This window comes from Shewanella sp. 125m-7, assembly GCF_052977045.1.
The window spans coordinates 1-57,671 of sequence record NZ_JBRILQ010000019.1; the positions used below are offsets into that span (position 1 = coordinate 1).

At 44.2% G+C, this 57,671-nt stretch carries 53 protein-coding genes and 1 riboswitch (1 of these 54 running past the window's edge); of the genes, 23 read left to right on the top strand and 30 right to left on the bottom strand.

The window, feature by feature from the left end:
- Window positions 1-120: 120 nt before the first annotated feature.
- Both ACVBIL_RS10530 and ACVBIL_RS10535 read left to right on the top strand, forming a co-directional pair.
- Complete coding sequence (locus ACVBIL_RS10530) at window positions 121-1,098, top strand: transposase (protein WP_447166938.1); 978 nt, start codon at window positions 121-123, stop codon at window positions 1,096-1,098.
- A 202-nt stretch (window positions 1,099-1,300) separates the two neighbouring features.
- On the top strand, window positions 1,301-1,690 hold the full coding sequence (locus ACVBIL_RS10535; RefSeq protein ID WP_447166939.1) for a histidine phosphatase family protein: 390 nt from the start codon (window positions 1,301-1,303) through the stop codon (window positions 1,688-1,690).
- A gap of 219 nt (window positions 1,691-1,909) precedes the next feature.
- Here the strand turns inward: ACVBIL_RS10535 and ACVBIL_RS10540 are convergent, their stop codons facing one another.
- Together ACVBIL_RS10540 and ACVBIL_RS10545 are read right to left on the bottom strand one after the other, a co-directional pair.
- Entirely contained in the window at window positions 1,910-2,671 is a 762-nt protein-coding gene (locus tag ACVBIL_RS10540) for a helix-turn-helix transcriptional regulator (RefSeq protein ID WP_447166940.1), read from the bottom strand.
- 114 nt (window positions 2,672-2,785) lie between these two features.
- The gene (locus ACVBIL_RS10545) at window positions 2,786-4,735 is read right to left on the bottom strand and encodes a hypothetical protein (RefSeq protein ID WP_447166941.1); all 1,950 of its coding nucleotides are present in this window, start codon (window positions 4,733-4,735) and stop codon (window positions 2,786-2,788) included.
- 337 nt (window positions 4,736-5,072) lie between these two features.
- Here ACVBIL_RS10545 and ACVBIL_RS10550 point away from each other — a divergent pair, with 337 nt between their 5' ends.
- Window positions 5,073-5,237 (top strand): RHS repeat-associated core domain-containing protein, encoded by a 165-nt coding sequence (locus ACVBIL_RS10550; protein WP_447166942.1) that lies wholly within the window; start codon window positions 5,073-5,075, stop codon window positions 5,235-5,237.
- A gap of 394 nt (window positions 5,238-5,631) precedes the next feature.
- On the opposite strand, the gene ACVBIL_RS10555 is transcribed toward ACVBIL_RS10550, so the two are convergent.
- From ACVBIL_RS10555 to ACVBIL_RS10620, 14 genes are all read right to left on the bottom strand, one after another.
- Window positions 5,632-6,675, bottom strand: a complete 1,044-nt coding sequence (locus ACVBIL_RS10555) for a TIM barrel protein (RefSeq protein ID WP_447166943.1) — start codon at window positions 6,673-6,675, stop codon at window positions 5,632-5,634.
- 32 nt (window positions 6,676-6,707) lie between these two features.
- The gene (gene cobO, locus ACVBIL_RS10560) at window positions 6,708-7,292 is read right to left on the bottom strand and encodes a cob(I)yrinic acid a,c-diamide adenosyltransferase (RefSeq protein ID WP_447166944.1); all 585 of its coding nucleotides are present in this window, start codon (window positions 7,290-7,292) and stop codon (window positions 6,708-6,710) included.
- A gap of 9 nt (window positions 7,293-7,301) precedes the next feature.
- A complete protein-coding gene (cobS, locus tag ACVBIL_RS10565) occupies window positions 7,302-8,075 on the bottom strand; it encodes an adenosylcobinamide-GDP ribazoletransferase (RefSeq protein WP_447166945.1) in 774 nt (257 codons plus the stop codon).
- Window positions 8,072-9,511 carry a cobyrinate a,c-diamide synthase gene (locus tag ACVBIL_RS10570; protein WP_447166946.1) on the bottom strand — a complete coding sequence of 480 codons (1,440 nt, stop codon included), beginning with the start codon at window positions 9,509-9,511 and terminating at the stop codon, window positions 8,072-8,074. Before ACVBIL_RS10570 ends, cobS begins: the two co-directional genes overlap by 4 nt.
- A complete protein-coding gene (locus ACVBIL_RS10575) occupies window positions 9,508-10,980 on the bottom strand; it encodes a cobyric acid synthase (protein ID WP_447166947.1) in 1,473 nt (490 codons plus the stop codon). Before ACVBIL_RS10575 ends, ACVBIL_RS10570 begins: the two co-directional genes overlap by 4 nt.
- Window positions 10,977-12,071, bottom strand: a complete 1,095-nt coding sequence (locus tag ACVBIL_RS10580; RefSeq protein WP_447166948.1) for a hypothetical protein — start codon at window positions 12,069-12,071, stop codon at window positions 10,977-10,979. Before ACVBIL_RS10580 ends, ACVBIL_RS10575 begins: the two co-directional genes overlap by 4 nt.
- Before the next feature lies 1 nt (window position 12,072).
- Complete coding sequence (locus ACVBIL_RS10585) at window positions 12,073-12,711, bottom strand: histidine phosphatase family protein (protein WP_447166949.1); 639 nt, start codon at window positions 12,709-12,711, stop codon at window positions 12,073-12,075.
- Window position 12,712: 1 nt separating this feature from the next.
- Window positions 12,713-13,279: a bifunctional adenosylcobinamide kinase/adenosylcobinamide-phosphate guanylyltransferase gene (cobU, locus tag ACVBIL_RS10590; RefSeq protein ID WP_447166950.1), complete on the bottom strand. Its 567-nt coding sequence runs from the start codon at window positions 13,277-13,279 to the stop codon at window positions 12,713-12,715.
- Window positions 13,276-14,226 carry an ABC transporter substrate-binding protein gene (locus tag ACVBIL_RS10595; protein ID WP_447166951.1) on the bottom strand — a complete coding sequence of 317 codons (951 nt, stop codon included), beginning with the start codon at window positions 14,224-14,226 and terminating at the stop codon, window positions 13,276-13,278. Before ACVBIL_RS10595 ends, cobU (ACVBIL_RS10590) begins: the two co-directional genes overlap by 4 nt.
- A gap of 1 nt (window position 14,227) precedes the next feature.
- Complete coding sequence (cobU, locus tag ACVBIL_RS10600) at window positions 14,228-14,824, bottom strand: bifunctional adenosylcobinamide kinase/adenosylcobinamide-phosphate guanylyltransferase (RefSeq protein WP_447166952.1); 597 nt, start codon at window positions 14,822-14,824, stop codon at window positions 14,228-14,230.
- Complete coding sequence (locus tag ACVBIL_RS10605; protein WP_447166953.1) at window positions 14,825-15,835, bottom strand: FecCD family ABC transporter permease; 1,011 nt, start codon at window positions 15,833-15,835, stop codon at window positions 14,825-14,827. It lies immediately after the preceding gene.
- The gene (locus tag ACVBIL_RS10610; protein WP_447166954.1) at window positions 15,822-16,634 is read right to left on the bottom strand and encodes an ABC transporter ATP-binding protein; all 813 of its coding nucleotides are present in this window, start codon (window positions 16,632-16,634) and stop codon (window positions 15,822-15,824) included. The genes ACVBIL_RS10605 and ACVBIL_RS10610 overlap by 14 nt, the downstream gene beginning before the upstream one ends.
- Window positions 16,635-16,688: 54 nt before the next feature.
- Window positions 16,689-18,524, bottom strand: coding sequence for a TonB-dependent receptor domain-containing protein (locus ACVBIL_RS10615; RefSeq protein WP_447166955.1), 1,836 nt, complete (start codon window positions 18,522-18,524; stop codon window positions 16,689-16,691).
- A gap of 158 nt (window positions 18,525-18,682) precedes the next feature.
- Window positions 18,683-18,854: riboswitch (cobalamin riboswitch) on the bottom strand.
- A 428-nt stretch (window positions 18,855-19,282) separates the two neighbouring features.
- On the bottom strand, window positions 19,283-20,641 hold the full coding sequence (locus ACVBIL_RS10620; RefSeq protein ID WP_447166956.1) for an MATE family efflux transporter: 1,359 nt from the start codon (window positions 20,639-20,641) through the stop codon (window positions 19,283-19,285).
- 33 nt (window positions 20,642-20,674) lie between these two features.
- Between ACVBIL_RS10620 and ACVBIL_RS10625 the strand changes: the two genes are divergently transcribed.
- Window positions 20,675-21,292: a riboflavin synthase subunit alpha gene (locus tag ACVBIL_RS10625; protein ID WP_447166957.1), complete on the top strand. Its 618-nt coding sequence runs from the start codon at window positions 20,675-20,677 to the stop codon at window positions 21,290-21,292.
- A 117-nt stretch (window positions 21,293-21,409) separates the two neighbouring features.
- On the opposite strand, the gene ACVBIL_RS10630 is transcribed toward ACVBIL_RS10625, so the two are convergent.
- From ACVBIL_RS10630 to ACVBIL_RS10640, 3 genes are all read right to left on the bottom strand, one after another.
- Entirely contained in the window at window positions 21,410-21,610 is a 201-nt protein-coding gene (locus ACVBIL_RS10630) for a CPXCG motif-containing cysteine-rich protein (protein ID WP_012277111.1), read from the bottom strand.
- Between the two features lie 2 nt (window positions 21,611-21,612).
- Entirely contained in the window at window positions 21,613-22,350 is a 738-nt protein-coding gene (locus tag ACVBIL_RS10635; protein ID WP_447166958.1) for a pteridine reductase, read from the bottom strand.
- A 169-nt stretch (window positions 22,351-22,519) separates the two neighbouring features.
- Window positions 22,520-22,786, bottom strand: coding sequence for a hypothetical protein (locus ACVBIL_RS10640; protein WP_447166959.1), 267 nt, complete (start codon window positions 22,784-22,786; stop codon window positions 22,520-22,522).
- 287 nt (window positions 22,787-23,073) lie between these two features.
- Between ACVBIL_RS10640 and thrS the strand changes: the two genes are divergently transcribed.
- The 5 genes from thrS to ACVBIL_RS10665 all read left to right on the top strand — a co-directional run bounded on the left by thrS (window position 23,074) and on the right by ACVBIL_RS10665 (window position 26,875).
- Window positions 23,074-25,002 carry a threonine--tRNA ligase gene (gene thrS / locus ACVBIL_RS10645; protein ID WP_447166960.1) on the top strand — a complete coding sequence of 643 codons (1,929 nt, stop codon included), beginning with the start codon at window positions 23,074-23,076 and terminating at the stop codon, window positions 25,000-25,002.
- Between the two features lie 3 nt (window positions 25,003-25,005).
- Window positions 25,006-25,548, top strand: a complete 543-nt coding sequence (infC, locus tag ACVBIL_RS10650; protein ID WP_220764059.1) for a translation initiation factor IF-3 — start codon at window positions 25,006-25,008, stop codon at window positions 25,546-25,548.
- Between the two features lie 87 nt (window positions 25,549-25,635).
- Entirely contained in the window at window positions 25,636-25,830 is a 195-nt protein-coding gene (gene rpmI / locus ACVBIL_RS10655) for a 50S ribosomal protein L35 (RefSeq protein WP_012155497.1), read from the top strand.
- A gap of 18 nt (window positions 25,831-25,848) precedes the next feature.
- Window positions 25,849-26,208, top strand: a complete 360-nt coding sequence (gene rplT, locus ACVBIL_RS10660) for a 50S ribosomal protein L20 (RefSeq protein ID WP_012155496.1) — start codon at window positions 25,849-25,851, stop codon at window positions 26,206-26,208.
- A gap of 214 nt (window positions 26,209-26,422) precedes the next feature.
- Window positions 26,423-26,875 (top strand): hypothetical protein, encoded by a 453-nt coding sequence (locus ACVBIL_RS10665; protein ID WP_447166961.1) that lies wholly within the window; start codon window positions 26,423-26,425, stop codon window positions 26,873-26,875.
- A gap of 133 nt (window positions 26,876-27,008) precedes the next feature.
- Here the strand turns inward: ACVBIL_RS10665 and trxB are convergent, their stop codons facing one another.
- Window positions 27,009-27,962, bottom strand: coding sequence for a thioredoxin-disulfide reductase (gene trxB / locus ACVBIL_RS10670; protein ID WP_447166962.1), 954 nt, complete (start codon window positions 27,960-27,962; stop codon window positions 27,009-27,011).
- A gap of 275 nt (window positions 27,963-28,237) precedes the next feature.
- Here trxB and ACVBIL_RS10675 point away from each other — a divergent pair, with 275 nt between their 5' ends.
- The 3 genes from ACVBIL_RS10675 to ACVBIL_RS10685 are packed head-to-tail and all read left to right on the top strand — an operon-like array spanning window position 28,238 to window position 30,002.
- Window positions 28,238-29,365 (top strand): M14 family metallopeptidase, encoded by a 1,128-nt coding sequence (locus ACVBIL_RS10675; RefSeq protein WP_447166963.1) that lies wholly within the window; start codon window positions 28,238-28,240, stop codon window positions 29,363-29,365.
- 41 nt (window positions 29,366-29,406) lie between these two features.
- On the top strand, window positions 29,407-29,724 hold the full coding sequence (locus tag ACVBIL_RS10680; RefSeq protein ID WP_447166964.1) for a zinc ribbon domain-containing protein: 318 nt from the start codon (window positions 29,407-29,409) through the stop codon (window positions 29,722-29,724).
- Entirely contained in the window at window positions 29,721-30,002 is a 282-nt protein-coding gene (locus ACVBIL_RS10685; protein ID WP_447166965.1) for a YeaC family protein, read from the top strand. The genes ACVBIL_RS10680 and ACVBIL_RS10685 overlap by 4 nt, the downstream gene beginning before the upstream one ends.
- Window positions 30,003-30,118: 116 nt before the next feature.
- Here the strand turns inward: ACVBIL_RS10685 and ansA are convergent, their stop codons facing one another.
- Together ansA and sppA are read right to left on the bottom strand one after the other, a co-directional pair.
- Window positions 30,119-31,135 carry an asparaginase gene (ansA, locus tag ACVBIL_RS10690; protein ID WP_447166966.1) on the bottom strand — a complete coding sequence of 339 codons (1,017 nt, stop codon included), beginning with the start codon at window positions 31,133-31,135 and terminating at the stop codon, window positions 30,119-30,121.
- A 180-nt stretch (window positions 31,136-31,315) separates the two neighbouring features.
- A complete protein-coding gene (gene sppA / locus ACVBIL_RS10695) occupies window positions 31,316-33,157 on the bottom strand; it encodes a signal peptide peptidase SppA (RefSeq protein WP_447166967.1) in 1,842 nt (613 codons plus the stop codon).
- Between the two features lie 155 nt (window positions 33,158-33,312).
- Between sppA and ACVBIL_RS10700 the strand changes: the two genes are divergently transcribed.
- The gene (locus tag ACVBIL_RS10700) at window positions 33,313-35,328 is read left to right on the top strand and encodes an oxidoreductase (protein WP_447166968.1); all 2,016 of its coding nucleotides are present in this window, start codon (window positions 33,313-33,315) and stop codon (window positions 35,326-35,328) included.
- A 753-nt stretch (window positions 35,329-36,081) separates the two neighbouring features.
- A complete protein-coding gene (locus ACVBIL_RS10705; protein ID WP_447166969.1) occupies window positions 36,082-36,444 on the top strand; it encodes a YgiW/YdeI family stress tolerance OB fold protein in 363 nt (120 codons plus the stop codon).
- 149 nt (window positions 36,445-36,593) lie between these two features.
- Here the strand turns inward: ACVBIL_RS10705 and ACVBIL_RS10710 are convergent, their stop codons facing one another.
- The 6 genes from ACVBIL_RS10710 to ubiG form a co-directional block, all read right to left on the bottom strand.
- Window positions 36,594-37,535, bottom strand: coding sequence for a hypothetical protein (locus ACVBIL_RS10710; protein WP_447166970.1), 942 nt, complete (start codon window positions 37,533-37,535; stop codon window positions 36,594-36,596).
- A 290-nt stretch (window positions 37,536-37,825) separates the two neighbouring features.
- Window positions 37,826-38,206: a class I ribonucleotide reductase maintenance protein YfaE gene (gene yfaE, locus ACVBIL_RS10715; RefSeq protein WP_447166971.1), complete on the bottom strand. Its 381-nt coding sequence runs from the start codon at window positions 38,204-38,206 to the stop codon at window positions 37,826-37,828.
- On the bottom strand, window positions 38,175-39,305 hold the full coding sequence (gene nrdB / locus ACVBIL_RS10720; RefSeq protein ID WP_447166972.1) for a class Ia ribonucleoside-diphosphate reductase subunit beta: 1,131 nt from the start codon (window positions 39,303-39,305) through the stop codon (window positions 38,175-38,177). Before nrdB ends, yfaE begins: the two co-directional genes overlap by 32 nt.
- A 72-nt stretch (window positions 39,306-39,377) precedes the next feature.
- Window positions 39,378-41,666 (bottom strand): class 1a ribonucleoside-diphosphate reductase subunit alpha, encoded by a 2,289-nt coding sequence (gene nrdA / locus ACVBIL_RS10725; RefSeq protein WP_447166973.1) that lies wholly within the window; start codon window positions 41,664-41,666, stop codon window positions 39,378-39,380.
- A gap of 444 nt (window positions 41,667-42,110) precedes the next feature.
- The gene (locus ACVBIL_RS10730) at window positions 42,111-42,797 is read right to left on the bottom strand and encodes an HAD family hydrolase (protein WP_447166974.1); all 687 of its coding nucleotides are present in this window, start codon (window positions 42,795-42,797) and stop codon (window positions 42,111-42,113) included.
- Window positions 42,790-43,500, bottom strand: coding sequence for a bifunctional 2-polyprenyl-6-hydroxyphenol methylase/3-demethylubiquinol 3-O-methyltransferase UbiG (ubiG, locus tag ACVBIL_RS10735; protein WP_447166975.1), 711 nt, complete (start codon window positions 43,498-43,500; stop codon window positions 42,790-42,792). The genes ACVBIL_RS10730 and ubiG overlap by 8 nt, the downstream gene beginning before the upstream one ends.
- Window positions 43,501-43,791: 291 nt before the next feature.
- Here ubiG and gyrA point away from each other — a divergent pair, with 291 nt between their 5' ends.
- A complete protein-coding gene (gene gyrA / locus ACVBIL_RS10740) occupies window positions 43,792-46,506 on the top strand; it encodes a DNA gyrase subunit A (RefSeq protein WP_447166976.1) in 2,715 nt (904 codons plus the stop codon).
- A gap of 188 nt (window positions 46,507-46,694) precedes the next feature.
- On the opposite strand, the gene ACVBIL_RS10745 is transcribed toward gyrA, so the two are convergent.
- The gene (locus tag ACVBIL_RS10745; RefSeq protein WP_447166977.1) at window positions 46,695-47,852 is read right to left on the bottom strand and encodes a serine hydrolase domain-containing protein; all 1,158 of its coding nucleotides are present in this window, start codon (window positions 47,850-47,852) and stop codon (window positions 46,695-46,697) included.
- Between the two features lie 307 nt (window positions 47,853-48,159).
- Here ACVBIL_RS10745 and serC point away from each other — a divergent pair, with 307 nt between their 5' ends.
- Window positions 48,160-49,251 (top strand): 3-phosphoserine/phosphohydroxythreonine transaminase, encoded by a 1,092-nt coding sequence (gene serC / locus ACVBIL_RS10750; RefSeq protein WP_447166978.1) that lies wholly within the window; start codon window positions 48,160-48,162, stop codon window positions 49,249-49,251.
- A 161-nt stretch (window positions 49,252-49,412) separates the two neighbouring features.
- On the opposite strand, the gene ACVBIL_RS10755 is transcribed toward serC, so the two are convergent.
- Window positions 49,413-50,606, bottom strand: coding sequence for an amino acid aminotransferase (locus tag ACVBIL_RS10755; RefSeq protein WP_447166979.1), 1,194 nt, complete (start codon window positions 50,604-50,606; stop codon window positions 49,413-49,415).
- Between the two features lie 430 nt (window positions 50,607-51,036).
- On the opposite strand from ACVBIL_RS10755, the gene aroA reads away from it, so the two are divergent.
- The 7 genes from aroA to pyrF form a co-directional block, all read left to right on the top strand.
- Window positions 51,037-52,317, top strand: a complete 1,281-nt coding sequence (aroA, locus tag ACVBIL_RS10760; protein WP_447166980.1) for a 3-phosphoshikimate 1-carboxyvinyltransferase — start codon at window positions 51,037-51,039, stop codon at window positions 52,315-52,317.
- A 179-nt stretch (window positions 52,318-52,496) separates the two neighbouring features.
- The gene (gene cmk / locus ACVBIL_RS10765; protein ID WP_447166981.1) at window positions 52,497-53,189 is read left to right on the top strand and encodes a (d)CMP kinase; all 693 of its coding nucleotides are present in this window, start codon (window positions 52,497-52,499) and stop codon (window positions 53,187-53,189) included.
- 97 nt (window positions 53,190-53,286) lie between these two features.
- Window positions 53,287-54,954, top strand: a complete 1,668-nt coding sequence (gene rpsA / locus ACVBIL_RS10770) for a 30S ribosomal protein S1 (RefSeq protein WP_447166982.1) — start codon at window positions 53,287-53,289, stop codon at window positions 54,952-54,954.
- Between the two features lie 72 nt (window positions 54,955-55,026).
- Window positions 55,027-55,314 (top strand): integration host factor subunit beta, encoded by a 288-nt coding sequence (gene ihfB / locus ACVBIL_RS10775; protein ID WP_447166983.1) that lies wholly within the window; start codon window positions 55,027-55,029, stop codon window positions 55,312-55,314.
- Window positions 55,315-55,436: 122 nt separating this feature from the next.
- On the top strand, window positions 55,437-55,763 hold the full coding sequence (locus tag ACVBIL_RS10780; protein WP_447166984.1) for a LapA family protein: 327 nt from the start codon (window positions 55,437-55,439) through the stop codon (window positions 55,761-55,763).
- A 1-nt stretch (window position 55,764) separates the two neighbouring features.
- On the top strand, window positions 55,765-56,925 hold the full coding sequence (gene lapB / locus ACVBIL_RS10785) for a lipopolysaccharide assembly protein LapB (RefSeq protein WP_447166985.1): 1,161 nt from the start codon (window positions 55,765-55,767) through the stop codon (window positions 56,923-56,925).
- A 63-nt stretch (window positions 56,926-56,988) separates the two neighbouring features.
- A protein-coding gene (gene pyrF / locus ACVBIL_RS10790; RefSeq protein ID WP_447166986.1) for an orotidine-5'-phosphate decarboxylase crosses the window boundary here: on the top strand, window positions 56,989-57,671 show its 5' portion. It continues 13 nt past the right edge of the window; only the first 683 of its 696 coding nucleotides appear in the window; the start codon lies at window positions 56,989-56,991; the stop codon falls past the right edge of the window.

Sequence of the window (57,671 nt, forward strand, 5' to 3'; positions counted from 1 at the left end):
GGTTATATTGCTGTCCCATAATCCCCTCCTAATCTTTTAAAAAAGTATAGGTGGTGCACTTCTAGGTTGAACGTGGCCTCCCTTACTAAGCTTTAGTTATTGCTGAAGTAGGAGGTAGTTATGCCCCGTTCTAGAAGTACGTTAATTAGCCTAGAAGACACACCCTATTACCACTGTTGTAGTCGTGTGGTTAGGCGTGCCTTCTTGTGCGGAGAGGATAAATATACAGGTAAGAACTATGACCATCGCCGTGGTTGGGTTGAGGCGCAAATATTGAAGTTAACTGAAGTGTTTGCAATTGACGTCGCTGCGTATTCAGTGATGAGTAATCATTTGCATGTGGTGCTTTATATCGACATAGAAACAGCCAACGCTTGGTCTGATAGAGAAGTCGTTGAGCAGTGGAATAAGCTGTTTAACGGTACTGATTTAACACTGAAATTTGCTAAAGGTGACGTAATTGAAGAGTGCATGGTAGCCGTACTGAAACACTTGATTGCGACTTACCGTTCACGCCTTAGCGATATCAGTTGGTTTATGAGGTGCTTAAACGAACCTATCGCAAGACAAGCCAATTATGAAGACAGCTGCACCGGACATTTCTGGGAAGGGCGCTTTAAAAGTCAGGCGTTACTCGATGAGGCCGCAGTGCTAGCCTGCATGGCCTATGTAGAGCTTAATCCTATTCGTGCCAATATGGCTAAAACGCCTGAAAAATCAGACTACACCAGTTTACAACTGAGAGTGAACGCCGCCCTGAAGGGGATGCAACCCGCTAAACTATTGCCTTTTATCGGTAATGAGAAAAAGCATCAGCCGAAAGGGATTAACTTCTCGCTTAAAGATTACTTAACACTTGTAGATGAAACCGGGCGAATTATTCGTGATGATAAACGAGGCACAATCTCTGCTAACGCAGAGAAGATACTGAACAGGCTCAATATTCCGAGCGAGAACTGGCTTAAGCTTGCTACTGATTTTGGCAAACTATTCCATGGGCCTGTTGGGTCGTTGCAAGAGATAACCCATTACTGTGAACATTTAGAAAAGCGGCGAAGGCACTTTGCTAATAGTTGCCGATATCTCTCAGCAAGCTAGGCTATTCTACCGATTTCCCACTCAGTTGGTAGATTAATTCTATGAACTAATTTACGTTGCCTCGAATTCAGAAATTTACCGCCTAATCCATGTTTATAGCGCCTTTTTCTACTCTCAATTGCACACCGTAAGTAACAAACTAACTGATGAGTACCACTGAATTGTTAATAACAAAAATAGACTGGTATGTTATTGATTTACAATGGGTGGCTTTACTTTTGTTCTGTCGACGGCAACGTACGTGAATGAGAGTTTGAATATTTCTACCCAGTCATCTTCGTTACTGCGTGAACGATGCTTTGGGGAATTACAAGGTCTATTAAGAGAGAAGGGCGATGATAGATGGCACGTTTATGATCAACGCTTCAATGCTAACCATATTGACATTAAGAATGCGGAGTCAGCCACTGCGGTATTAGCCAGAGTCGAAAAGTTTTTCGCCAGCATTGAGTGTTTAGACATTAATACCTTAGTGGTGATCGGGCACGGAGAGTGGCTACGGGTACTGCAAAATGTCGCAAGCGGGGTTGCACCTTGGTCCGATCAACAGCAAGTACCGGGAAACTGTGAGTTTTTCGAGTTTACGCTGTAAATTTCGTATGGCTGTAATCGGTAACTTTGTTACCACTTGGGGGCTTGAGCCTATGTGATGCCATCAACGGCCACAACCGCATCTACACTTGATAATTTTCTTCTTCAATTTGAGTCCAAGCGATTTAGTCTCTAAATTGAAAATGCCCCCAAATCATTAGTTTTCAATTCATTCAGTTGATTAGAATCATACAAAGACACAAAAATATAGAATGAACAATTAACCGTTTAATAATCCGAGGGAGTATCCCATACTGATCAACTGAACTCGGTTTTTGGCATTAAGCAGCTCTTTTAACCTATCCAAGTGATAGTTAACGCCGCTTTCCGTAATACAAAGCTTGGCAGCCAACTCCTCACTGGAGTAACCATCGGCGGTTAGCCTCAAAATTGTCAAAGAACGTTCCGACAGGCAGTTAAAATTGCTAATAGGGTTGAGCTGGCTAATATGTTGCTCATTGAAGTAACTGGCAAACATTATCAACTGGGCTTCGATCTCATTCTCATGTGGCAACAACCTTGCCAACAGATCTTCCCGCGGCAGATCAGAGAAAAAAACAAACGCACACAGCCAATCGGGATGATAGTTTGTTGGCATATGCCACACCCCACGACTGCAAAATCGGTGCTCTGCCATCAACCCTGCAAACCTCCGCCCTTTGGGGCCGCTAAAATCAGGATCGGCCCAAATACTCAATCCCATAGGATGAGGTCGGAAATACGCACTATCCTCCGATGCAAAGTACTGCAGATACATATGCCGAAATTTTCGAATACTCTCGCTAGAGTAAACTCCATATTGAGACTTGATCATATCGGATGGAATACGGCGTTTAAGGTTTTTAAACTGGTGGCTGTATGGCGGGATCACTTTCGTTGTGATCCCGTAAAAAAACTCAATGATCCCATATTGCCCCAAAAATCGGCTGACATTTTCTAAGATTATGGGGTTGATATCGCATCTTTGTGTGTAGGTGGTCATTGCCGTGTAATCATTCGCTCAAAAACAGCGGCATCCTACCACTGACTCACCACTGGAATACTGCTATTTATCACAGTAATCTGCGACAAATATGCCGCAGATTGACTTTTATCACTATTTATCTGGATGACAGGTCATACATGAGTATGGATCTGGGAACACATCACTCATATTCCAGTCGGAATTTTTTGAGTGCCAGATGTTGTCGTAGACCTCATAGTTACCCCACTTATCTCTGGGCAGTACATTCAGTAGACCGGGAACGGAATCGGGATAGACCTTATCATTACTCAGCAGCTCATCCTTGCTGTAGAGCTTTTTGCTGGAGGCGTCGCCGTGATGTTTAGGGGTATTGGCTTCCCCTGTATGACACCAGAAACAACGGGCTGTTTCATTATGTGCCAATGGTGCTCCATTGCTGCCATGACAAGTCGCACAGTAGTACGGCTGCATAGTGGAGAACCCATCAGTAGTGTTAATCGGCCAACTTTCCCCGCCATGTCCCAGAGGGTCCTTCTCTTCGACGTGACACTCAGTGCAATCAGAAATTTTCCAGCCAAAGTGTGATTCATTCAGAATTGCCGCATCCTTATCGTCTGCAGCGGGAAGATCAAATACCTGCAAAGAAGCGATATTTGAACCATCTCGGTCTTCACTAAAATCACGCTCTTTGGACTGAAGGCCATTGAATTCCTCCATGCCCCACAACGGGTAATGGCTCAGGTAGCCCGTCATCACGAACTCAACAGGCTGGTTCATAACCCAAACATCGCTCATCACATGAATAACGTTACCACCGAAGTTCGAGTTCCAATCCAGACGACAGTGCTCTGCATCCACCTCTAGATCCATGCCACCACTTTCAGGCCGGCTAAATTCACACTTAGCGTTCGGCTTGAAATCATTCATTACCGACATTTCACCATATGCTGTAGTCCAGCCTTTACCCACCTGAGAGTCAATACCATCGACACTGAACAGGGCAAAATGATCGACCTTGGCACCGGTGGACAGTGTTGGCCAATAGTTAAACTTAACATCGACGCCACGCTGCCTAGCCGATAAGAACACATCCATCTTGGTGATGACCCCAGGCTTAAAAATATCGGGTCGCATGTTATGTGCTGTCACCTCCAAGTTCTCAATCATCATTAGAGTGTCTTTGCTTCTGTCGTCTAAGTTGGCAGGATCGGGCTTGTTGATCATCAATTTTGGGACGATAACCTTGCCACCATTTTGCGCTAGACGCGCCATTTCTCTATCTTGTACCCATTGCCTTCTCTGGGTCATCTCCGGTGAAAAAGGCTGGAAACGCACCGACATGCCTGGTTGCAACACAACTTGATCTAAACGTTCATAATGACCTTCTCCTTGAGGCCCTTTTCCATCTAGAGTCCCATTAAGCTTTTTCTCCACGCCGCCATTTGACTTGATTCTTGCATGCCAATCTGGACTCTGGAAATTGCTATACACATTGGCATCACGCTCATCAAAGATCCCATCTTGGTTACGATCCCAAGAGATCATAAACTCATGGGCATCACGTCCGGTCTCCAATGGTAAAATCACTGAGTCAAAACGCAGATCTTTACGGGTATGTACTAGGTAGCGAAGTAGATCAAAGGCAGAGTAATGACCTTCAACAAAGATATCTGCACGGGCACTGCCAGCGCCTAAACCGTCGGGATTGGTGGACAGTACTTTAGCAATATCGGCGGCATTTAAGGTGTAGTACTGTTCGGGCTCATTAAAGACACCATTGGGATGTTCAGGCGTTTTATCTAGGTGCGCATCGCGCTCATCCACATGACCATCGCCATTGAGATCCTTACTTGGGTTATCAAGGTTGGCCTGTAGCCAATCCTTCAAGCGATCATCGTAACGGCCAAGATAGACTGTGATTTCGCCTTCAAATTTAGCGTTTGGCTTAACATCGATGCTTAGGAAATCGGGTTTAGGTTGTTCGGGCTCAGGCAAAGAGGGGGAAGCAGTCTCACTGTCACTACCACAGCCTCCGAGGAAGAAAGCAGTCAGCAACGCTGCCAGAGGAAGTTTGTTCATCATTTAATCTCTTTTTATATTATCACCTATATTGGGTGCTTGTGAGATTAGGATAAGCCAAGCAAATAACTACTATTAGATTTTGCAGCAAACTATCTGTTTTAGCAGGTTTTGTGACATGGTCATTAGAATGCAGCGTCGGATCCCCCGACGGGCACAGGCAAACAGGAAAGCTCTATAGCAAATACTCGGTATGTAAATTGAAGGAGATACCTCCTGACTAATCATTGACATCCATTGTAAATGGCATGTTTTAGACCGCCCTTGTTCAAAGTAGAAGTGCCACGTTCAACCTAGAAGTGCACCACCTATCCTTTGGCTTATCGACAAGATTAGTGGCTTGAACATAGGGTTACCGGGTCAGTACTATGATGCTGAAAAAGACAGTTGGCAAAATGGCTTTAGAGATTACGATGCAAAAACCGCAAGGTATATGCAAAGTGACCCTATTGGTTTAGCTGGAGGCATCAATTTATACCATTATGCGTTGAATTCATCGCTGTGATTTGGTTTGATGAAACAGGCTTAGGGCTGAAAGGTAATTGTAATGCACTGGATTGTATGGGGTGCCGCCCCCCAGAATCTGAACCCGACCAGCCTATTGTGAATCTGTATTCCTTAGGACCTTCGACAGCAGGGAAGCTGTCGTAGAGGCTATAGGGACCATTTCCGTTAAAAATAGAGGGGGCACAGTGTCACAGAAGTTTGCACATTCAGCAGCAGGCTATAAATCTAATTAAAGCCATACTATTCAGGGGCTAAATCTTAGAACTCAAGGATAAATACCAACTCAGACCAACTAACCCATTCGAAAGATATTTGAAACTTGTTATTCGACAAGTCAGCAAACTTCTGTCCGAAAACGAGCTTGTCATAATTGCCCTTAGCAGCGCACTTATTTACGCGATTTCTTTATCACTTGGCTGCACGTTATACTGCTGTTTTACTTGTAGTTTGGTGATGCAGGAGCGCTGAATATTTATACTGCGGCTCCATTCAAAAAGCGTTTTTTGCGAGACTTCGTGGACAAGATAATCGGGTTCGATAGCCGCAACTAGCGGGGAAAGCTCGACACTCTTAAAACCATTGTGAGGGTCTAAGTGAGTGATATGTTTTAGCGCAATATTAAATTGCTCCCAAAACCCGTGACATTCCTGGTAGCAAGTATGCACGGAGCTATCCTTTTCTTTGCGTGTTGATTTTAGAGGGGCTCGTTCACTGTCGCTCAAATTACTATTGAGATGTAGGGTTTTGATCTCTTGGTTTAAATCGAGTTGGCGCAGTCTGTTCAGTAAAAATGAAATCCCATCAGCTTCATTTGCTAAGCTGGTGGTCGACATCATGTGGCCAGTATCAAAACAAATCCCGCACTTGCTGTAGTTAACCCTTGCTCTTAAATCGTCGTATTCGCGTCTGCTATCTAGCCGAAAGCTCTGTTTCCACCACATATTTTCAAATAGTAACCAACCTTTGTACTTACTTTGGCTAAGGGCGAGGTTAAGTAGTTCACTACAAGCGGTAAGCGTATCCTCCAGTGACCACGGGAACTGCTGGCTAAACAGATGCTCCATATCGCAGTCCATAGGATGAAATACCACATAGGGTGCATTCAGACTCGCGGCAAGGTTGAGCTGGCTGATGATTACCTTGACGATATGCTCGGCATCGGTGCCACCATAAAATTGTTCTACGGTCTGCCAGTCTCCAAAGATCGTCATTAGCCGGTTGCGATCGTTATATAAAAGCGGCGTTAAGATGGGGAAGGACTGCAGATGAAAACCGCCGACCAAACGTGAGGGAATATCTTTCGCGTTAATAACGCCATGAGGATAAATCTCAAAGCCAGAAAGGTTCATGTTATTGAGCCATTCACCTGCGCTTTTCCAATTGTCGAATAGATGCCCTGGTTTCGGGGTAACGGTAATATTGGCTAACTGCAGCATCACTAATCCTCGTTTCTCAAACTGAAAGTGGACTACCAGTCCAAACCTTTACGTGCCATAAGGCCTTGATGAAAAGCATGCTTTTCAGGGCGCACTTCACTCACTGTATCGGCAAGCTCTTTAAGCTCGCGATGAGCTGCTCGTCCTGTGATGATTACCGACATCTCTTTAGGTCGCTGTTTTAGCGCAGTAATAATCTCGTTAAGATCAAGAAAGTCCCAAGTAATCATGTAAGTGAGTTCATCTAACAGCAGCATGTCCAACTCGGGATCTTGCAGCCAACGTTTTGCCTGTTGCCAAGCTTGCTCGGCGGCGAGTTTGTCTTGGGCTTTATCTTCGCTATTCCAGCTAAAGCCTGTAGCCATAGTATGAAAGGGGACATTAAGAGACTCGAGCAAATTACGTTCACCGCACTCGCCAACCCCTTTTACAAACTGCACTACAGCAACTTTTTGTTGATGGCCTAGGGCGCGAGTGATATTGCCAAAACCAGCGGTTGTCTTGCCTTTGCCGTTACCGGTGATCACTAATATTTGACCACGCTCTTCTTGCGCATTTTCCATCGCCTTTTCGACGTTCTGTTTATGTTGTTGCTGTTTTTTAGGATGGTAACTCATAGTATTGCCTTAGTTTGAAAGTGGTATTTGCAAATGGTAAGTAACGAAAAATATTAAGCCGACAATCTCGATGATCTGCTGCGTTGCGCCTAAGGTGTCGCCGGTATAGCCTTGAATATGACGCTGCATGAGTTTAATCAGGCTAATAAAGGTCACTAGCCAAACGGCCAATAACATCAGTGCATAGTTTAAGGGTAAAAACAGTAGTGGCAGCGCACCGCTAACACATAAAATAAACCTGTTTGTGAATGGTAACGCGGCATCTTTTTGCGGGGTTTTATTGTTACTGTCTTCTCTGGCATAGGGGAGATAAACCGCGACTAAGCCCGCGATAGCGCGGCTACCAGCGTGACAGACAATAAGACTGATGCAAGCAAGAGTGAGTGGCAGCTGAATTAGCGCAGTTACCTTGATAGCGAACGCGCATATAAGTGCCAGCACACCATAGGCCCCTATTTGGCTGTCTTTCATTATGGCGAGCTTGCGGCTCTTTTCCCAACCGCCGCCAAAGCCGTCACACAGATCGGCTAATCCATCTTCATGAAATGCACCCGTTAGCAGTATGATCAGCACCAGTGTTACCACCACCGCAAGCGCTTGGCCCATTAGCAATGTCAAGCCATACAGTAAGCCCGCGGCAACGGCACCGATTAACAGTCCAACAAAGGCAAACCAACGGCTAGATTGTGCGATGGCGGCGCCGTCTTTAGCGACCCAATTAGGCATAGGTAGCCGAGTGAGAAAGCTCGTGGCCGCAAGTATGGCGCCTAGATGGCGCTTCATCGTGATGAACCATCAGCCAGATTAAGCGGTTCTCGCTTAAATTGACTTAGAATTAGCTGGCCTAGAAACAGTTTGCAAACTAGCTGCGGTGAGCTGGGCAGATACCAGTGCACGTAGGAGGCAAGGGTGTTTTTGTAAAGAAACACCTTTTCCTGCATCTGGGTTTTACCCGCTTGGGAGGCAATTGCAATCGGTGCCAAATCAACACTCGATTTCGAGTAGTGAAAGCAGTGACCCGCCATGGTGTGTCCGTCAATCTCGGTGCTGAGCATGCCTAGCCCCTGTAGTTTGGGCTGCATTGTAGCGTGCCCTGGTAGTGCGCCGACCATAAGTGCGCTTTCATTATTCTTAGTTGTTAACCGCTCAAGTAGGTAGAGCATGCCGCCACACTCGGCCAAGGTCGGCTTATTGCTGTTGATGTGTTGCTGGATAGACTGGCACATAGAAGTGTTTTCGCTGAGGGTGTTAAGGTGTAACTCTGGATACCCCCCAGGTAGGTACAGGCTATCGGCTGTTGGCATGACCGCATCGGTTATCGGGGAGAAATAACAAATGCTCGCGCCTAAGTGTTCAAGTAGGCTGATATTATCGCGATAGATAAACGAGAAGGCGGCATCTTTGGCTACCGCGATTGTCTGTCCTTTTAATGGCTGATACCGTGATTGTGATAAGACTGCTGATGATAAAAATTCGCCAATAATCTCTTGTTCAGGTTTGAAGCCGACGGCTTCGAAACAGGCTGCTTCAAAACAGCCAGCTTCAAAGCAAACAGGCTCAGGTAGTGATAGGGCGCAGTTATCAGCGAGAACTTTTGCACTGTGCTCAAGCCATTCATCTATAGCTTCAATCTCTTGGGCTTGAACTAGTCCAAGGTGTCTTTCTGGAAGAGCAAGGCTTGGATCTCGTGGCATCGCACCACAAAATCTAATTCCTTCGGGTAAGCTATCTTTAAGCATTAACGCATGGCCGGGGCTGCCTACATAATTGGCGATGACGCCAAACAGAGTGACATCTTTTTGATAGTGAGCCAGGCCATAGGCTATTGCGCCAAAGGTTTGCGCCATTTTAGCCGCTGGGATCACCGCAAGCATGGGAATACCAAACTTCGCCGCTAGACTGGCGCTGTTGTTATCACCATCAAACATACCCATCACGCCTTCGACAAGAATGAGGTCTGCGTCTAGGGCTGCTTGATAGAGATGCTGTCTACAAATCGTTTCTCCCATCATGCCCAGATCCAGCTGATGGCTAGGTTGTCCACTGGCAAACTCATGAAAGATAGGATCGATAAAGTCAGGCCCAGTTTTAAATACTCTGACTTTTTTGCCTTGGTTTCGCCAGTATCTAGCCATTGCCGATACTAGTGTGGTCTTGCCACTGTCACTACTTGGCGCCGTTATAAATAGGGCGGGGCAATAGGCTTTAAGCTTACTCATGCCTTAAAGCCCTCAAGGCCCTTAAATATTGCGTTAAGATCGAGTGATTCTTCAAGACTATCGGCGAGTCTGTTTAGGTTATCTTCTCTAAGACGGGTCATATCTTGCGCTTTGCTTTGCTTGTAACCCGCCCAATTTAGCAGAGCATTGCAGGCCTCTGGTTCGTCAAAAAAACCATGAAGATAGGTGCCTAGCACTTGATCATTTTGGCACAGCGCGCCATCGGGATAGGCGTTAGAGTCTTTACCCAGTGTGATGGGTTGTTGTTCGTTAACCTTGCTGACTCCGGCATGAATTTCGTAGCCCTTAACAGGGTAGCTATTCCCCATAAGAGTGAGCAGACCGTCGATCTGTTTGAGGGTTTTATGTTTCTCAAGTGTGGTAGTCACATTGAGGTAGCCAAGGCCATCACATTGGCCAATTTCGCTTTCGACACCATAGGGATCATCAATACTCAGCCCTAGCATCTGATAGCCACCACAAATGCCAATGATCTTGCCGCCAAATCTCAAATGACGGGCTATCTGCTTATCCCAGCCTCTATCTCTAAGGGCTTGTAAGTCGCCGCGTACGTTTTTAGACCCTGGTAAAATAATTAAGTCTGCTGCAGGAAGAGGATCGCCTGGTTTAACAAAACAAAGATCGACACCAGGATGTAATCTCAGCGCGTCAAAATCGGTATGGTTGCTTATTCTAGGTAGGCCAGGAACCACAATTTTAAACTGACAGTCATCATCGAGTTGCTGCTGATTGATAGCATCTTCCGCTTCTAGATAGAGTCCATGTAGGTAGGGCACTACGCCTAAAACGGGCACGCCTGTCTTTTCAGTTAACCAAGTCAGGCCACTTTCAAGTAGCGTAATATCGCCTCTAAAGCGGTTGATAATAAAGCCCTTAACCAGCTTTTTCTCATCATCACTGAGTAGATCATAGGTGCCGTAAAGGTGGGCGAATACGCCGCCTCTATCGATATCGGCGACGATCACCACTGGCGTATTCGCCGCTAATGCAAAGCCCATGTTGGCAATGTCGTGTTCACGAAGGTTAACTTCGGCAGGGCTGCCGGCACCTTCAACCAGTCTTGCCTGCATGCCTTGTCCGAGGATGTCAAAACTTTCTAACACCATCTCCAACAGTTGAGGTTTAAAGCTGTGGTAACTGACGGCATTCATATCTTCTATCGCTTTGCCGCGAATAATGACTTGCGCGCCCGTATCAGTATTGGGCTTAAGCAGAATCGGATTCATATGCACACTTAAGGGTAGGTTACAGGCTTGAGCCTGCACCGCCTGTGCGCGGCCAATCTCGCCACCATCGGGGGTAACCGCACTGTTAAGTGCCATATTTTGTGGCTTAAACGGGGCGACTTTAATCCCTTTTCTAGCGAGCACCCGGCAAAGCCCGGCAACCATGACGCTTTTACCAGCATCGCTTGTGGTGCCTTGCACCATTAATTTAAAACCGCTCATGCTATATTTCTCTTTAACAAAAGGTTTCTTTCTAATAAAAGTTTTTCATCTACAAAATGACTAATATGAAGCTGTACCGCACTTTCTAGTGAGTCGATTATCTGTTGTTCACTCCAACCCAGCTCTTCAGCAATCACTAGGCAACCGCCCAAACCACAGCCTTCAACCACGATTCCTTGCTCATAAACGTTGAGGCATTCAAGCGTTGACGCATTAAAGTTCGTTGTGTTGGCGTTTATCTCATCACCGGCATTGAAATGATTGAGTACATGAAAGCCGTCTCCTTGAAGTACCCATCGGGTGGTTGAGATCTTAACGGCCTGATTGAGAAACTTTGCCTGTCGTGACGCTAATAAGGGCGCAACAAACATCATGCCGCCAGCAAAGTGGGGCAGGGATAATGGGCTCGGCCAATGACGAACAAGTAAGCAAATGGCCTTTTGAATATCATCATGAAACTGTGTGTCGGCGAGGACATCATCCAGATTGAATTTTGAATTTTCAGCAAGATATTGCTGTTCTATTTGCGCCAGTATTTGTGATTTACTGGCCAGCTTATCTTTGTCCAGCGTACTTCCCGCGGGGGACAGACGCAGACCCGTTAGCAGGCGTAACCAGAATGTCGAAAAGGTGGTTCCGCCAACGCCGCACTCGGCCAAAATACTGATGCAACCGCGCTGCGCCTGAGAGGTTAATATCGGTAACAGGTGCTCGCTGACAAGTCGCTCGGCATTGCTGTTAATGCCGCCGAAGTGTTGGTTGACGCTTAGCCAATCCTGGCTAGTGACTTGGGGCCTAGGCACATTGAAGTTGAAACTATTAAATTCTATCTTGTAGCCAGCCTGATAAAACATTCTAAGTAGGCCACGTGTTAACACCGCCGGGCTTATTCCGCGATTAGGCAGCAGCCCATTACCGCGAATTGATAACCCGGGCAGTGGTGTTTGACTTTGACCACAGACGATAAGTTCGGTATCTCTGGTGGGGGTCAGGTGCATTAAGTTTTGCCCGACACCCGCATCCGATAGTTGATGCAAGCTAGGTAACTGAGTGGCCGCGCCGTTTAATATATTAAAACAGATCGTTTTCATTTTATTTATCCAGCAGAGAGTGTTGATAAGCACAAGGGTTGTGAAGGCCTTGCAGTTGCGGCCAAAGAAGGTCCGCCTCGTCGATATAGGTGTTGAAATGCAATAGCGCAGCGTGATCTAGCTGTATGCGACTAAGGTGTGGATTGCCTTGTCGACCACTATTAAGTAGCCAAGCGAGAATTATCCGCATCACCCCTGAGTGGCTAATGATTAACAACCTCTTTCCTGAGTATGTATGGCTTAACTTTTCGATACTCGATGTCACCCTTTGCAGTAGTGAAAGTGTTGACTCACCATCAGGCGGAGTATGTTCGAACGGCGCGTTCCAAAACTGGCTGTAAGATGGCTTATTATCTTGCCAAAGCTCAGCGATCGCTTTGCCGTCCCAACGGCCGAAATCTAACTCTTGCCATGTATCATCTAGAGTTAATTCGCAATGACGCTCTTGAGCCAACTGCCGAGCATAAGCACTGCAACGCAGTAGTGGCGAGCTGATAATTAGATCGAACTTAAGCGCGTCGATGCTGCTTTGCATCTGCTGCCAACCTTTTTCAGTGAGCGGCACATTGGTGTGACCAAGCAAGCAATCTGCCTGTTCGGGCAGACCATGTCGCAGCACCGAGAAATGGGTATAGCTCATCTTAAGCTCCCACCACTAATGCGGTACTGTCTAGGTGATTTTTAGGATTAGCGTTCAGTCCGTCAGGTGTTTTTAAAGGAATCGCTATTCCACCTTGGCAAAAGCAGACCTTGTCGGCAATCGCAGCAATCTTTTGGTGCATTAGGCCACTGAAATTGACAAATTGCTGGCTCATTTCATCATCGGGGATCAAGCTTTGGCCGACTTCCGTGCTGACTAAGACAACGTGGCATTGAAGTGAGTTTAAAGTGCGACAAAGCTGCTCTATCTGCTCCATTAAGCAGTGCTTGACCATGAGTTGATTAGTTAGCCAAAGCGTAAGGCAATCAATAATGATAATGCGCTGTTTAGCGTCTAATGCTTTAAGATTCCTTGATAATTCGAGAGGTACCTCAACGGTTGTCCAGTGATTGGGGCGCTGCGCTTTATGCAGGGATATCCTATCAGCCATAGAACGACTGGCCCTCGCCGTTGCGATATAGATTGTCTCTCGCTCGGCATCTATCACTTCTTGCTCAGCAAGTCCGGATTTTCCACTTCTGGCGCCGCCTAGATATAAGCTGATCATTGCTGTGCCTGCAAAAGTGACAAGTCAGTTGTTTGTTCAGTCTGGCTCGCATATTTGTTGCTGCGCACTTGATCGATGATGTCACAAACCAGTTGCATGCCTTGTAATACGCGGGGGCCAGTTCGATGCACAAGGTCGCCTTCAATGGTCATGATATGCTTGTTTGCAACAGCGGGGATCTCAGGCCATTTATCCCATTTTACCGCATCTTGATCGCCACTACCGTGGTATACCGGTTTGATGATCACCTCTGGAGTCGATATGAGCACCTGCTCAAGACTGACTTGAGGATATTCGCTGACGCTATTGGCAAAAACGTTGTTCGCACCGCAGCCAGAGAATATCTCATTCATCCAAGGGCTAGCGGTTGTCGTTAACGGCATAGGCCATACCTGATAAAACAGATTAACTGCAGGTTTGTGTTGATAGGTTTGCTTAATCTCTGCCAATTTAAGATTAAACCTGTCGGCGCTTTTCTTAGCTTCAATGTTTCGGCCAGTCAGCTCACCGAGCTCCACAAGACGAAGCGGGATCTGCTTAAGCTCACTGACACTTGCATCTACTACCTTAAAACCCAGCTCTTTTAGTCTTGATTGCATTGTCGCTGTAGTGGTACCGCTAACGATAATGGCATCGGGCTGAAGCAACATTATCGCTTCATAATCGATAAAGTCGTGACGACCGATACGACGAATTTGCTTAGCGGCGCGGGGGTAGTCGGCGTACTCGACCGTGCCGATAATGTTAGCGCCGGCGTCGATTTCAAATAGCATCTCAACGGCGTGGGGCGACAGGGCGATAAGCCGAGTTTGCTGGTCAGCACTTGCAGGTAAACTGACGCCTAATGCAAGGCTTAAACTTAGCGCTTGTAAAATACGTTGCTGCCAAATCGGGCGCGTATTAACAGAGATAGCACCTTTAGAAGTATTAGAAGAGGTGTGTATCATCTTATGCTCCCAACAATATGGGTGCTGGCGACTTGAGCGGGTTGGATTGTTGTGATTTATGCGCTGAAGCAATAGGTACCTGAGTTTTAAGCAGAAGCGGCAAGCCCGCGACTACCATGGTGACCTTGTCGACTTCTCTTGCCAGTGCCTGATGTAACCAACCTGACTCATCGACAAACTCTCTAGATAACTCACCCAAAGGCACCACGCCCTGACCAACTTCGTTACTGATAAACACCACCTCTCCCGGCAGTTGTTGCAGTGCGGTAAGCAGAGCCTGTTTCTCCTGTTGCCAGTTGCGTTCACTCAGCTGGATATTGGAAAGCCATAGAGTGAGACAATCGACTAAAATAAGGTTATCGGCTTGGCTGTGCTTAAGCAGTGCTTGGGGTAAATCCAAACTCGTTTCAACTAGCAGCCACTCTTTTGGGCGATGACTTTTGTGGTGAGCAATACGTTTCGCCATAGCGCCTTCGGTGTTTTCGGCTGTGGCGATGACAATCACATCGCCGTCAGTTTGAGCCTGCCAGTGAGTGGCATATTCCTGTGCTAAACGACTTTTACCTGAACGTGCACCACCAATGATTAATTGCTTCATTTATCTAAACCCTTGCTTACGCTTAACCAACAAACCTATGAAAAATACGCTGCCCAACATGGCTGTCATTACGCCTACAGGTAGTTCCTGTGATGGCAGTAATAATCTAGCTAGCAGGTCAACCCACACCATTAAAATACCGCCAAGCAACGCCGTGGCAATCAGTGAGCTTGATGAGGCTGAGCCGATAAGCATGCGCACGATATGGGGAACCATTAGCCCGACAAATCCGATACCACCACAAGTCGCAACGAGAGATGAGGTCATTAGGGCTGTGAGGAGTAACATGCCTAAACGCAGTGGTAGTACGGCAACACCTTGTGTGTGAGCACTTTCGTCACCCACCATTAGTGCCTGCAGTGGTCGCTGAAACTGATAAATAATCAACGTCGCCGAGAGTACGATCAAGCTCGGTAGCATGATTGAGCCCCAGGTTGCTCGGCTAAAACTGCCCATCGACCAAAACAGTACGGCTTGCATCGCTTGGGGATCGGAAAAATACAGAATGAGGTTGGCAATCGATGAAAGTAAGAAGGAGATAGCTACGCCCGACAGCACCAAGGTTTCGACTTGACCATCTTTTGCCATCACGACAACGACAGCCACCGCAATTAATGAGCCTAGAAATGCACTGATAGGTAGCGGTAAAAATGTTAAACCACCGGTTAAAGCAAGAATTGCTCCAAGTGATGCGCCGGCAGAGATCCCGAACAGGTAAGGGTCGGCAAGTGGATTTTTGGTCACACTTTGCAACACTGATCCCGATACCGCCAATCCTGCACCGCAAACCATGGCCATTAATGCCCGCGGCATTCTCAGTTCGATAATGATGCGATCGGCAAGAGTAGCACTCGATTCTGTATTAAATAGGGCGTTTAGAGTACGGATTATGGCGCCGATAACTTCTTTGAGGCTAATGTCCGCAGTACCCAGAGCAATGGCTGTTAAAGGCGAGAATACTGCAAGCGGGATCAACAGAAGCAGTAACATTTTGGGGTTAAACAGCTGCATGGCGTCCCCCATCAAAGTGGTAGGTGATCCTTGGATGACTCCCTTGCGGGTGTCTGTCGACCTCGGTTTTAATGCCGTAAATATTTTCGATGCTAGCAGGGGTTAGCACTTGCGCTGGAGTGCCACTCTTAATTAACTTACCTTCTCTTAGCAACAATAATTTATCGCAAAAAGCACTGGCAAGGTTTAGGTCATGAATCGTCGCCACCACGGTGATTTCAAGACTTTTTATCAAGGTTAAAATTTCAACTTGATAACCCACATCTAAATGATTAGTTGGCTCATCGAGCAGTAGCACCTCTGGTTTTTGTAAAAGGGCTCTAGCGATAAGTAGGCGCTGACGTTCACCACCGGAGAGCGACTCAAATATTTGATCGGCTTTACTTGTGAGCCCAACTAGAGATAGCACCCGATCGATTTCGTGCTTTTCTGCAGTTTGGTTGATGCTTTGCCACCATTTTTGCTGGTTGATCAAACCTGTCGCGAGCAGTTGTCTTGCGGTCATCGAAAACCCAACTGGCGTGTGCTGCAGTACCACCGCGACTTTAGAGGCGAATTCTCGGTGCGAAATAGCACGAATATTCTGATTATTGAGGCGGATCTCTCCGTTATCTGGACTCAGATACTTATACATACAGCGCAGTAAAGACGATTTACCGACTCCATTGGGTCCCAAGATCCCAACGAAACTGCCTCTTTCAATAGTGAAGCTTAAGTTGTCGAGCACCTTCTTGGACGAAGTTGACCAACTTATATGATTAACTTCCATATGGGAGTTTGCTTGAAATTTTATCGGCATTAAAGGGATCCAATGTAGCGCCGACATTGTCGGCGCTATCTGTTTCAATCGAGGTTAAAAAGCTTGATAGCTGACGCTTAAGAACAGCTGACGGCCAGGGCTGAAGTAGTTTCTATCTGAGATAATCTCTTCATCGAGTAGATTGTTGGCTTTGAGTCTCAGTTGCCAAGCATCGCCCAGCTTATAACCTAGACTGATATCTAACTGATGATAGGCATCAAGAAAATCTGTAGTGCCGTCATAATCGATATCACCAGCATTACGCTCACCTTGGAAGTGATAGTTCATCAACAGATCGACATCAGACCATGCATAGCTCAGGGCATAATCGAACTCGTGCTCGCTTCTCCCCACAAGTTGCTCATCGCCATCTTGGTCAATGGCATCGATGTAGCTGTAGCCCAGTTGATGCTCGAGCCCCCAAGTGCTGTAGTTTAGTGATAGTTCGACACCGGTAATTTTGGCGTCTTGAATATTGGCGGGTTTCCAGATCTCGTAGCCATCCTCATCTAGCTCTGGAGTTGGAGCCCATTGGATAAGGTTACTGATGGTATTTTGGTACAGGCTCACGTAACCACGTAGGTTATCGCTTGAATAATGCACCGTTAGATCAAGGTTTTCTGATGTCTCAGAAACTAAATCCGGATTACCGGTACCAGGCCAATACAGGTCGTTAAAACTTGGCACTTGAAAGCCTGTTCCAGCACTTGCTGTGACTCGCCACTGATCATTAAATTGATAAGCTAAGCTCGTATTGTAGGAGGTTTCGCTGTCGATATTTTCGACATCGTCATAGCGGACAATACCTTCCATCAGTAGTTTTCCATACTGGTAGCGTGCAAGGGCGTAGACACCAACTAAGCTGCGCTCATCAACGGCGTAGTCACCCGCGATAGATTCATTAGACCAATCTATACCGCCGATAAATGTTAGGTTATCGCTTGCTGAGTAACGGTTACTCCAATTAACTTGATCTCGAATGGTTTTATATAGACTAATACCTAGATCTGAATTGTCAGCGCGAAAGTTCTCATTTTTATCTTGTGACTGCCCAACGGCGAGTTTGCTGGTTAGCTTATCATTCTGGTATTCAGCCGCCGCGTTCCATAGGTAGTTATCATAATCGGCTTCGTTGGCGCGACTATTATCGTATTCGTAATTACCTGTCTCAAGCAGCCCCGTCCAAGTGAGAGACCATTGTGCATTGAGAGTTTGTTGACCATTAATACTCATACCTAAACGATCGTAACCATCGTCGTCATGTTCACTATCATTTTTAATATCATAACCGTCGCTTTGTTCGCGGTTAATGCTCAAGCTAGTGTGGCCATCACCGTGACTGATCCCCGCGCCAGCGGTAGCTCGCATATATTCGTCGCTGCCATATTCTGCTGAGGCAAACCATTCTCCACCTTCAAGCTTGCGAGTGAATATTTGAATCACGCCACCGATGGCATCACTGCCCCAAACTGCGGCTCTAGGGCCTTTTACCACTTCAATACGCTCAATATTTTCAGGCGATAGGGCATTGAAACTCACAGCGCCTAATGTGGCTGAGCCAATACGTACTCCATCAACGAGGACTAATACATGGCTAGAGTTAGTGCCGCGCATGCTGATGGATGCAGATTGTCCGGCGCCGCCGTTACGCGTAACGCTAACACCTGGCAAGGTTTCTAGCAGATCGACAACAGACTTGGGATTAAGTCTGTTTATCTCTTCTCTTTCTATGGTGTTGATTACAGCAAGTTGTTGATCCGGATTGGTATCAAATCTGTCACCGGTAACGGTTATTGTTTCAATGCTAGGGTTAGCTGGTATTGCAGCTTGAGCCGAAAATGTGTGAAAAATTGCAATTGAAAGTACAGAAAGTCGCAGTTTAAAACTCATGATAAACCTTTAATTATTTGAGTTAGAAATTTGCGGGAAAATGCGTCATAGTAAAGTCGCAAAATGCATGACTTTATTTATCGACGAATAGAAAATATAGGTGTGATCAAATTTGAAACCAGCACCTGCATCGTCTATTTGCTCAAGAAACCCGCTTGAGTCAATAGTGCTTTTGGGTCGGTCTCCTGGCTTACAGCGTCTAGAAACATTCCTTCCCAGTTATAACCAGTGGTAATAATGTTTCGCTCTGTTTACAGTTGCAGGTACAGCCGTGGAATTTCACCACGTTCCCGATTAAGTCGCTTAACGCCCTTAAGTGGGCGGGAATATAGCGGCTATATCGGTGTTGAAACGAGGTAAAGATCACACCCAAAATGTAAAACGAAAAAGACTGTTATTTTCCACAGTCTTTTAAATGGAAGTTTGACGTATGGTGCACGCTGGGCTTTATTGGCTCGCACTTTCGAAGCGTTAAATTTTCTCAGGTTTTGATTTGGTTTTGCGATTTATTGTGCACGTATAAAATGGCAGGAAATTGAGAGACATCCTTTTCAATAAGCGAAAAATAAACCATTTGCGGACGTTTTGTTGCTTATTTTTGACGCTTCCAAGTCGGTTTTAGAAGGTGAAATTTGCTGATAAAACTTGCCCATAAAAAAACAGGCTAACGGCAATAGCGTTAGCCTGTTTTTTATGCTGGAACGTTAGTGCTGAAACTTAGTACCGAGTATTTAGCACTTGTTTTTTAGTTTTGCCGATTAAAGGGCTGAGTGCTTAACGCCCTTTTTTTGAGTGTATCTTAAGCGTGCGGCAAACATTATCGCTGCACTAGTAAGACCTGCAATTAAGCCTATCCAGAAACCTTGGGCGCCCATGTGCGGTACTATGATATCGGTACGCGCTAAGGTATAACCTAAAGTCATTCCCACGCCCCAGTACGAAACTAAGGTGATATAAAACGCGCTACGCGTATCTTTATAACCACGCAGTGCACCGGCGGTAACCACCTGAACAGAATCTGATAACTGATAGATAGCGGCATAGAACATCAAGCTACCGGCCAGTGCAACGACTTCTGGGTTGTCATTATAAAGTAGTGCGATTTCGTTTCTAAACAGTATGGTAATGATTGCAGTACAGGCTGCTAAAGAGAAAGAAATAATAAGTGCGAGCTTGGTCACCAAGGCTGCAATTTCGGGTTTGTCCTGGCCTAAGTAATAGCCGACACGAATGGATACTGCGATACCGAGTGAAAGCGGTAACATAAATACAATCGATGAAAAGTTAAGTGCAATCTGATGGCCAGCCACCACGGTTGCGCCCAAAGGGGCAAGTAAAAGTGCGATGATTGCAAATAAACTCACTTCAAAAAATAGCGCCATAGCTATCGGAAAGCCATGTTTTGTCATTTCAAACATGACTTTAAAGTCTGGCATATGAAAAGATTTGAACGGAGCAAGTTCTTTAAATTTGTCATGGAACTGCATGTAGATGACCATAGCAATAAGCATTGCCCAAAACACTAATGCTGTTGCAACACCACAACCGGCGCCGCCCATGGCTGGCATGCCAAAGTGACCATAGATAAAGATGTAGTTGGCAGGGATGTTAACGGCTAGGCCAACAAAACCAATCACCATAGTGGGAAATGTGTATGAGATCCCTTCGCTACAGCCTCTAAGTACTTGATAGAGCACGAATGCCGGTACGCCCCACATGAAACCATTTAAATAACCAATACCGAGTCGTGCCATTTCGGGTTCAAGCTCCATCATGGTGAAAATATTCTCTGCAAATGAGAGGATAAGCACCACAACTATGCTACCAATTATGGCAATATAACCAGCTTGGTAAGCTAAAGGCTGAATCGCTTTTTGATTATCGGCGCCATGGTGGTGAGCAAATACTGGGGTAAAGGCCATTAACAAGCCTTGTACAAATAGTAAAGCTGGTAGCCAAAGGCTTGCACTGATAGCGACCGCGGCCATATCGACGGCACTAACACGCCCTGCCATAACGGTATCGATAAAGCCCATCATAGTTTGCGTGACTTGAGCAATTAGCACGGGTAGCGCTAATTGGATTAAGCGTTTGGCCTGAAAGCCAGAATGGTTCATGGGTATTGCCCTTAATACTAACGAGAGATAATAATGTTTACAGGTATAGTTCAAGCAACATGCGAAGTGTTGGCGATAGATAAGAAATCTGGCTTAAATACGCTACAAATCGCAATGGGGCCGGATTTGCGCGAGGGACTTTCACTAGGGGCAAGTGTCGCAAATAACGGTGTTTGTTTAACTGTTACAAGAATAGAGGATGATAGGGTGTTTTTCGATGTAATGGAAGAGACCCTAAAGCTAACTAACCTATCAAAACTGAGAGTTAGCTCACAGGTTAACATCGAGCGTTCGTTAACCTTTGGTAGTGAGATCGGCGGGCACATATTATCGGGCCATGTGCACACCCAAGCCGAGGTCGAATTTGTTAGTGCTACGGACGCGCATTATGACATCTGTTTGAAGATTGAACCTAAGTGGATGAACTATATTCTGTATAAAGGTTTTGTGGGGGTGAATGGCTGCAGTTTAACCGTAGGTGAGGTGACTGAAATGAGCTTTATGCTTCATTTAATTCCTGAAACATTAAAGCTAACCAACTTAGATGGCTATGTTAAAGGCGATAAAATTAACATAGAAATAGACAGCCAAACCCAAGCGATAGTTGATACCGTTGAGCGTGTATTAGCGAAGCGTTTTGAAAAGCAATAACCTAGCATTCTAGTCACTGTTTATAGAATTTCTATAGGGCTAGCAGATCATACTGACTCATGCGGCGATATTGTCTAATGCTGTGTCATTAGCACAGTAGATTATATCGACAGTGGTTTAGTAGATCTGCTCGTCGTCTGAATCGATAAAAAACTCAATTTTATGCTGTGCTTCATCCATGTGTAGACGCATATGGATTGGGTTACAACACACTCGGCAATCTTCATAGTAATCTTGATCACCACAAGTTGCGTCGATATTGATATGTTGGTGGTGTCCGCAATGGGGACAACTAATCGTCTTGTTGATGAATCTCATATTCACGCTCCCATAAAACCTACTGCGCTTCGCCCTCCATCTACAGCAATGACCTGGCCTGAGATATAAGACGAACTGACTAAGTGACATATAAGTTTGGCAATGTCCTCTGGCTGGCCAAGCTTAGCTAACGGGATTGCACTTAACACTGCTTGTTGTGACAGTGTATCGGATTGCTCTGGCCATAAAATCGCGCCGGGTGATACACCATTAACGCGTACATTTGGTGCCAACTCTTGCGCCAGTGATAACGTCGCCATCTCAAGTGCTGCCTTAGATATAGAGTATAGCCCATGATCTTTTAGTGGGCGCCGTCCATGGATATCAAGCAGGTTAATTATGCAGCCATTATTCTTGCCTAATAGGGGGCTCAATGCTTCGGCTAATAAGTAGGGTGTAATAAGGTTTGTCGCAAGCAATTGTTGTGCTTGTGCAAAGGTTGTCTCGCCGGTCGAGGTCGGAATAAAGCTAGCAGCATTATTGACTAAAACTGATAGAGATAGCTGAGATGATTTAATTTGTGAAACCAGCTGATTTACTGCGTCAGCCTGAGCTAAGTCGGCCTGCATGATGATTGCAGAGTCGGCGCGCTTAGTGTTTAGTTGAGTGCAAAGTGCTTGGGCTTGCTTTTCAGATTGCCCATAATGAATGACTATATTGTAGCCTTCATCGTGTAGATGAGTGGCGATAGTATATCCAATCCGTTTTGCCGCGCCAGTGACTAATGCCCACGTTGTCATATTAAATCCATTCACTTGTGATTCATGAGAGGTGGCCACAACTTAACGAGTGTCAGCTATTAGCCATTGTAGTGACATCATAGTCACAGTAAACGGGTAATAACAGATGAGTTGTACAATTACCTATGTAAAGCCAACTGGAAATTAATACCAAGGCTGTAAAGCTTCATTAATATCCGTCATAAGATTGCTCTGTATTTGTCAATTTGGTCCCATCGAGCATCTTGATATCAACTAAAGGCTTTTGCGTCATCTGGATATTCAGATATTGGCTATCAATAACGAGTGTTTTACTCATTTGCAATAGGGCTTGGTGTAGTTCGGTTTCGAGCTGTATGGCAACAGTCTGCTTATCTATAGTGGCAACGGTCATTTGATTCGGTTGGTTTAAATCTGCTTGAAAAAGCACTGCAGCAAACATCAATGTATTAATCATCATTAGCTCCTTATTAAGTTGCGGATAGCTTAGCGAGTAAGTGTGAATAAATTGTTACGTTAACCCGTTAGTTTTGCTGCGCTTACCCTTGAGTTTTTCTCTCTTTTAATTAGAAAAACTAATACGATGGAAAACTTGCATCATATAGTGGCTATCACTTAGAATTAGCAGCTTGCGCGCTGGAAAACACAGACTCCAGTAAGGTCTAGTCCCAGTTGCGTAAACACTTACTTAATTTTAAAACCAAGTGGCCCTACGTAGGGGTCACCACTGGAAAAGGAATCATCATGCCTGTTATTACACTTCCTGACGGAAGCAAACGTGAGTTTGCTAACCCTGTTTCTACTTTAGATGTTGCTGCCGATATTGGTCCTGGTCTTGCTAAAGCGTGTATCGCTGGTCGCGTGAACGGCGAGCTAAAAGATGCGTGCGATATGATTGAGACTGATTCAGATCTTGCTATCATCACAGCTAAAGATGAAGAGGGCGTAGAAATTCTTCGTCACTCATGTGCTCATTTGCTAGGTCACGCGATCAAGCAACTGTTCCCAGAAACCAAAATGGCCATTGGTCCAGTTATCGATAATGGTTTCTACTATGATATCGACTTAGATCATAAGTTGACTCAGGAAGACATCGATGCGTTAGAAAAACGCATGGCTCAACTTGCAAAGACTAACTACGCTGTTGATAAGCGTGTTGTGAGCTGGCAAGAAGCGCGTGATACCTTTGAAGCGCGTGGCGAAGTTTACAAAATGGCTATCTTGGATGAAAATATCCCGAAAGATTCAACGCCAGCACTTTATCACCATGAAGAATACATCGACATGTGTCGTGGTCCGCACGTACCTAACATGAAGTTTTGCCAAAACTTTAAGTTGATGAGTGTCGCTGGAGCCTATTGGCGCGGTAACTCTGACAACAAAATGTTACAGCGTGTATATGGTACAGCTTGGGCTGATAAGAAAGCACTTAAAGTGCACCTTAACCGTCTTGAAGAAGCGGCTAAGCGTGACCACCGTAAAATTGGTAAACAGCTTGATCTTTACCACATGCAAGAAGAAGCACCAGGTATGGTGTTCTGGCATAACGATGGTTGGAGTCTGTTCCTAGAGCTTGAGAAGTTTATTCGTCAAAAGCTTGGTCAGTACACATACCAAGAAGTTAAAGGTCCGTTGATGATGGATCGCGTATTGTGGGAACGCAGTGGTCACTGGGATAAGTACTCAGACGCCATGTTCACGACAAGCTCAGAAAACCGTGAATACGCAATTAAGCCAATGAACTGCCCAGGCCACGTTCAGATCTTTAACCAAGGTCTTAAGTCATACCGTGATTTGCCACTTCGTATGGCTGAATTTGGTTGTTGTCACCGTAATGAGCCATCAGGTTCACTTCACGGCCTAATGCGCGTACGTGGCTTCACTCAAGATGATGCACATATCTTCTGTACTGAAGATCAAGTTCAGCAAGAAGTTAGCGCGTGTATCAAAATGGTTTACGACACATACGAAACATTTGGCTTTAGCAACATCGTTGTGAAGCTGTCGACACGCCCTGAAAAGCGTATCGGTGATGACGATATGTGGGATCGTGCAGAAGAAGCGCTTAAGAAGGCATTGACTGCAAATGAGATCGAATTTGAAATTTTACCGGGCGAGGGCGCATTCTATGGTCCTAAAATTGAATTTACATTGCATGATTGTCTAGACAGAGCGTGGCAATGTGGTACAGTGCAGCTCGATTACGCGTTACCTGGTCGTCTAGGTGCAACTTACGTTGCTGAAGATAACAGTCGTCAAACACCTGTTATGATCCACCGAGCGATTTTAGGTTCATTAGAGCGCTTCTTGGGTATTCTTATTGAAGAATACGCAGGCAAGTTCCCAGCTTGGTTATCACCAGTTCAAGTTGTTGTAATGAATATTACCGACAAACAGTCTGATTATGTCGACAAAGTCGTTAATTTATTAAAAGAACATGGAATTCGTGCAACTAAAGACTTGAGGAATGAGAAGATAGGCTTTAAAATACGTGAACATACTTTAAGGCGAGTGCCTTATTTACTGGTCGTTGGTGACCAGGAAATGGAAAATAATGAAGTAGCGGTGCGTACCCGTGAAGGAGTTGACTTAGGTAAGATGCAAATCGAAGAATTTGCAACTAAGCTCAAAAACCAGATTTCGCTCCGTAGTCTCAATTTGTTGGAGGATTAGGTCATAAAGATCAAAAAAACAGCAGGGCGCCAGGCGGCCCCGAACAGAATTAACGAACTCATCGTTGGTGTATCTGAAGTCCGTCTAAACGGTTTAGATGGTGAGCAGTTAGGCATCTTAACTATTAAAGAAGCACAAGAAGTTGCTGATGAAGCAGGTGTTGATTTAGTTGAGATCAGTCCTAATGCTGAGCCGCCAGTTTGTCGTGTCATGGACTACGGTAAGTTCCTTTTTGACAAAGCCAAAGCTCAAAAAGAACAAAAGAAGAAGCAGAAAATTGTACAGGTGAAGGAAATTAAATTCCGTCCCGGTACAGACGAAAACGATTACCAGGTAAAACTACGCAACCTGACTCGTTTTCTAGAAGACGGCGACAAAGCGAAAGTAACGCTGCGTTTCCGTGGTCGTGAGATGGCTCACCAAAGTTTAGGTATGGATCTTCTGAACCGTATCAAAGCTGATTTGGAAGTTATAGCAGTAGTGGAGTCTTTCCCGAAAATGGAAGGTCGCCAAGCTGTTATGGTTCTTGCGCCGAAAAAGAAATAGTAAGGCAACCATAAAAGTAACAGGGGCCTATTAAGGTTTCCTGTTCGCCTTGCGTTTTATTAATTGTCCCAATGCGGAGTTTTAGCAATGCCTAAAATGAAAACAGACAAGGGTGTACAAAAGCGCTTTAAAAAAACTGCTAACGGTTTTAAGCGCAAGCAAGCCCATTTACGTCATATTTTGACCAAGAAGAGCACTAAGCGTAAACGTCACTTACGTGCAAAATGTCAAGTAGCTAAGTCTGATGTGCCAGCAATCGCACGTCAACTACCATACGCTTAATTAAAGGAGCAATGAACAATGCCTAGAGTTAAGCGTGGTGTAACCGCTCGTGCTCGTCACAAGAAAGTACTTAAACTAGCTAAAGGTTATTATGGCGCTCGTAGCCGTACTTACCGTGTTGCTGTTCAAGCAGTAACTAAAGCTGGTCAATATGCTTACCGTGACCGTCGTCAGAAGAAACGTCAATTCCGTCAACTATGGATTGCACGTATCAATGCGGCATCTCGTCAAAATGGTCTATCTTATAGCCGTTTCATTAATGGTTTGAAAAAAGCATCAATTGAAATCGACCGTAAGATCCTGGCTGACATCGCTGTTTTCGATAAAGTTGTATTTGCAACTTTAGTTGAAAAAGCAAAAGACGCACTAGCTAAGTAATTAGCTTAGAATCTTTTGAAAAAGGGAGCCTTAAGGCTCCCTTTTTTTATGCTTAAAATTCATAAATGAGCAGAATTAACCTGCACTGATTAATCCTAGTTCAGGTGACTTATACCAATTGCATTAAGTATCTGTTCATTCAGTGGGAATTCAAAGTACTGAAGGCAAGTAGGGAACTTGAAGCTTATTCTTATCTATTTTAAGAAAACGTCTTATGATTAAAGTTTTATTGGCATTGTTGGTTGTTACACTTTTTTTGCTTGTCTGGTGGGCGGGTAAAGATGACTCATTTATAATGGTTCTGCTGGGTATGGTTACCATTGCTAGTGGTGTGAAGATTCTCTTTCATTGCTTAAGCGTTGAGATATCGAATAGAGCACCACGAATAAGTCAGTGGTTCACCGAACCTATGACTAACCTGATAAGTTTTGTTGCTACGGTTGGGGCGTTAATGGTTTTACTCACCACCACTTGGAGCTTGCGTATAATGACAGCCGGTGGCACTCCTATTGATGGCGGTCTCGTCGATGTGCTCAATTTGAATGGTTTAATGTTTAATATGGTCTGCATCATTTCAGGTGCCATGGTGCTGGGGTTACTATTGTCATTGAAGCTATTGAGTATCCGCAAAAGTACAACGACCAAGCAAGGTAATGAGTCAAGCTGATGATTTTAAAATAGTTAACCCATGAGGTAAATATAAAACAGAGGTGTCAAAATGATTCAACGTAGTGAAAATTAACGATAAAAAGCTGGTTGATGCCAGCTTTTTATCGATGTCAAAATCAAAAGTCGATTGATTACTGCTTGGCGTCTAAGTAACGTTCAGCGTCTAGTGCTGCCATGCAACCAGTACCAGCAGAGGTAATGGCTTGGCGGTAATGTTGATCCATTACGTCGCCTGCTGCGAACACACCTTCAATGCTAGTTTGAGTCGCGTTACCATCAAGGCCACTTTGCACTTTAATATAGCCATTGTTCATTTCTAACTGGCCTTCAAACATTGATGTGTTTGGTTTATGACCAATAGCAACGAATACGCCTGCTACTTCTAGATCTGTGATGCTAGCATCTTTAGTGCTCTTCATCTTAAGACCGTTTACGCCCATTTGATCGCCGACCACTTCATCAAGGGTGTTATCAAGGTGAAGGATGATGTTGCCATTGGCTACTTTGTCCATTAGGCGCTTAGTTAAGATTTTTTCGCTGCGGAAGCTATCACGACGGTGAATAAGATGAACCTCAGACGCGATGTTGCTTAAGTAAAGTGCTTCTTCTACTGCAGTGTTACCACCACCAATGACGGCAACTTTTTGGTTGCGGTAAAAGAAACCATCACAGGTCGCACAAGCTGACACACCACGGCCTTTAAAGGCTTCTTCAGACTCAAGACCTAGATACATGGCTGATGCGCCAGTAGAGATGATTAGCGAGTCACAAGTGAATTCGCCATTGTCGCCTTTTAGCTGAAAAGGGCGCACATTTAGGTTCACTTCATTGATGTGATCAAAAATGATCTCTGTTTCAAACTTCTCCGCGTGCTTTTGCATACGCTCCATTAATGCTGGACCAGTAAGGTCTTCAGCATCGCCTGGCCAGTTTTCAACTTCTGTGGTAGTGGTTAATTGACCACCTTGCTGAATGCCTGTGATCAATACAGGCTTTAGATTTGCGCGAGCAGCATATACTGCGGCTGTGTAGCCTGCAGGGCCTGAACCCAGAATAAGTAGTTCACAATGTCTAGCTTGGGTCATTAGTTTCTCCGTTCCTTAACGAATGCGGTACTGCAAGGGGAACAACTTCCCACTTGTTTTACGAATTGCAGCGATTGTATGGAATTTCATGGGAGGGGTAAAGCTCTGTATTAGGCTTTAGATGTTATGGCTACTAACTCTAGCTGTGATATTTAACGGTTTTTGTTGGGTTTTGGCTGTTCCTTATCACATTTTGGTTTATTCTATAGCCCAAAGAGTGGCATCAGGCTTTAATGCCGAGTCATAACGTAAAACGAAAAGTAAAAGGAAGTGTTATGCGTATTACCGCGAACTTTGATAGTGGCAACATTGAGGTTATCAATCAAGATAACAAGGACGATGTTCAGTTAGCGATCCGTCCTGATGAAGGTGGAGAGTTTTTTCAGTGGTTTAACTTCAAGCTAGAAGGCGTTGTAGGCACCCAGTACACACTTAACATAGTTAACGCGGATAAAGCCTCTTACACAAAAGGTTGGGAAGATTACCAAGCTGTGGCGACCTACGACCGCCAAAACTGGTTTAGACTGCCGACACAATATAAGGACGGCAAATTAAGCATTCAAGTAGATCTTGATTGCGATGCAATTCAAATCGCTTACTTTGCGCCATACAGCTACGAGCGTCATCAAGATCTTTTGGCTGCAGTACAAGTGCATCCGCAAGTTAGCCTAGAACATCTCGGTTTAACCCTTGATGGCCGTGACATGACATTAGTTATGATTGGTGACGGCAACGAAGACAAAGCTAACATTTGGATCACGGCGCGCCAGCATCCTGGTGAAACCATGGCTGAATGGTTAGTAGAAGGCCTGATGAACAACTTGCTTGATAGCGACTGCCCAACAGCAAAAGCATTACTCGATAAAGCCAACTTCTACATTGTGCCAAACATGAATCCGGATGGTAGTGCGCGCGGACATCTGCGTACAAATGCCGTTGGCACTAACCTCAACCGCGAATGGAAAACGCCTTCTTTAGAGAAGAGCCCTGAAGTGCTATACGTGGTTAATAAGATGAAAGAAACTGGCGTGGATCTGTTTTATGACGTCCATGGCGATGAAGGCCTCCCATACGTGTTCCTCGCGGGTTGTGAAGGCGTACCAGCTTTCACTCAAAAAGATGCACTACGTCAGCAAGCGTTTGTTGATGCACTATTGATGGCGACCCCTGATTTCCAAAACGTTTATGGCTATGACAAAGACGAGCCCGGTCAAGCTAACCTAACGGTTGCATCAAACTGGGTTGCACATACCTTTGGTTGTCTTTCAAATACCCTTGAAATGCCATTTAAAGATAACGCGAATATGCCTGATTTGATGGCTGGGTGGTCACCAGAACGTTGCATTTATCTAGGTGAAGCGTCATTGATCGCAATGAACGCAGTTGTCGATAAACTTAAGTAAGCAGTAGAGCAAAACTTGAGGCGTAAACTAAGAGGTAGCCCATGGCATTAGTTAATTGTCCTAGCTGTAACAAGCGCATATCCAGTATGGCTAAGCAGTGTCCACATTGTAAGGCGAGCATTACGGCAGATAATGAAAGTCTTAAAGTGATTAGTCATATAAAGCGTTCGAATCAGTTGATGAATCAAAGCTTTTTAGCATTATCGTTATTTATAGGCGGCGTGGTGACTTGGTTTTGGGGCGGCGAGCCTGCTGAGGGCATAAGATCTTATATTGCCCTTAGTGCATTCGCGCTTGGCTTTGTAGGCTACTTAATTACTCGACTGCAAATCGTATTGCATAAACGGAAGAAAGTATGACTGACATAAATCAAGTTATCGATGATATGCCTGATGAAGTTTATCAGCGCTTGCTTAGTGGTGTTGAGTTAGGAAAATGGCAAGATGGCACAGTGTTGACTCCAGAACAACGTGCATCGACACAACAGGTCGTCATGCTGTATCAAGCTAGGCGCTTAAAGCAAACCGACCACTTCACCATTAATAGTGAAGGGCTGGTAAATGAACTCTCTAAATCTGAGCTAAAGAAGCAATTCAAAGGCGAGTCTATCGCCGAGTTTTCAGAGAAAGAGCTTTAAACCTGAATTCTCTTTATTGATAAGCGAATTTTAAAAAGCCCGAAACGATTAATATCGTTTCGGGCTTTTTATTTATTCAAGTCGTTATTTTAGTCGTTGTTCTAAAGCTAAGCAGATTAATCGACGGTTAACTCACCCGCAATAGAAGCCTTCATCGCCCCACGGATCTCATCTGGGGTCATGTCGGTAGACAATAAGTAGTGCAATTTAGTGAGTGCAGCCTCTGTCGTCATATCGTAACCACTGGTCACCCCTGCTTCGGCAAGTGCGTTACCGGTGGCATAGCCATCCATATTAACGCGTCCCTGTAAGCACTGTGTGAGATTAACGATGACGATGCCACGCTCATTAGCTTGCTTAAGAGTTTTTAACAGCTCAGGTGTTTGTGGCGCATTGCCGACACCAAAAGTCAGTAAGATGAGCGCTTTAACGGGTTGCAGTAATATGTTTTCGAAGATCTCTGTATTGATCCCAGGATAAAGCGTCACTACACCGATAGGTTGTGGGCTGATCTTTGCCACTTTAAGCTGTACATCGGGATTGATTTTTGCACGCTGGCCGGCAAGCCAGCGAATTTTAATACCGGCTTCTAATAGAAGCGGGAAGTTTGGTGATGCAAAGGCATTGAAGCCATCGGCATGGACCTTGGTGGTGCGGTTTCCTCTAAAGAGTTTGTTATTAAAGAATAGACAAACTTCGGCAACCGGATAGTTGGCTGCGATATACAAGGCGTTGAGAAGATTAGTTTGTCCATCGGAACGCAATTGAGCTAGGGGGATTTGCGAACCGGTTACGATGACAGGTTTTTGTAAGCCTTGTAGCATAAAAGAGAGGGCTGATGCGGTGAAGGCCATGGTGTCGGTTCCATGGAGAATAACGAAACCATCATACTGATCGTATTTTGCTTTAATATCATCGGCAATCATTTGCCAATCGGTCGGTTTCATATTCGCAGAGTCGATGAGTGGCGAATATTCATTAATGACAAAGTCTGGCATTTCGTCATGATAAAACTCTGGCATGGCCTTAACACAACCAGTAAGAAAATCGGCAACAGGCGCAAAGCCTTGATCGGTTTTTTGCATACCGATGGTACCGCCGGTGTAGGCAACGTAAATAGATCGTTTAGTCATGTTTATTTGTTTTTAGTTCTAGGATTTGAGCAGGATGCAAAGATTATATACCCAAAGGGGTTAGAGGTGCAGGGAATATGGATAATTTGACAATGTAAGTGTGAAGTTTATACGTAATAAAATGCCCAGCGATTTACTGGGCATTTGGTGCATGGGAAAGCTTACCGTGCAATATAACGTTTAGTAGTTACAGGTATCGCAATACAGGTAAACCCCGTTTGGATCGTCGAATGACTTAAACTCATCAATTACAGTTGACCACTGGGCTAGCACTGTTTCAAGTACACTCGACTGAGCGACGCTTTGAGGTAGATAGCTTGAGGCCGATGCAAACATCTCTTGAATGAACTGTTCTTGAGGAGAAAGCTCTTTTTCAATGACTTCAGTATCGTATTGTTCCATAGATGCCATTTCAGCGGCTTTGGTTACTGCGTCTTGAAGCTCTCCTAAACCATCTACAAGGCCAAGTTCAAGTGCTTTACGACCAGTCCAAACACGACCTTGAGCGATACTATCAACTTGTTCTAGGCTCATATCGCGCTCCGTTGCCACTAATGAGATAAAGTCGTGGTAACCGCGTTCAATGTGGCGCTGGATGATAGCTTTAATTTGTGGTGACAGTCCTTTTGTCACTGAGAAACCCGCCCATTCAGAAGTGCCAACGCCATCAGTGTACACGCCGAGACTTGCTAGCGAGTCTTCGAAGGTGGTTACCATGCCAAAGATCCCGATTGAGCCGGTCAAAGTTGTCGGCGTTGCGTAGATATAATCGGCGCTTGCAGAGATCCAATATCCACCCGATGCGGCATAACTGCCCATGCTGACGATGACAGGTTTGTTAGCCGCTTTCAGCGCTAATACTTCTTGTCTGATTTGTTCTGAAGCAAACGCGCTGCCACCAGGGCTATCTACCCGAAGTACCACTGCCTTAACTGAATCATCGAAACGTGCTTTGCGGAGCAATTCAGACGTACTTTCACCGCCGATTTGGCCAGCAGGCTGAGAGCCATTAAGAATATTACCTTTGGCAACAATAATACCGACTTTATCATTCAGGCTCAGAGCTGGGTGGGTTTGAGTTACTGATAGATAATCAAAAAAACTGACGTGCTTATAAGATTCACCATCAGCAGATTTTCCGACAGCATCGACCATCAACAGTCTAAACTCATCGTAAGTTTTAAGGCCATCAACCCATTTCATGTTAATGGCCATTGTAGCCGACTGACCATCGGCTTTATCAAGCTCTGCGAGATACTGCTCGCCACTAAGTGAAAGATCAAGTGCGTCTATGCCGCGGTTTGCTGCGACAGTCTCTGCGTAGCTTTGCCATAGGTCGTTCAACAGCACCAAATTGGCTTCTTTAGCAGCATCAGACATATCGTCGCGTATAAAAGGCTCAACTGCCGACTTAAAGGTACCGACTCTAAATACATGCGCATTGATCTTTAACTTTTCGAGTGCCGACTTAAAGTAAAGGCGATAACGACCCAGACCTTCAATTTCAATACTGCCTTGAGGGTTTAAGTAGACCTTGTCGGCAAAACTTGCGAGGAAATATTGATTTTGTCCGTATCTATTGGCATTCGCTACTACGGTTTTACCGGTCGCTTTAAATGACTCAATCGCGTTACCAATAGATTGTAATTTACTGATCCCAGTACCGTGCAACATGCCCAAATCTAGCACTATTTGGCTGATGCGGGCGTCTGCAGCAGCATTTTCAATAACAGTCAGTACGTCAGCTAATAAGATCTCGCCACCACCGTCGGCCTCATTACTGCTTTTCATCGCAGCTTCTATGGGATCAACCTGACGCTTTTGGTCAACAATGACTCCTGATAGATTCAGCACCAGAGCGGCACCATCTTCGACTTCAACGCCATCATTCGAGCTAAGACTTACAATGATAATAGCGAGCACGCCAAAGAAAATAAGATTAAGTAAAAGCTTTCTTAATCCATTGACGGTATTCCATATAAGTAGGAACATCCTTTTAAAAATTGAGGGTTTAGTGGACATTACCCACTCCTTAATAACTTAGTTGGCGTAATGCTAACTGAAATCTCTTGGGAAAGGAAAACACAATTGTAAAGGAATCTGTTGTTTGACTTATTGAGCTTATTGTTTACACAGGGTATGCTGGATTAAATCACTTGTTTAAAAAGGATGTTTGAATGTCGTTTCCGCATTTATTAGAACCCTTAGAACTGGGTTTTACCCAGTTAAAAAACCGTGTATTGATGGGCTCAATGCACACAGGTTTAGAAGAAGAAAAGGGCGGTTTTGAGAAACTGGCAGCGTTTTATAAAGAGCGTGCTCTCGGTGGTGTTGGTTTAATTGTGACGGGGGGGATTTCGCCTAATTTACGGGGTCGCCTTGCACCTAACGCCTGTCAGCTTAGTTTCCCTTGGCAAGTTAAAAAGCATACTAAGGTGACGCAAGCTGTGCACGAGGGCGGCGGAAAAATCTGTATGCAGTTACTACATGCAGGCCGCTATGGTTATCATCCGTTTTCAAGTGCACCGAGTAAGATCAAATCACCCATAACGCCATTTACCCCGTCAGCAATGTCAAGTAGGCAAGTTGCGGGTACGATCAAAGACTATGCAACCAGTGCTGCGTTAGCTAAGAAAGCGGGTTATGACGGCGTAGAAGTGATGGGCAGTGAAGGCTACTTGATTAACCAGTTTGTGAGTTCTCGTACTAATAAGCGTACTGACAACTGGGGCGGAGCTTTCGAAAATCGAGCCCAATTCCCGATTGAGATCGTCAAACAAATTCGCGCCAAAGTCGGCACTGACTTTATTATTATTTTTAGACTGTCTATGCTTGATCTCGTCGATAATGGCTCGACCTGGGAAGAGGTCGTCCAACTCGCTAAGTGGCTTGAGCAAGCTGGTGTTACCATCATGAATACGGGTATTGGTTGGCACGAGGCTCGTGTGCCAACCATTGCGACTAGCGTCCCTCGTGGTGCATTCGCCTGGGTAACTGAGCGTTTGATGAAAGAGATATCAATTCCGCTGGTTGCCACCAACCGAATCAATACTCCTGAAATCGCAGAACATATTATCTCATCGGGTCAGGCTGACATGGTGTCGATGGCGCGGCCTTTCTTGGCCGACCCTGACTTTGTTAACAAAGCGGCGGCGAATACGCCTGAGCTAATTAATACCTGCATAGGTTGTAATCAGGCCTGTCTTGACCATTCTTTTGCCTTAAAGCGTGCAACTTGCTTAGTGAATCCTAGAGCCTGTTATGAAACAGAGCTTAACTTTACCCCTACTCAGAATAAGAAACGTATCGCTGTAATGGGCGCAGGTCCTGCTGGTATGGCGTTTTCTATCTATGCCGCGAGTCGCGGCCATGAGGTGGTGCTGTTTGAAGCGAAAGCAGAAGTCGGAGGTCAGTTTAACCTTGCACGCAAGATCCCAGGTAAAGAAGAGTTTAATGAAACCATTCGCTATTTTCTTCACCAGATAAAACGTCATAATGTAGAGCTTCGTTTAAACACCCGCCTTGATGCTAGTGTTGTTCGAGATGAAAAGTTTGATGAAATCGTGATGTCGTCAGGGGTGAAGCCAAGACCACTAGACCTACCAGGTTTTGATAATCCTAAAGTGGTTGATTATCAAAAAGTCCTTAATGGTGAAGTACAAATTGGTCAAAAGGTTGCATTAATTGGGGCCGGTGGCATCGGTTTTGATATGGCGCATTACCTTTGTGAGTCGGAATCATCAAGCCTAGATTTAAACCGCTGGTTAAAGCTGTGGGGCATTGATAAGGAATATAAACAAGCGGGTGGCTTAACTGATCCCGTTGCCGAAGGTAAGCACAGAGAAGTGTATTTGCTGCAGCGAAAAACCACCAAGATGGGCAAGGGACTGGGTAAAACAACTGGCTGGATCCATCGCTCAGTGCTTAAACAGCATAAAGTCGTGATGAAAACAGGTGTTAGTTATGAGAAATTTGACGAGCAAGGTTTGCATATCAAGCTTGATGGTAAAGCTGAAGTGCTAAATGTCGATAATGTCATCTTGTGTGCAGGCCAAGTGTCAAATACTGAACTTGTTGATGAGATGAAGTCTACCGGTATACCCGTTCACCTTATTGGTGGCGTCGATGTTGCCGCAGAGCTCGATGCTAAGCGAGCTATTCGTCAGGGCGCGGAACTGGCTATCGCGCTGTAAGTTAGCGAATGCCACTGTTTCTTGATGCTGCAGCTTAGCATTTAAAAAACCTGTTTATGCCGATGCATAAACAGGTTTTATTGGTGTTACTCAGGCAAGGTTAATTAATCATCATTGTCGTGATTTAATCTGTTATTTGACCTTACCTAATACCTATCCTATCTTGTACAGCATATCCTCTAGTGTAACCTGAATATAATGTCGTTTTGTTCAAACAACATTATCATATCGGAGCCACCAAACAGGAAATGACAAAGTCATCACCCTTATTCAGATAATCGCCTTCGTCCACACTGAAATTACATGATGAAATAACATCCATGCCGTTCGATAAGTAGGCGACAAGACCGACTGGAGAGTCAAAGCCAAATATCGGTATTATTCAAAGGAATAATTCACGATTGCTTCACGATCTATCTACTATGGTATCGATATAAAAGGCAGCAGCATAAGTAGCTTAATACTATAGTATTGATGACTAATGATAACGTTAGTCAAATACCTTGATAAACGCCGTGCCTATGCTGGAAAGCGTAAAAATGACCATGTTTAGGCCACTATTATTAGGGTAGGATTTGAGTTGGAATTGGTCTATGCCGTGGCTTTAATATGCTATTTCTAATGAAGTTAACCGTGGCCTTCTACTTTTAAAGTAACGAGTCCAGTGTTGCTCATAAGGGGCTATGCTTACTCTAGCTGATAGAGATTTTTAATCTATAAGTGTTAGTAAATAATTTTAAGGGGAAAGATGACATGAAAAAAATAGTATTAGTTAGTGCATTGATATTGGCATCATCAAGTGTATTCGCGGCTCAAACTAGTGATCCTCAGGGCGGCTTTATCGGCCCTAGTAATGTAAGCGTAAAGACAGTTGCAGTTGCTTTAGAAGCCAAAGACGACACGCCTGTTGTATTAACGGGTTACATCGTGGCAAGTTTGGGTGATGAAGCTTACAAATTCAAAGATGATACCGGGGAAGTCATCGTTGAAATTGATGATCGTGACTGGAACGGGGTTGCAGCAACGCCTGAAACTAAAGTTGTTCTTGAAGGCGAGGTTGATAGCAGCTGGTCTTACACGCAAATTGATGTAGATACGGTAAAATTAGCGAAATAGCCTCGTTGGGCATAGCAGTGTAGTGGCTATGCAGTGGTTTAGTTGTCGTTATATGGCTTTGCAATGTAAATGCCGAGCTCAATTGATAACTCTATTGGACCAGTAGTATTCGCTACTGGTCTTTTTGTTTTGGTTTTTGGCTTTTGTTTTCAATTCTCAGGCTTAAACTTTGCGCTTATTGAAGGTGTTATAGATAAGGCTAACGCGTCTGTTAGCTCTGCTAAGCTAGCTTGCTGACAGTATGCTAGTCGGTGTCTAATGCCATCTAAATATTGCGAGGCTTGATTATCAACCAAATACCAAAAAGAGCTTGTTTGTTCTGGCGTTTGATTAAAGAACATCAGTTCACTGTCGAGTAGCTTTTCTTGAGTTGAATGGTGCAGCCAGAGTTCGATCGGGCTTGTCGCCAAGTAGTCAAGTCGCTGTTGGTTGTCTTTGGTCAGTCGAGCTTTATCTTGACTCGATTTGCACTGTGCTTGCAGGTGTAACTCTTTGAGTAACATAAAAGGGCACTTACTTATGTAGGCTCCTTCATCCCGCTTAGCTTTATTATTTAACTCTTGTGTTTGTTGTGGCTGGGGTAAAATAAGCTCTGGCCAGTTAAGTTCATCGTTTGGTAAGCCTAATGCAATGCGTCGCTCCCCTAGCCAGTTATGAACCATGCAGGCTAAGTGCTCATCACTTTGCATTGTTAACTTACGCTTAAGGCTTGGTAATAGCGACATGCGTTTAACATTTAGCTGATTAGACAGTTTTGTCATCAGTACTGTGGTCACCAAACCTGTCGACGGCCAACAGTTAAGTTCTTTTTCTAATGACTCAGCGATCTCAATAAGTTGCAGTGTTAATGCCTCCAGTTCTTTTTCTGCAAAAGGAGCTGAGACAACGAAGGGACGCTTTGAGCCAACAAATGGGCCGTTAGAAATATTGATGAGTGTACTTAGTGTTGCTTCTTGCTTGTGGTGAGGTCTTGTACCATTAAAAATGAAAGTGGCTCCAGTTGATGGAATATCCCACTCTCCGTTTGCATTACCGATAATGGTCACTTTGCTTAGTATGGATAAAAGCTGAGTTGAGCTAACAGTCTGCATTCTTGCCTTCAGAATAAAGTCACTATGCGGGCTATTATACCAATGAACACAACAAGATTGTTGGATGTTGGTGTACTTTTTATCATATGTATCACATGAAGATACACGTGGTAGGTTTTGAACCTATACCGAGGCTAAGCACCAATACTTAGAGGCCAATTGTTTTGATGGCGGGGTAAAGCAAATTATGTGTGCTGGTGAAGAATGTTTTAAGCCCATTAAACCAGCGACTCATTCGCAACGAAGCAGAGAGTAGTGCCAGCGAAGACGTGGGCTAAGTGGAGTTGTTATTAGAGCGCTTCTGTTGCTGTGGACTGATGCGTGGGTACTCGCGCAACGACTTCAGCACCTTCGGCTGAAAGGGTTAAATCGATATCGCCATCGGGAATGCAGCAGCAAGGCAGACACTCGTCTGCTTCGAGAGTCACTAAAGGATCACGGATGTAGCTTACTTTGCCGCTAATCACTTTAGTTTTACATTGGCCACAAAATCCGCTGCGACATTCAGAGAAAATTTGCACTTTTTTAAACTCTAATGCTTCTAGCAACGTTTGCTGTTGCTGATTGAACAGCAACACAGGCAAACCTTGAAGGCTCACTATCGGAGCCTTCTTAAAGCGAGCTTGACTCAAGTCGGGTTTAAAGGTCAAAGTCAGCGAACTCATCTTCATCGATTGATGAATCAATTTGACCTACAAGATAGGAAGAGACTTCTACTTCTTGTGGCGCAACCTGAACGGAGTCACTTTCTAGCCAGTTCTTCATCCAAGGAAGTGGGTTAGTTTGCTCAGCATAAGGTGAGGCAAAGTTAACGGCTTTCATGCGCTCGTTAGTGATGTATTCGACGTATTGGCACAGAATGGTTTCGTTTAAGCCAATCATAGAGCCATCTTTGAATAGGTATTTAGCCCACTCTTTTTCTTGCTCAGCGGCTTTGACGAAAATATCAATCGCTGCTTGTTCACACTCTTTAGCAATTTCAGCCATTTCAGGATCATCTTTACCAGCATGCATGATCTTTAAGATATGCTGAGTGCTATTAAGATGTAGCGCTTCATCGCGAGCAATAAGACGAATAATCTTCGCATTACCTTCCATGACATTACGCTCAGCAAAAGCGAATGAACAAGCAAAACTTACGTAGAAACGAATAGCTTCAAGTACGTTGACCGATACCATACACAGGTAAAGCGCTTTTTTGATTTCACGTTTAGTGACTTCAACGACTTCGCCGTCGATCTCGTGGCTACCTTCACCCAACAAATGATAAGCCTGGCTTAGCTTGATCAGGTGATCGTAGTAGTTAGCGATATCACTTGCGCGCTTTAAGATCTCTTCGTTTTCAACAATATCATCAAATACGACTGAAGGGTCGTTAACAATATTACGAATAATATGGGTGTACGAGCGCGAGTGAATGGTTTCAGAGAACGACCAGGTCTCAATCCAAGTTTCTAGCTCTGGTAGCGATACCAAGGGTAAAAATGCCACGTTTGGTGAACGGCCTTGGATAGAGTCAAGCAACGTTTGATATTTCAGGTTCGAAATGAAGATATGCTTTTCATGCTCAGGCAATGCCGCGTAATCGATTTTATCTCGGCTAACGTCAACTTCTTCAGGACGCCAGAAGAATGAAAGCTGTTTTTCGATTAGCTTTTCGAATACTTCATATTTTTGTTGGTCATAACGCGCTACGTTAACTGACTGCCCAAGAAACATAGGCTCAAGCATTGCGTTGTTAGGGGTTTGACAAAATGTTGAATAGGCCATTTTTCTATCTTCCGATAATGGGGGCGTAGCCCCCTTAAATTAACGTTTAATACTAATGATTAAATGCTTGGGTTAGATCTTACATGCGCCGCCAGCGCAACTGTCATCTTCTTTCTCAATGGCAGTGATATCGTCATGACTATCTGAAGCCCCATCACGAGTATTGTGATAGTAAAGTGTCTTCACACCATATTTGTAAGCAGTTAATAAGTCTTTCAATAGTACCTTCATTGGTACTCGTCCACCCTCAAAACGCGTAGGGTCGTAGTTGGTGTTAGCCGAAATTGACTGATCGACAAACTTTTGCATTATACCAACTAACTGCAAGTAACCATCGTTATTAGGCATTTGCCAAAGTAGCTCATAGCTATATTGGTACTTCTCAAAATCAGGTACAACTTGCTTTAATTGACCATCTTTACTGGCCTTAACACTAATTAAACCACGCGGAGGTTCAATACCGTTAGTGGCATTAGAGATCTGTGAAGAGGTCTCTGATGGCATTAGTGCAGACAGCGTTGAGTTACGTAGACCGTGAGTCTTGATCTCTTCACGCAACGTTTCCCAATCTAGGTGTAATGGCTCATCACAAATTTTATCTAGATCACGCTTGTAGGTATCAATGGGCAATATGCCCTTAGCGTAAGTTGTTTCATGGAACAATGGGCACGCACCTTGCTCTTGAGCAAGTTTCATTGAGGCTTTCAATAGATAGAATTGAATCGCTTCGAATGTTTTATGGGTAATGCCGTTTGCTGAACCATCAGAGTAACGTACGCCTTCTTTTGCTAAGTAATTAGCAAAGTTAATCACGCCTATACCTAAAGTACGGCGGTTCATCGATGCTTTTTCCGCAGAGATGATAGGGTAGTCTTGATAATCAAGTAGGTTATCGAGTGCACGCACAGCAAGATCGGCCAATGGCTCAAGCTCTTCTAACTTCTTAATCGCACCTAAGTTAAGTGCTGACAGTGTACAAAGTGCAATCTCACCATCTGGATCGTTAATATTGTTTAACGGCTTCGTTGGCAGAGCAATTTCAAGACACAAGTTAGATTGACGAACTGGCGCAACCTTTGAGTCAAATGGACTGTGGGTATTACAGTGGTCAACGTTTTGAATGTAGATACGGCCAGTTGAGGCACGCTCTTGCATCATTAACGAGAATAGCTCGACGGCTTTGATTTGCTTCTTACGAATGCTGTCATCAGCTTCATACTTAAGGTACAGACGCTCGAACTCTTGCTGATCTTCGAAGAATGCATCATACATACCAGGCACATCTGATGGGCTGAACAAGCTGATCATCCCGCCTTGGATAAGGCGCTGATACATGACCTTGTTGATTTGTACGCCGTAATCTAAATGACGGATACGGTTATCATCAACACCGCGGTTGTTCTTAAGCACTAACAGTGATTCAACTTCCAGATGCCACATTGGGTAGAATAGGGTCGCCGCGCCACCACGCACGCCGCCTTGAGAGCACGACTTTACCGCAGTTTGGAAATACTTATAAAACGGTAAGCAACCGGTGTGGAATGCTTCACCGCCGCGAATAGGGCTACCGAGTGCGCGAATACGACCCGCATTGATGCCGATACCAGCACGCTGTGATACATACTTAACGATTGACGATGACGTCGCGTTAATTGAATCTAGGCTATCGCCGCATTCAATCAATACACATGAGCTGAACTGACGTGTAGGCGTACGCACGCCTGCCATGATTGGTGTTGGCAGCGAAATTTTAAATAATGAAGTAGCATCATAAAAGTCTTTAACGTACTTAAGGCGCGTCTCTTTGGGATACTTTGCGAATAGGCAAGCTGCAACCAAGATATACAGGAATTGAGCACTTTCATAAATTTCGTGGCTAACACGGTTTTGTACAAGGTACTTACCCTCAAGCTGCTTTACAGCGGCATAAGAGAAGTTCATGTCACGCCAGTGATCGATATAGCCATCTAGGATATCAATCTCTTCTTGGCTGTAATCTTCAAGGATATGAGCATCGTACTTACCAAGCTCTACTAAGTTGACCACATGGTTGTAAAGTTTTGGCGGCTCGAATTGGCCGAAGGCTTTCTTACGTAAATGGAATACAGCAAGACGCGCAGAAAGAAACTGATAATCAGGTGATTCTGGCGAGATTAAATCCGCTGCTGCTTTAATGATAGTCTCATGAATGGCTTCAGTTGCAATACCGTCGAAAAATTGCAGGTGAGAACGCAGCTCTACTTCTGATACTGAGACATTGTTAAGCCCCTTTGCCGCCCATTCAATAACGCGATGGATTTTGTCGAGATCGATAGTCTCACGTTCGCCACTACGCTTTGTGACTGTCATATTGCTATTCATTAAAGATAGACCTTGATTTTATATTTATGAAAGTGACCCGTTCAGGTACACAGTGCGTTTCCCTGTAAACAAACAGTTTCTAACCGTAAAAACGGTGATTTGCTGTTGTTGACACAAACGACTAAATAGTGCCTGTTATTGTTACTCACACACAATATATGGTGTTTTGATATTCAATAGCTACAAGATAGTGAGGTTATGGTTTTTTTGCAAGTGGGAATTTATGGGACAAGTTGTGGATATCTTGGGGGTAATTGAAGCAGTTAGTAATGGCTAACCCTTAAAGCTTGTTTTGATTTGACTTCCTCATCGAAGGATAATAATTAATCAAATAAAAAGATCGATAAGATCGTCGCTAACTTGAGCGATCTTAACCGATCATTTGAGTACTTTTTTATGACGCTTAGTAACTTGTTTAATCAAGGTTTAAATCAGCATAAAAACTTAAACGACGCTAGACTTTTTGAGAAAAAAATCAGTTAGGCTGTCACCATTTTCAAAAATATAATCTGCTGGCCAAATGCTGGGATCATCATCATGACCAATATAACCCCATGCCGCTAAGCCTGAAATCATATTGGCAGCCTTTGCTGCGACAAGATCACGCTCAGCATCGCCTAGATATAGGATATGTTCCGGTAAAACCTTGAGCTGCTGCGCGGCTAATAACATAGGGGCTACATGAGGCTTTGCATATTGCGTGGTATCACCGCTCACTACCGCTGGCATTTTTGCCGTTAAACCCAGTTTATTTAATAAAGGTCTTGTAAAGCGAGCTGGCTTATTGGTGACAACACCAAAAGGGATAGAAAGGTGGCTAAGTGTATCGAGTAACCTATCTAAGCCTTTAAATAAAGTGCAGTTGTCGCCATTAATCAACTCATAATTGTCGAACAGTGATTGCTGTAATGCAGCAATGCTCATCTCATCAATTGTTGGAAGGGCAGCTCTTATCATTGCGATACTGCCATGTGAAGCGCTCGCTCTTATGGCTTCATATGGCACGTGATTGTGACCATTCGCGACTAAAGCCATATTAAGCGCTGCAATCATCTCAGGTGCGGTATCAGCAAGCGTGCCATCTAAATCGAATAGCACTCCCTTTATATTGAGGGCTTGTGATTTAGTCATTTTTAACAGTTGCTATCATGTAGTTAACTTCAAGGCTTTTGGTATACCTGAAGATGTCAGTGATAGGGTTGTAAGTAATGCCTACAGCATCAGTACAAAACAGCTCGGCATCATCAGCCAAACCAATTAACTCTGATGGTTTGATGAACTTATTATGGTCGTGAGTACCAACGGGGAGCATCTTTAATAGGTATTCTGCGCCGAGAATGGTTTCTACATAGGCGCGGATGTTGCGGTTAATCGTTGAGAAAAACACAAAACCACCGGGTTTAACCATATCGGCGCAGGCACAAATGACTGAACTAGGATCGGGAACATGCTCAAGCATTTCCATACAGGTTACGACATCATATCGACCACGATGTTCATCCCTATGCGCTTCGGCGGTGTTTTTAATGTAATTAATGCTCACGCCTGTTTCGAGCGCGTGAAGTCTGGCGACATCAAGCGGCTCATCACCCATATCTAGCCCGGTGACATTGGCACCAATTCTTGCCATGCTTTCAGACAGAATTCCACCGCCACAACCGACATCGAGAACTTGTTTGCCAAAAATTCCGCCTGCAGTTTGATCAATATAGTTAAGGCGTAGTGGATTTAAATTATGCAGTGGCTTAAATTCGCCGTTTGGATCCCACCAAGTGGCGGCCATTTTCTCAAACTTCGCGATCTCTTGTGGATCAACATTATTATGTGTTTGCACTTAAAATACCTCAGAGAGACAAATCCGTCTTTGGGTGACATTATAATGATTAGCACCAAGAAACAAAGTAGTTATGGACCTGTTTGTTACTTATTGAACAAACTGAACAATTATTGCGCCTATGCATTGATTTTAATCAAGTGAATTAGCTTTTTTGGCTTATTTAAAATGAATCGATATTTGGGTCTAGCGCCATAAAATAACTGTGTTAGAATGCCAAATCACGTTTTCAAGCATAGCTATTCTAGGAAATAGGAATAGCACGCTAAATTTCAGGGGATCGAGCAGTTTATGACTGATCTGGCTTCATCTATAACACCAATTAATATTGAAGACGAATTAAAAAATTCATACTTAGATTACGCCATGAGCGTAATCGTTGGCCGTGCACTGCCTGACGTTCGTGACGGTTTAAAACCGGTACATCGCCGCGTGTTATTCGCCATGAGCGAATTGAAAAACGACTGGAACAAGCCTTATAAAAAGTCTGCCCGTGTCGTAGGTGACGTAATCGGTAAGTATCACCCGCATGGTGATACCGCTGTATACGACACAATCGTTCGTTTGGCTCAGCCTTTCTCTATGCGTTACCCACTTATCGACGGTCAAGGTAACTTCGGTTCTGTTGACGGCGATGCAGCAGCGGCAATGCGTTACACCGAAATCCGTATGGACAAGGTTGCACATCAGCTTTTAGCCGATCTTGAGAAAGAGACCGTTGACTTCGTACCAAACTACGATGGTACCGAGTTTATTCCTGCTGTTCTACCAACACGGATCCCAACACTACTCGTGAATGGTTCGTCAGGTATTGCGGTTGGTATGGCTACAAACATTCCGCCACATAATATCAACGAAGTTATCAGCGGTTGTTTAGCGCTAATCGAAGACCCAGCATTATCTATCGAACAGCTGATGGAATACATTCCAGGTCCTGATTTCCCTACTGCTGCGATTATCAATGGCCGTAAAGGTATTATTGATGCGTATAAGACTGGCCGTGGCCGTGCTGTTATGCGTTCTCGTGCAGAGATTGAGGAAGAGAATGGCCGTGAGCGTATTATTGTTCATGAAATTCCATATCAAGTTAACAAAGCGCGTTTGATTGAAAAAATCGCTGAGTTAGTTAAAGACAAAAAGATTGAAGGCATTAGTGGTCTACGCGACGAATCAGATAAAGACGGTATGCGTATCGTTATCGAGATTAAGCGTGGCGAAGTGGGCGAGGTTGTTCTAAATAACCTTTACGCACAGACCCAAATGCAGTGTTCTTTTGGTATTAACATGGTTGCTCTGACTAATGGTCAGCCAAAACTGTTTAATCTAAAAGAGATGCTAGAGTGCTTCATTCTTCACCGTCGTGAAGTTGTGACTCGCCGTACTGTATTTGAATTACGTAAAGCTCGTGAACGCGCGCATATTCTTGAAGCATTAGCGGTTGCGCTAGCTAACATCGACCCAATTATTGCGTTGATTAAAGCCTCTCCAACCCCTGCAGAAGCGAAAGTTAAGCTAGTTGCTGAAGGTTGGGAACTTGGTCACGTGAAAGGCATGCTTGAAAAAGCAGGTGATGACGCGGCGCGCCCTGAATGGTTAGAGCCAGAGTACGGTATTCGCGATGATAAGTACTACCTGACTGAACAACAAGCACAAGCGATTCTTGAACTTCGTTTACACCGTTTAACGGGTCTAGAACATGACAAGATCATCGCTGAATACGAAGAGCTGCTAGAGGTTATCGCAGCACTACTATTCATCTTAGGTAGCCCTGAGCGCTTGATGGAAGTGATTAAAGAAGAACTTGAAGAAGTTCTAGCAAACTTTGGTGACGAGCGTCGTACCGTTATTAACGCTAACGAAGTTGATATGAGTCTTGAAGATCTAATCAACGAAGAAGACGTTGTAGTGACACTGTCTCACTTAGGTTATGCAAAGTATCAAGTATTGTCTGACTACCAAGCGCAGCGTCGTGGTGGTAAGGGCAAAGCAGCAACTAAAGTGAAAGACGAAGATTTCGTTGAAAAGTTATTGGTTGCTAATACTCACGATACTATCTTGTGCTTCTCTGACTTCGGTAAGATGTACTGGCTTAAGGTTTATCAATTACCATTGGCAAGTCGCACTGCTCGTGGTCGTCCAATCGTTAACTTATTGCCATTGGCTGAAGGTGAGCGTATTACTGCAATTCTACCCGTTCGTGAGTATGCTGAAGATAAGTACATTATCATGGCAACGTCTCACGGTACGGTTAAGAAGACTGCATTGACGGCTTATAGCAACCCACGTGCAAACGGTATTATTGCGGTTAACCTTAAAGATGGCGATCAGCTAATTGGTGTTGATATTACTGATGGTAATGACGATATCATGCTGTTCTCTAACGAAGGTAAGGTTGTTCGTTTCAACGAGAAAGCTCGTAGCTCAGAGACTGGTGAAGTTAAGATTGATCCAGAAACAGGTGAAGAGATTATTGCTCTTCGTGCTATGGGTCGTACTGCAACAGGTGTTCGTGGTATTAAGCTTGAAGAAGGCCAGACGGTAGTATCGCTAATTGTGCCAAAAGATGACGGTGCAATTCTAACTGTTACAGAAAATGGTTATGGTAAGCGTACTGAACTGTCTGAATACCCAGCTAAGAGCCGTGGTACTAAAGGCGTAGTTTCAATCAAAGTTAGCGAACGTAACGGTGCTGTAGTCGGTGCTGTACAAGTTGGCGGCAACGATGAAATCATGTTGATCAGTAACAAAGGTACCTTGGTGAGAACGCCGGCTGAAGGTGTATCGACAATTGGTCGTAATACTCAAGGCGTTACCATCATCCGTACAGCGGAAGATGAAAAAGTAGTGGGTCTACAGCGAATTGATGAAATTCAAGTTCCTGAAGTTGAGCTAGATGAAGAGGGTAACCCAATCATCACTGCAGAAATCGAAGGTCAAGTTGACGCTAGCACTACTGATGCAAACGATGCAGCAGAGAGCGATGAAACACCAAAAACTGAAGATTAATATCGATTTGATTTGATTTATTAATCCCATTAAAAAAGGATGCCATTGGCATCCTTTTTTGTTTTCAGCCCTATACTGCTAATTCAGTTGAGGCCGTTATCAATGATAAGGTGACGCTTTACTCGAAGAACAGTACAAGCGTCTAAATCAGCTTATATATCGATTCATATGATGAAACTCTTCTAGTGCTACTTTCCGACTCGTTCGGCTTGTTTGAACGTATCTCGCCAAAACTCCGAGCTTAATTTAGCAATGACTCGGGATTCGCCATTTAATAACATAGCCATACCGATATTGAGCTCGGGAGAGTAGGATATTTCGGCAACGTAACCTGCTACCCAACCAGCATGATAGATAAGCGGGCGACCATTAAACTCATATACTCGCCAGCCTTTACCGTAATGGGCATTATCAAGGAAAGGACGCCAGTCTCGACGACGTAATTCTTTGGTCGTTTTAACGCCTGGAGTCGTGATGTCATCAATTATGTTCGCTGAAATTACGTCTGGGTTTTGGCCTAAATTGGCCATTAACCATTTTGAAAGATCGGTTATGCTGGCATTTACACCTGCTGCCGATGCAAGCTGATAATAATTTGGCTTTACTTTAACCCGTTTAAACCCACTTTGGATTTTGACATGGGGTTCAGCACGATTTTTACTGTGCTGAAACGCGTCAAAGCCCACAGAAGCCGATTTCATATCCAAAGGCGAAAAGATACGCTGTTGTAAAAAATCTTGGTAGCTAAGCGTAGACTGTTGCTCGATGGCATCTTCGATAAAAGAAAACGCCACATTTTGATAGCCATAACAGACGCCGGGTTGACAGATTGGTGTTAGCTCGTCAAATTTGCTGATTATTTTAGTGAGTTCCACATTAGCGTTGACCAAGTTGTCATAACTATTTGGCATTAACCCAGTGCTATGACCAATAATATGACCTAGGTTTATCTGCCTTGCGTCTTGTTGCGCGGCTAAGGAAAATTCCGGTAAATAACGCATAATGGGTTGTTGCCAGTCTAACTTTCCTTCTTCAACTAACATAGACGCTAGCGCACCAGCAAAGGTTTTAGACACGGATGCCAATCTAAATACAGTGTCAGGGGTAATATTTTGTTTGCCACCTTTGCTTCGCTTGCCGTAAGTGCCTAATTTTAGAATGTTATTCCCTTCAACGATCACAAAAGCTCCACCAGGAAGCTTGCTCGTTCTTAATTCGTGTTTGAAGCGTTTTTTGAAACTGTTAGACAGTTCGCTATATTGAGATTGCGCAGCATAAACGTGCTGAAGTGGAAAGGTAAGCCCGATAGATAAAACGCTGATCGCGAGTATAGATTTTAAAAACATGTACAGATCCAATGTGCCGTTAAAACGGTCTGTTTAGTACTGCGAGCAGAAACAAGTGCTAATAAGCAAGGCCTACCCAGTATGGCCGTAGAGCGGCAAAGCTATTGCGCAGACCCATTGATTTTTAGGTTCTGATTTTAACAAAAACAATCTCTAATATGAAAATAAAAATGCGTTACTAACCATAATGATGACGAAGAACATTCGATCGTTTTTTTGATTTTAGCGGTCAAGGAGTTAGGATATACTGCTACCAATAATACGATAAACCTAAAGTATCTACTGATAACGATAGAAGGATAATACTGTGAGCGCGATTTTTAATTTCTGTGCAGGTCCTGCGATGTTGCCTCAAGCTGTAATGCAAAAGGCACAAAAAGAGTTATTGAACTGGAATGACCAAGGCGTTTCCGTGATGGAAGTGAGTCATCGAAGTAAGGAATTTATCGCGTTAACTGAGCAAGCTGAAGCTGACTTACGCCAATTGATGACGATACCTGCCAATTATCATGTGTTGTTTATGCATGGCGGCGGTCGCGGCCAGTTTTCCGCTGTTGTGAATAATTTTCTAGGTAGCAGTGGTAAAGCCCTGTATTTAGTCGGCGGAAGTTGGTCTAAGGCTGCTGCTGAAGAGGCCGAAAAGCTCGCGGGGAAAGATAATATTGATACTATCAACATCGTCAGCACTGTAGCGGGAAAAAGACAGGTTTCGATTCCTGAACTCAGTCAAATCGATAAAGATTATCGATTTGTGCACTACTGTCCAAATGAGACGGTTGATGGTATCGAAATTTTTGATAGCCTAAATAGCCCTTGGCCCATCGTTGCCGACATGTCTTCTAATATTTTGTCTCGTAACATCGATGTCAGCCAGTTCGGCTTAATTTATGCCGGCGCTCAAAAAAATATCGGTCCATCAGGCTTGAGCATAGTGATTGTGCGTGATGATATGCTTGCACTACCGAGCCTGCCGCAATCGTCGATTATGGATTATCGCTTAGCCGTTAAAAATGATTCTATGTATAACACGCCACCAACGTTTGCTTGGTATTTAGCTGCCGAGGTTTTTAACTGGCTGAAAAGTGTTGGGGGTGTTCCTGAGATGGAGCAACGTAATATAGAAAAAGCGAACCGACTTTATCAATGTATCGATGAACTTGATTTTTATGTTAGTGGCGTTGCACTGCAAAATCGTAGCCGTATGAATGTGACATTTCAGTTAGCTGATCCAGAATTGGATGCAAAATTCCTTGAAGAAGCAAAAACTGTAGGTCTAGTAGCATTAAAAGGTCACCGAATGGTAGGCGGTATGCGGGCGAGTTTATATAACGCTATGCCTATTGAAGGTGTGGATGCGTTAGTTAAATTTATGACAGAGTTCGCAGCTAAACATAGTTAAACAAACATAGTTAAACAAAGCTAAACACTTTTTAGATGTTGTAAAAAATCTATCACCTGAAATAGCGGGTTTACAGCTAAAGCGAAAAGGCTGATAACGCATGCGTTATCAGCCTTCTTTATAACTCATTATCGAGTTGTGTTTATTAATAGCTTAGTCGTTTAAGAAATGACTTTGGCAATCGACTCTGCTAAATAGTCAACATTGCCAGTGCCGATCCCTGCAATGCTTATGCGGCTAGAGTCTACCATGTAGACACTATAATGCTCTTGCAGTTCAGCAACTTGCCCAGGGGTGATCCCAAGGAAAGAGAACATGCCTTTTTGCTCAGCGATAAAGTCGAAGTTGCGTTGAACCCCTTTTTCTTTAAGCTTGTTAACCAACATTACCCGATTACCGTTAATACGCTCGCGCATCACTGTTAGCTCGCTTAACCATTCCTGTTTTAGCTCTTCAGAACCTAAAATGGTTTCGACAATCGCAGCGCCATGAGCTGGCGGCATTGAGTAAATACAACGAACAACATATAGCAGCACTGAGAATACGATATCAGCGCGAGTGGCATTTTTAGCGACAATTGAACAAGCACCAATACGTTCGCGGTATAGGCCAAAGTTTTTAGAGCATGAGCTACACAAGATCATATTGTCGACCACTGCAGCCATGTGACGCACACCATAAGCGTCTTCATCGACGCCATCACCAAAACCTTGATAAGCCATATCAATTAATGGTGTAAAACCTTGCTCGCAGGTGAGGGCAATAATCTCGTCCCATTGGGCTTGAGTTAAATCCATGCCACTAGGGTTATGGCAACACGCGTGAAGAAGAACCACATCATCAGAGCAGACGTTAGCAAGTGCAGCTTTCATCTCGTCAAATTTAAGAGATTTGGAGTCGTAGTCATAATAGGGGTAGGTTTTAACTGTGATCCCTGCGGCTTCAAACAAGCCGCTATGATTTGCCCATGTTGGATCGCTAACCCAGAGTACAGCATTTGGGTTACAGCGTTTGATAAAGTCCGCTGCGACACGTAATGCCCCAGTTCCGCCTGGAGTTGAAACGGTACGTACTCTATTGGCTAAAATAGCCGGGTTTTCGGCGCCAAAGGCTAACTCTGACATCAGACGGTTGAAGTCTGCTGATCCTGTTGGTCCTATGTAAACTTTAGTTGACTCTGTATCTAATCTAAATTTCTCCGCTTTTTTAACGCAAGACAGAATCGGGGTGTGCCCAGACTCATCCTTGTAGACACCAACACCCAAATCTACTTTTTTAGCATGAGTGTCTTCACGATATTTGGTCAGTAACCCAAGGATGGGATCGGCAGACATAGCGGTCAATTTGTTGAACATGGCTCCATTTACCTTCTCTGTTATTGGCTGTTTAATCGCCACTTACCTTTATTAACTTAGAGTAACGTATATAACCTAACAATGAACAGCATTACACTTCACTTTGATACTGATACTTGTTGGAAAATAATCATTCCACTTACAATTTTACAGGGTCATTCATCGCTTAAGTAGCTGAGTGAAACTATGGTTTATCGCTACTTGAACATAATTTGACTTGTAAAGGATGATTTTTATAAAAAAATGTTGAATCCTGCGCTGCAATGAGTAACTTTATAACTACGAAGTTCAAACAAACGCTAAGACGGCTGTCATTTTGTCGTGGTGACCCTAAATTCGAGCTGATTAGGAGCAAAAGCTGCCTTGCATGAACATCTACTGTTAACCCGCGGGCGAGTTTGACTCCTGCAGCAATAAAAAGAAGTACGCAATGAATCAATTACATTTAGAGCCGATTAAACAAGTATCAGGTACCATTAATATTCCTGGTTCAAAGAGTATTTCAAATCGTGCTTTATTATTGGCGACACTCGCTAGTGGAACCACGACACTCACCAATTTACTCGATTCAGACGATATTCGTTATATGTTGGCCTCACTTAAGCAACTCGGCGTCAATTATCGTTTATCGGATAACAACACCGTTTGTGAATTAGATGGCTTAGCGGGTCCTTTAAATGCGAGTGAGTCACAAACCCTGTTTTTAGGTAATGCAGGCACTGCTATGCGCCCTTTATGCGCGGCATTGACATTGGGCCAAGGCGAGTTCACGTTAACGGGTGAGCCTCGTATGGAAGAACGGCCTATTGGTGATTTAGTTGATGCGTTACGTCAACTTGGTGCTGACGTTCATTACCTCAAAAATGACGGTTTTCCACCGCTGAAAATTACTTCAACGGGTCTAAACGGTGGAAATGTCGAGATAGCCGGTGACCTCTCCAGCCAGTTTTTAACTGCGCTGTTAATGGTTGCACCGTTAGCACAAGGCGATGTGAACATTCATATTAAAGGAGAGCTGGTTTCAAAACCTTATATTGATATTACCTTGGCACTGATGGCGCAGTTTGGCGTGAATGTGACAAACAACGACTACAAATCATTTGCCATTAAAGCGGGTCAACACTATGTATCCCCTGGCAAAGTATTAGTTGAAGGTGACGCTTCATCAGCCTCTTACTTTCTCGCAGCTGGTGCGATTCAAGGAGGTGAAGTGAAGGTGACCGGCGTTGGTAAACTCAGTATTCAAGGCGATGTGAAGTTCGCTGATGTGCTCGAGCAAATGGGCGCTGAGATAGAATGGGGAGATGATTATATCATCGCGCGCCAAGCTAAACTCACCGCTGTGGACCTTGATATGAACCATATTCCAGATGCCGCGATGACCATAGCAACAACGGCATTGTTTGCCAGTGGTACCACTCATATTCGTAATATTTATAACTGGCGTATTAAAGAAACAGACCGTTTAGCAGCAATGGCTACAGAGCTTAGAAAAGTTGGCGCGATTGTCGATGAAGGGCATGACTATATTAGCGTGACGCCACCAGCAGTCCTAAATACTGCTGCAATCGATACTTATAACGATCACCGAATGGCGATGTGTTTTTCGATGTTGGCCTTTGCTGATTGCGGCATCACCATCAACGAACCTGAATGTACGTCTAAAACATTCCCCGATTATTTTAATCAATTCACTGCGCTGGCCAAATAAGCGCACTGTCCTACAAGCTGCGAATTGATTCAGGTTAGCCGTGGTTAACCTGAATCGTTGCTGAACCGAGTTCCCGAATATTTGAAGTTTTTGCCGCTTTCTAAAGTTACATGGTTTATAATACGCGCGCTCATTTTTCGGTTATATCAAGGAAGATGGAATTTCTTGTGGAGGATTTTATGTCAGAAAGGGCGCCTGTTGTCACTGTTGACGGCCCAAGCGGTGCGGGAAAAGGTACTATTAGTCAGTTACTTGCTGAGAAGTTAGGCTTCAAGTTACTCGACAGTGGTGCGATTTACCGTGTATTAGCGTTAGCCGCTATTCATCATAACGTAGAACTAGATAACGAAGAATCATTAACGTTACTTGCTGCACACTTGGATGTGCAATTTGTGACGGGTAAAGAAGGTAAAGGAATTAAAGTCGTATTAGAGGGCGAGGACGTATCTACGACGATACGAAGTCAAGAGTGCTCTAACGCGGCATCGAAAGTAGCGGCATTCCCACGAGTTAGGGAAGCGTTACTGCGTCGCCAGCGCGCATTTGCAGAAGCGCCGGGCTTGATTGCCGATGGTCGAGATATGGGAACGATCGTATTTCCAGCTACACCAGCCAAATTGTATTTAACGGCGACGGCAGAAGAAAGGGCGCAAAGACGCTATAATCAGTTGCAGGACAAGGGCTTCGATGTTAATATCGATCAACTTTTGTCTGAGATAAAAGAGCGTGACGACCGCGATATGAATCGTAGTGTCGCTCCTTTGGTGCCTGCCGAAGGCGCACTTATTATCGATACGACTAACATTAATATTGAAGATGTGTTGGACTTAGCGCTAACGCATATTCATCAAAAGCTCCAAGTGCCTGCGTAAGCAGGTACTTAACTATTCGTCACATGGATGAGATGAATTATTATACTGACTCCACGTCCAGGATGGTCCGTGGTTTATTAAAGAAAGTAACTTAAACATGACTGAATCTTTTGCTGATCTATTTGAACAATCCCTTAATGAACTTGAATTCCGTCCTGGTTCTATCGTACGTGGTGTAGTTGTAGCCATCGAAAACGGTATGGTACTAGTTGACGCAGGTCTTAAGTCTGAAAGCCCAATCCCAGCTGAACAATTCAAGAACGCTCAAGGCGCTCTAGAAGTTGCTGTTGGCGATGAAGTTGATGTTGCGCTTGACTCTGTTGAAGATGGTTTCGGTGAAACTCAACTTTCTCGTGAGAAAGCTAAACGTCACGAAGCTTGGATCGTTCTAGAAAAAGCGTACGAAGATGCTGAAACTGTAATCGGTATCATCAATGGTAAGGTTAAAGGCGGTTTCACTGTTGAATTAAACGGTATCCGTGCATTCCTACCTGGTTCTCTAGTTGACGTTCGCCCAGTTCGCGATACTGCTCACCTAGAAAACAAAGAATTAGAATTCAAAGTTATCAAGCTTGACCAGAAGCGTAACAACGTTGTTGTTTCTCGTCGTGCAGTTATCGAATCAGAAAGCAGTGCAGAGCGTGATGCTCTTCTTGAGAACCTTCAAGAAGGTCAAGCAGTTAAGGGTATCGTTAAGAACCTTACTGACTACGGTGCATTCGTTGATCTTGGTGGTGTTGACGGTCTTCTACATATCACTGATATGGCTTGGAAGCGTGTTAAGCACCCATCTGAAATCGTTAATGTTGGTGACGAAATCAACGTTAAAGTTCTTAAGTATGACCGTGAGCGTACACGCGTATCACTAGGTCTTAAGCAACTTGGCGAAGATCCATGGTTAGAAATCAGCAAGCGCTACCCAGAAAACACACGTTTGACTGGTCGCGTAACTAACCTAACTGACTACGGTTGTTTCGTTGAAATCGAAGAAGGCGTTGAAGGTCTTGTTCACGTTTCTGAAATGGATTGGACTAACAAGAACATCCACCCATCAAAGGTTGTTAACCTAGGTGATGAAGTTGAAGTTCTAGTTCTTGACATTGATGAAGAGCGTCGTCGTATCTCTCTTGGTCTTAAGCAATGTAAAGTTAACCCATGGGATGATTTCGCAGAGCGTTTCAACAAGGGCGACAAGGTTTCTGGTAAGATCAAGTCAATCACTGACTTCGGTATCTTCATCGGTCTTGACGGCGGCATCGACGGTCTAGTTCACCTTTCTGATATTTCTTGGAACGGTACTGGCGAAGATGCAGTTTCTGAATACAAGAAAGGCGACGAAATCCACGCTGTAGTTCTTTCTGTAGACCCAGAGCGCGAGCGCATCAGTTTAGGCGTTAAGCAAACTGAAGACGATCCATTCAACGCATACCTTGCTGATAAGAAGAAAGGTGTAGTTGTACATGGTGTTGTTACTGCAGTTGACGCAAAAGGTGTTACAATTGAACTAGCTGAGACTGTTGAAGGTTACCTTCGCGTTTCAGATATCTCTCGTGAGCGCATCGAAGATGCATCAACAGTTTACGCTGTAGGTGACAAAGTCGAGTCTAAGTTCATGGGTGTGGATCGTAAGAACCGCACTATCAGCCTATCTATCCGTGCGAAAGATGAAGCTGAAGAGAAAGAAGCAATGGCTAGCTTGAACAGTCAAGATGACGCTGTAATGAGCAGTGCTATGGCTGAAGCGTTCAAAGCAGCTCGTAAATAATCGCCTTGAAGTTCAGGGGTGCATGCACCCCTAAAAGGTGACTGTGTTTGGCTTGATAATAGAGGGTACAGGATGACTAAATCCGAACTAATCGAAAAACTTGCCACTAGGCAGTCGCAGCTGTCTGCGAAAGAAGTGGAAGCCGCTATCAAAGAAATGTTGGAGCAAATGGCCGATACATTAGAAGCTGGAGATCGTATAGAGATCCGTGGATTTGGTAGTTTCTCACTTCATTATCGTGCACCACGCACTGGCCGTAACCCAAAGACTGGTTCATCAGTTGAATTGGAAGGCAAGTACGTACCGCACTTTAAGCCAGGCAAAGAACTGCGCGAACGTGTTGATGCAATCAACGCGTAATTTACATTGTATTAAAAGCCTCCATTAGGAGGCTTTTTTATATCTAAAACTTAGGTATAGCTAGCTAGTTCGCTATTTTTCTTAGATAATCAAAGCATACCTACGCGTTCATGGAGCTTAACGTGAAGTCATTTATCATTGCCTTTTTAGTCGCTATATTTTTTTTCTTAGCGCTTATTTTTGGTGCTCGTAATGAACAAGTGGTGACGATTAGTTACTTTGTTGCTCAAGGCGAGTTTAGATTACCTGTTGTGCTTGCATGTGTATTTATGGCTGGTTTTTTAGTGAGCTGGATTTTTGCTCTGTACCATATCGCCGGACTTAAGTTAGCCCTGCGCCGCGCAAATAAAAAACTCGCAAATGCAGAAGATAAGCAAGAGCATCAGCAAATAGCGGAATCGAAAGCCACGGCTGTTAAACAAAGTAATGATAAAGAAGTAGACGCTTAATATGTTAGAGATCCTCTTTCTGCTTCTTCCTATAGCAGCCGGTTATGGCTGGTATATGGGGCGCAGAAGTGTCAGGCAAAAACAAACAAATCAAAGAAAGCAGTTGAGCCGTGACTATTTCACCGGGCTTAACTTTCTACTGTCGAATGAATCCGATAAGGCTGTTGACCTGTTTATCAGCATGTTAGACGTTGATGATGACACGATTGATACTCACTTATCCCTAGGTTCACTATTTCGTAAACGAGGCGAAGTTGATCGCTCTATCCGCATTCACCAAAACCTCATTGCCAGACCAAGCTTAACGACTGAGCAGCGTGACTTAGCCATGATGGAATTGGGTAAGGACTACTTAGCTGCTGGTTTTTATGACAGGGCGGAAGAAATTTTTATCAACCTTGTCAATCAAGATGATCACAGTCAAGAAGCTGAAACTCACCTTATCGCTATTTATCAAGTTACCAAAGACTGGCAAAAAGCGATCGATATTATTAAGAAGTTGAAGCGTAAACGCCAACAAGAGCTAAAGCATGACACCGCGCATTTCTATTGCGAATTAGCGGATGAAGCTGAAGAGCAAGCATTAAAAATTAAAAGTCTGCAGCTTGCGATTAAACAAGACGATCAATGTGCTCGCGCGCTATTAGCATTAGCAGACCAATACTTGAAACAAGATGAGTTCAAGGCGTGCAAACAAACTATCGAAAAATTATTAAATACTGATATTGATCTATTACCTGATGCGTTAGCGATAGCAAAGCAAGCTTACCTCATTACCAACGATAGTGCCGGCTACCAAGAACTCCTCAGAGAAGCGATAGAGAATGGGGCTGGTGCCAGTATTACGATTACCCTTGCTCAACATATGATTGAACAAGGACACCCTAAGGATGCGGAAAAATTGATCATGGAAGGCTTAATCAGGCATCCAACAATGAAAAGCTTCCAGCACCTAATGAAAATGCAGCTACTACAAGCTGAAGAAGGACAAGCAAAGCAAAGTTTGACGATGCTTGAGCAGCTTGTAGAACAACAAATCAAATATAGACCTGGGTATCGCTGCAGAGAGTGTGGCTTCCCGTCCCATAGGCTATATTGGCACTGTCCCTCATGTAAACATTGGGGCAGCATAAAAAGGATCAGAGGTTTAGACGGCGAATAACCGTCATGCTTTGATTTTTAAATCATAAAACAGCTATTAACCCGCAAAGCGATTGGAGAAAGAATGACTGACAAGCCTATTTTAGTTGCCCTAGACTATGATAATAAAAATGATGCTTTGCAGCTTATTGATCAATTAGACCCAGATATGTGCCGTCTTAAAGTCGGCAAAGAGATGTTTACTCTGTTTGGGCCTCAATTAGTGACCGATATCCACAACCGTGGTTTTGAGTTATTCCTAGATCTTAAATTTCACGATATCCCTAATACGGTAGCTAAAGCGGTTGCCGCTGCCGCAGAGCTTGGTGTGTGGATGACCAACATTCATGCATCTGGTGGTCTTGCAATGATGGAAGCGGCTAAACGCTCGCTTGAACAATATGGTGATAACGCACCTTTGCTTATTGCCGTTACTGTTTTAACCTCAATGAGCGATGAAGAACTTAAATTGCTTGGCATCAATGTTCCTGCATCAGAACATGTTTTACGCTTAGCGGCGTTGACTAAACAAGCAGGGCTTGATGGCGTGGTCTGTTCAGCGCAAGAATCAAGCTTATTGAAAGCCAAGTTTGGCCAAGATTTCAAGTTGATAACTCCGGGTATTCGTCCGGTTGGAGCAGATAAAGGGGATCAACACCGAGTGATGACTCCGCCTGAAGCGTTAGCTGCCGGCTCAGATTATTTAGTCATTGGCCGTCCAATTACAAAAGCTGCAGATCCACTAAAAGCTTTACAAGCAATTCATCA

Bases quoted from the DNA above. Each gene is read 5' to 3' on its own strand.
- ACVBIL_RS10530 (WP_447166938.1), top strand. From the start codon at position 121: ATGCCCCGTTCTAGAAGTACGTTAATTAGCCTAGAAGACACACCCTAT.
- ACVBIL_RS10535 (WP_447166939.1), top strand. From the start codon at position 1,301: ATGGGTGGCTTTACTTTTGTTCTGTCGACGGCAACGTACGTGAATGAG.
- ACVBIL_RS10540 (WP_447166940.1), bottom strand. From the start codon at position 2,671: ATGACCACCTACACACAAAGATGCGATATCAACCCCATAATCTTAGAA.
- ACVBIL_RS10545 (WP_447166941.1), bottom strand. From the start codon at position 4,735: ATGATGAACAAACTTCCTCTGGCAGCGTTGCTGACTGCTTTCTTCCTC.
- ACVBIL_RS10555 (WP_447166943.1), bottom strand. From the start codon at position 6,675: ATGCTGCAGTTAGCCAATATTACCGTTACCCCGAAACCAGGGCATCTA.
- cobO (WP_447166944.1), bottom strand. From the start codon at position 7,292: ATGAGTTACCATCCTAAAAAACAGCAACAACATAAACAGAACGTCGAA.
- cobS (WP_447166945.1), bottom strand. From the start codon at position 8,075: ATGAAGCGCCATCTAGGCGCCATACTTGCGGCCACGAGCTTTCTCACT.
- ACVBIL_RS10570 (WP_447166946.1), bottom strand. From the start codon at position 9,511: ATGAGTAAGCTTAAAGCCTATTGCCCCGCCCTATTTATAACGGCGCCA.
- ACVBIL_RS10575 (WP_447166947.1), bottom strand. From the start codon at position 10,980: ATGAGCGGTTTTAAATTAATGGTGCAAGGCACCACAAGCGATGCTGGT.
- ACVBIL_RS10580 (WP_447166948.1), bottom strand. From the start codon at position 12,071: ATGAAAACGATCTGTTTTAATATATTAAACGGCGCGGCCACTCAGTTA.
- ACVBIL_RS10585 (WP_447166949.1), bottom strand. From the start codon at position 12,711: ATGAGCTATACCCATTTCTCGGTGCTGCGACATGGTCTGCCCGAACAG.
- cobU (WP_447166950.1), bottom strand. From the start codon at position 13,279: ATGATCAGCTTATATCTAGGCGGCGCCAGAAGTGGAAAATCCGGACTT.
- ACVBIL_RS10595 (WP_447166951.1), bottom strand. From the start codon at position 14,226: ATGATACACACCTCTTCTAATACTTCTAAAGGTGCTATCTCTGTTAAT.
- cobU (WP_447166952.1), bottom strand. From the start codon at position 14,824: ATGAAGCAATTAATCATTGGTGGTGCACGTTCAGGTAAAAGTCGTTTA.
- ACVBIL_RS10605 (WP_447166953.1), bottom strand. From the start codon at position 15,835: ATGCAGCTGTTTAACCCCAAAATGTTACTGCTTCTGTTGATCCCGCTT.
- ACVBIL_RS10610 (WP_447166954.1), bottom strand. From the start codon at position 16,634: ATGCCGATAAAATTTCAAGCAAACTCCCATATGGAAGTTAATCATATA.
- ACVBIL_RS10615 (WP_447166955.1), bottom strand. From the start codon at position 18,524: ATGAGTTTTAAACTGCGACTTTCTGTACTTTCAATTGCAATTTTTCAC.
- ACVBIL_RS10620 (WP_447166956.1), bottom strand. From the start codon at position 20,641: ATGAACCATTCTGGCTTTCAGGCCAAACGCTTAATCCAATTAGCGCTA.
- ACVBIL_RS10625 (WP_447166957.1), top strand. From the start codon at position 20,675: ATGTTTACAGGTATAGTTCAAGCAACATGCGAAGTGTTGGCGATAGAT.
- ACVBIL_RS10630 (WP_012277111.1), bottom strand. From the start codon at position 21,610: ATGAGATTCATCAACAAGACGATTAGTTGTCCCCATTGCGGACACCAC.
- ACVBIL_RS10635 (WP_447166958.1), bottom strand. From the start codon at position 22,350: ATGACAACGTGGGCATTAGTCACTGGCGCGGCAAAACGGATTGGATAT.
- ACVBIL_RS10640 (WP_447166959.1), bottom strand. From the start codon at position 22,786: ATGATTAATACATTGATGTTTGCTGCAGTGCTTTTTCAAGCAGATTTA.
- thrS (WP_447166960.1), top strand. From the start codon at position 23,074: ATGCCTGTTATTACACTTCCTGACGGAAGCAAACGTGAGTTTGCTAAC.
- rpmI (WP_012155497.1), top strand. From the start codon at position 25,636: ATGCCTAAAATGAAAACAGACAAGGGTGTACAAAAGCGCTTTAAAAAA.
- rplT (WP_012155496.1), top strand. From the start codon at position 25,849: ATGCCTAGAGTTAAGCGTGGTGTAACCGCTCGTGCTCGTCACAAGAAA.
- ACVBIL_RS10665 (WP_447166961.1), top strand. From the start codon at position 26,423: ATGATTAAAGTTTTATTGGCATTGTTGGTTGTTACACTTTTTTTGCTT.
- trxB (WP_447166962.1), bottom strand. From the start codon at position 27,962: ATGACCCAAGCTAGACATTGTGAACTACTTATTCTGGGTTCAGGCCCT.
- ACVBIL_RS10675 (WP_447166963.1), top strand. From the start codon at position 28,238: ATGCGTATTACCGCGAACTTTGATAGTGGCAACATTGAGGTTATCAAT.
- ACVBIL_RS10680 (WP_447166964.1), top strand. From the start codon at position 29,407: ATGGCATTAGTTAATTGTCCTAGCTGTAACAAGCGCATATCCAGTATG.
- ACVBIL_RS10685 (WP_447166965.1), top strand. From the start codon at position 29,721: ATGACTGACATAAATCAAGTTATCGATGATATGCCTGATGAAGTTTAT.
- ansA (WP_447166966.1), bottom strand. From the start codon at position 31,135: ATGACTAAACGATCTATTTACGTTGCCTACACCGGCGGTACCATCGGT.
- sppA (WP_447166967.1), bottom strand. From the start codon at position 33,157: ATGTCCACTAAACCCTCAATTTTTAAAAGGATGTTCCTACTTATATGG.
- ACVBIL_RS10700 (WP_447166968.1), top strand. From the start codon at position 33,313: ATGTCGTTTCCGCATTTATTAGAACCCTTAGAACTGGGTTTTACCCAG.
- ACVBIL_RS10705 (WP_447166969.1), top strand. From the start codon at position 36,082: ATGAAAAAAATAGTATTAGTTAGTGCATTGATATTGGCATCATCAAGT.
- ACVBIL_RS10710 (WP_447166970.1), bottom strand. From the start codon at position 37,535: ATGCAGACTGTTAGCTCAACTCAGCTTTTATCCATACTAAGCAAAGTG.
- yfaE (WP_447166971.1), bottom strand. From the start codon at position 38,206: ATGAAGATGAGTTCGCTGACTTTGACCTTTAAACCCGACTTGAGTCAA.
- nrdB (WP_447166972.1), bottom strand. From the start codon at position 39,305: ATGGCCTATTCAACATTTTGTCAAACCCCTAACAACGCAATGCTTGAG.
- nrdA (WP_447166973.1), bottom strand. From the start codon at position 41,666: ATGAATAGCAATATGACAGTCACAAAGCGTAGTGGCGAACGTGAGACT.
- ACVBIL_RS10730 (WP_447166974.1), bottom strand. From the start codon at position 42,797: ATGACTAAATCACAAGCCCTCAATATAAAGGGAGTGCTATTCGATTTA.
- gyrA (WP_447166976.1), top strand. From the start codon at position 43,792: ATGACTGATCTGGCTTCATCTATAACACCAATTAATATTGAAGACGAA.
- ACVBIL_RS10745 (WP_447166977.1), bottom strand. From the start codon at position 47,852: ATGTTTTTAAAATCTATACTCGCGATCAGCGTTTTATCTATCGGGCTT.
- ACVBIL_RS10755 (WP_447166979.1), bottom strand. From the start codon at position 50,606: ATGTTCAACAAATTGACCGCTATGTCTGCCGATCCCATCCTTGGGTTA.
- aroA (WP_447166980.1), top strand. From the start codon at position 51,037: ATGAATCAATTACATTTAGAGCCGATTAAACAAGTATCAGGTACCATT.
- cmk (WP_447166981.1), top strand. From the start codon at position 52,497: ATGTCAGAAAGGGCGCCTGTTGTCACTGTTGACGGCCCAAGCGGTGCG.
- rpsA (WP_447166982.1), top strand. From the start codon at position 53,287: ATGACTGAATCTTTTGCTGATCTATTTGAACAATCCCTTAATGAACTT.
- ihfB (WP_447166983.1), top strand. From the start codon at position 55,027: ATGACTAAATCCGAACTAATCGAAAAACTTGCCACTAGGCAGTCGCAG.
- lapB (WP_447166985.1), top strand. From the start codon at position 55,765: ATGTTAGAGATCCTCTTTCTGCTTCTTCCTATAGCAGCCGGTTATGGC.